The sequence below is a fragment of the Proteus sp. PR00208 genome, assembly GCF_016238545.1.
In the GTDB taxonomy this organism is placed as follows: domain Bacteria; phylum Pseudomonadota; class Gammaproteobacteria; order Enterobacterales; family Enterobacteriaceae; genus Proteus.
Genome location: NZ_JAEHQE010000021.1, coordinates 1 through 57,671, shown reverse-complemented (window position 1 = coordinate 57,671; position 57,671 = coordinate 1). Strand labels below are relative to the sequence as shown.

The 57,671-nt window shown below is 38.6% G+C and carries 45 protein-coding genes, 3 tRNA genes and 1 riboswitch (1 of these 49 running past the window's edge); of the genes, 24 read left to right on the top strand and 24 right to left on the bottom strand.

The window, feature by feature from the left end; translation table 11 throughout:
• Together dapD and JEP36_RS14105 are read left to right on the top strand one after the other, a co-directional pair.
• On the top strand, positions 1-182 hold the 3' portion of the coding sequence (gene dapD, locus JEP36_RS14110) for a 2,3,4,5-tetrahydropyridine-2,6-dicarboxylate N-succinyltransferase (RefSeq protein WP_160230642.1). The gene continues 643 nt to the left of window position 1, outside the view; 182 of the gene's 825 nt are visible here — the last part of the coding sequence; its start codon lies off the left edge, out of view; it ends in the stop codon at positions 180-182.
• 70 nt (positions 183-252) lie between these two features.
• Positions 253-639, top strand: a complete 387-nt coding sequence (locus JEP36_RS14105) for a DUF3461 family protein (protein ID WP_006535910.1) — start codon at positions 253-255, stop codon at positions 637-639.
• A gap of 146 nt (positions 640-785) precedes the next feature.
• Here the strand turns inward: JEP36_RS14105 and JEP36_RS14100 are convergent, their stop codons facing one another.
• From JEP36_RS14100 to syd, 6 genes are all read right to left on the bottom strand, one after another.
• The gene (locus JEP36_RS14100; RefSeq protein WP_198626186.1) at positions 786-1,229 is read right to left on the bottom strand and encodes a flavodoxin; all 444 of its coding nucleotides are present in this window, start codon (positions 1,227-1,229) and stop codon (positions 786-788) included.
• An 89-nt stretch (positions 1,230-1,318) separates the two neighbouring features.
• Positions 1,319-2,833, bottom strand: coding sequence for a hypothetical protein (locus JEP36_RS14095; RefSeq protein ID WP_198630370.1), 1,515 nt, complete (start codon positions 2,831-2,833; stop codon positions 1,319-1,321).
• Positions 2,834-2,991: 158 nt separating this feature from the next.
• On the bottom strand, positions 2,992-4,437 hold the full coding sequence (ptsG, locus tag JEP36_RS14090) for a PTS glucose transporter subunit IIBC (RefSeq protein ID WP_198620940.1): 1,446 nt from the start codon (positions 4,435-4,437) through the stop codon (positions 2,992-2,994).
• Positions 4,438-4,739: 302 nt separating this feature from the next.
• Positions 4,740-5,504, bottom strand: a complete 765-nt coding sequence (gene truC / locus JEP36_RS14085) for a tRNA pseudouridine(65) synthase TruC (protein WP_198626189.1) — start codon at positions 5,502-5,504, stop codon at positions 4,740-4,742.
• Positions 5,505-5,512: 8 nt separating this feature from the next.
• Complete coding sequence (locus JEP36_RS14080) at positions 5,513-5,836, bottom strand: YqcC family protein (RefSeq protein WP_109373107.1); 324 nt, start codon at positions 5,834-5,836, stop codon at positions 5,513-5,515.
• 465 nt (positions 5,837-6,301) lie between these two features.
• Positions 6,302-6,853, bottom strand: a complete 552-nt coding sequence (gene syd / locus JEP36_RS14075) for a SecY-interacting protein (protein WP_196532763.1) — start codon at positions 6,851-6,853, stop codon at positions 6,302-6,304.
• Positions 6,854-7,009: 156 nt separating this feature from the next.
• On the opposite strand from syd, the gene queF reads away from it, so the two are divergent.
• The 3 genes from queF (at position 7,010) to xni (ending at position 10,069) form a co-directional block, all read left to right on the top strand.
• Entirely contained in the window at positions 7,010-7,855 is an 846-nt protein-coding gene (gene queF, locus JEP36_RS14070) for an NADPH-dependent 7-cyano-7-deazaguanine reductase QueF (RefSeq protein ID WP_198630369.1), read from the top strand.
• 90 nt (positions 7,856-7,945) lie between these two features.
• Positions 7,946-9,313 carry a nucleotide 5'-monophosphate nucleosidase PpnN gene (gene ppnN, locus JEP36_RS14065; RefSeq protein WP_109373104.1) on the top strand — a complete coding sequence of 456 codons (1,368 nt, stop codon included), beginning with the start codon at positions 7,946-7,948 and terminating at the stop codon, positions 9,311-9,313.
• A 6-nt stretch (positions 9,314-9,319) separates the two neighbouring features.
• Positions 9,320-10,069, top strand: a complete 750-nt coding sequence (gene xni / locus JEP36_RS14060; RefSeq protein ID WP_198626191.1) for a flap endonuclease Xni — start codon at positions 9,320-9,322, stop codon at positions 10,067-10,069.
• A 132-nt stretch (positions 10,070-10,201) separates the two neighbouring features.
• On the opposite strand, the gene rlmM is transcribed toward xni, so the two are convergent.
• Genes rlmM through JEP36_RS14045 form a run of 3 tightly spaced genes read right to left on the bottom strand, consistent with a single transcriptional unit; the run spans position 10,202 to position 12,651 of the window.
• On the bottom strand, positions 10,202-11,299 hold the full coding sequence (gene rlmM, locus JEP36_RS14055; protein ID WP_109373102.1) for a 23S rRNA (cytidine(2498)-2'-O)-methyltransferase RlmM: 1,098 nt from the start codon (positions 11,297-11,299) through the stop codon (positions 10,202-10,204).
• Positions 11,292-11,687, bottom strand: a complete 396-nt coding sequence (locus JEP36_RS14050) for a DUF423 domain-containing protein (protein WP_036913817.1) — start codon at positions 11,685-11,687, stop codon at positions 11,292-11,294. Before JEP36_RS14050 ends, rlmM begins: the two co-directional genes overlap by 8 nt.
• Positions 11,688-11,730: 43 nt before the next feature.
• A complete protein-coding gene (locus JEP36_RS14045) occupies positions 11,731-12,651 on the bottom strand; it encodes a transcriptional regulator GcvA (protein WP_023582728.1) in 921 nt (306 codons plus the stop codon).
• 663 nt (positions 12,652-13,314) lie between these two features.
• Between JEP36_RS14045 and csdA the strand changes: the two genes are divergently transcribed.
• Both csdA and csdE read left to right on the top strand, forming a co-directional pair.
• Positions 13,315-14,526, top strand: a complete 1,212-nt coding sequence (gene csdA, locus JEP36_RS14040) for a cysteine desulfurase CsdA (protein ID WP_198630368.1) — start codon at positions 13,315-13,317, stop codon at positions 14,524-14,526.
• Positions 14,527-14,531: 5 nt separating this feature from the next.
• On the top strand, positions 14,532-14,972 hold the full coding sequence (gene csdE / locus JEP36_RS14035; RefSeq protein ID WP_198630367.1) for a cysteine desulfurase sulfur acceptor subunit CsdE: 441 nt from the start codon (positions 14,532-14,534) through the stop codon (positions 14,970-14,972).
• A 77-nt stretch (positions 14,973-15,049) separates the two neighbouring features.
• Here csdE and tcdA read toward each other — a convergent pair whose 3' ends face one another.
• Entirely contained in the window at positions 15,050-15,898 is an 849-nt protein-coding gene (tcdA, locus tag JEP36_RS14030; RefSeq protein WP_198630374.1) for a tRNA cyclic N6-threonylcarbamoyladenosine(37) synthase TcdA, read from the bottom strand.
• Positions 15,899-16,008: 110 nt separating this feature from the next.
• The gene (gene mltA, locus JEP36_RS14025) at positions 16,009-17,103 is read right to left on the bottom strand and encodes a murein transglycosylase A (protein ID WP_198620946.1); all 1,095 of its coding nucleotides are present in this window, start codon (positions 17,101-17,103) and stop codon (positions 16,009-16,011) included.
• Positions 17,104-17,399: 296 nt separating this feature from the next.
• Between mltA and JEP36_RS14020 the strand changes: the two genes are divergently transcribed.
• From JEP36_RS14020 to JEP36_RS14010, 3 genes are all read left to right on the top strand, one after another.
• Positions 17,400-17,476 (top strand) — tRNA-Met (locus tag JEP36_RS14020).
• A gap of 30 nt (positions 17,477-17,506) precedes the next feature.
• Positions 17,507-17,583 (top strand) — tRNA-Met (locus JEP36_RS14015).
• Between the two features lie 22 nt (positions 17,584-17,605).
• Positions 17,606-17,682: transfer RNA gene (locus JEP36_RS14010), tRNA-Met, on the top strand.
• A gap of 204 nt (positions 17,683-17,886) precedes the next feature.
• On the opposite strand, the gene amiC is transcribed toward JEP36_RS14010, so the two are convergent.
• A complete protein-coding gene (gene amiC, locus JEP36_RS14005) occupies positions 17,887-19,149 on the bottom strand; it encodes an N-acetylmuramoyl-L-alanine amidase AmiC (RefSeq protein WP_109373098.1) in 1,263 nt (420 codons plus the stop codon).
• Between the two features lie 240 nt (positions 19,150-19,389).
• Here amiC and argA point away from each other — a divergent pair, with 240 nt between their 5' ends.
• On the top strand, positions 19,390-20,724 hold the full coding sequence (argA, locus tag JEP36_RS14000; RefSeq protein WP_196532769.1) for an amino-acid N-acetyltransferase: 1,335 nt from the start codon (positions 19,390-19,392) through the stop codon (positions 20,722-20,724).
• Positions 20,725-20,796: 72 nt separating this feature from the next.
• Here the strand turns inward: argA and recD are convergent, their stop codons facing one another.
• From recD to recC, 4 genes are read right to left on the bottom strand one after another with little or no spacing between them, the layout of a single operon-like run.
• Positions 20,797-22,707: an exodeoxyribonuclease V subunit alpha gene (recD, locus tag JEP36_RS13995; RefSeq protein ID WP_198620947.1), complete on the bottom strand. Its 1,911-nt coding sequence runs from the start codon at positions 22,705-22,707 to the stop codon at positions 20,797-20,799.
• A 2-nt stretch (positions 22,708-22,709) separates the two neighbouring features.
• Positions 22,710-26,321 (bottom strand): exodeoxyribonuclease V subunit beta, encoded by a 3,612-nt coding sequence (gene recB, locus JEP36_RS13990; protein WP_198630366.1) that lies wholly within the window; start codon positions 26,319-26,321, stop codon positions 22,710-22,712.
• Entirely contained in the window at positions 26,318-29,206 is a 2,889-nt protein-coding gene (gene ptrA / locus JEP36_RS13985; RefSeq protein WP_198630365.1) for a pitrilysin, read from the bottom strand. Before ptrA ends, recB begins: the two co-directional genes overlap by 4 nt.
• Positions 29,207-29,221: 15 nt before the next feature.
• Entirely contained in the window at positions 29,222-32,605 is a 3,384-nt protein-coding gene (gene recC / locus JEP36_RS13980; RefSeq protein WP_198630364.1) for an exodeoxyribonuclease V subunit gamma, read from the bottom strand.
• Between the two features lie 134 nt (positions 32,606-32,739).
• Between recC and JEP36_RS17860 the strand changes: the two genes are divergently transcribed.
• Entirely contained in the window at positions 32,740-32,862 is a 123-nt protein-coding gene (locus JEP36_RS17860; RefSeq protein WP_269812639.1) for a hypothetical protein, read from the top strand.
• 87 nt (positions 32,863-32,949) lie between these two features.
• Here JEP36_RS17860 and JEP36_RS13975 read toward each other — a convergent pair whose 3' ends face one another.
• The 7 genes from JEP36_RS13975 to rppH form a co-directional block, all read right to left on the bottom strand.
• Positions 32,950-33,411 (bottom strand): DUF2509 family protein, encoded by a 462-nt coding sequence (locus tag JEP36_RS13975; protein WP_198630363.1) that lies wholly within the window; start codon positions 33,409-33,411, stop codon positions 32,950-32,952.
• Positions 33,408-34,052 (bottom strand): prepilin peptidase-dependent protein, encoded by a 645-nt coding sequence (locus JEP36_RS13970; RefSeq protein ID WP_198626197.1) that lies wholly within the window; start codon positions 34,050-34,052, stop codon positions 33,408-33,410. Before JEP36_RS13970 ends, JEP36_RS13975 begins: the two co-directional genes overlap by 4 nt.
• Positions 34,046-34,555 (bottom strand): potassium:proton antiporter, encoded by a 510-nt coding sequence (locus JEP36_RS13965; protein ID WP_232797586.1) that lies wholly within the window; start codon positions 34,553-34,555, stop codon positions 34,046-34,048. Before JEP36_RS13965 ends, JEP36_RS13970 begins: the two co-directional genes overlap by 7 nt.
• Before the next feature lie 181 nt (positions 34,556-34,736).
• Positions 34,737-35,588, bottom strand: coding sequence for a thymidylate synthase (locus JEP36_RS13960; protein ID WP_198626198.1), 852 nt, complete (start codon positions 35,586-35,588; stop codon positions 34,737-34,739).
• Between the two features lie 46 nt (positions 35,589-35,634).
• On the bottom strand, positions 35,635-36,525 hold the full coding sequence (lgt, locus tag JEP36_RS13955) for a prolipoprotein diacylglyceryl transferase (protein ID WP_109373089.1): 891 nt from the start codon (positions 36,523-36,525) through the stop codon (positions 35,635-35,637).
• Positions 36,526-36,604: 79 nt separating this feature from the next.
• Entirely contained in the window at positions 36,605-38,851 is a 2,247-nt protein-coding gene (ptsP, locus tag JEP36_RS13950) for a phosphoenolpyruvate--protein phosphotransferase (RefSeq protein WP_198630362.1), read from the bottom strand.
• Between the two features lie 8 nt (positions 38,852-38,859).
• Positions 38,860-39,390 carry an RNA pyrophosphohydrolase gene (gene rppH / locus JEP36_RS13945; protein WP_036934096.1) on the bottom strand — a complete coding sequence of 177 codons (531 nt, stop codon included), beginning with the start codon at positions 39,388-39,390 and terminating at the stop codon, positions 38,860-38,862.
• A 112-nt stretch (positions 39,391-39,502) separates the two neighbouring features.
• Positions 39,503-39,594, top strand: a riboswitch (TPP riboswitch).
• 115 nt (positions 39,595-39,709) lie between these two features.
• Here rppH and thiB point away from each other — a divergent pair.
• The 6 genes from thiB (at position 39,710) to rluA (ending at position 49,187) form a co-directional block, all read left to right on the top strand.
• Positions 39,710-40,672: a thiamine ABC transporter substrate binding subunit gene (gene thiB / locus JEP36_RS13940; protein ID WP_198620965.1), complete on the top strand. Its 963-nt coding sequence runs from the start codon at positions 39,710-39,712 to the stop codon at positions 40,670-40,672.
• The gene (gene thiP / locus JEP36_RS13935; protein WP_198630361.1) at positions 40,672-42,252 is read left to right on the top strand and encodes a thiamine/thiamine pyrophosphate ABC transporter permease ThiP; all 1,581 of its coding nucleotides are present in this window, start codon (positions 40,672-40,674) and stop codon (positions 42,250-42,252) included. The genes thiB and thiP overlap by 1 nt, the downstream gene beginning before the upstream one ends.
• Positions 42,245-42,946 (top strand): thiamine ABC transporter ATP-binding protein ThiQ, encoded by a 702-nt coding sequence (gene thiQ, locus JEP36_RS13930; RefSeq protein WP_198620955.1) that lies wholly within the window; start codon positions 42,245-42,247, stop codon positions 42,944-42,946. Before thiP ends, thiQ begins: the two co-directional genes overlap by 8 nt.
• 88 nt (positions 42,947-43,034) lie before the next feature.
• Positions 43,035-45,389: a DNA polymerase II gene (locus JEP36_RS13925; protein WP_198630360.1), complete on the top strand. Its 2,355-nt coding sequence runs from the start codon at positions 43,035-43,037 to the stop codon at positions 45,387-45,389.
• A 185-nt stretch (positions 45,390-45,574) separates the two neighbouring features.
• Positions 45,575-48,478 (top strand): RNA polymerase-associated protein RapA, encoded by a 2,904-nt coding sequence (gene rapA / locus JEP36_RS13920; protein WP_198630359.1) that lies wholly within the window; start codon positions 45,575-45,577, stop codon positions 48,476-48,478.
• 55 nt (positions 48,479-48,533) lie between these two features.
• Complete coding sequence (gene rluA, locus JEP36_RS13915) at positions 48,534-49,187, top strand: bifunctional tRNA pseudouridine(32) synthase/23S rRNA pseudouridine(746) synthase RluA (protein WP_072064290.1); 654 nt, start codon at positions 48,534-48,536, stop codon at positions 49,185-49,187.
• A gap of 243 nt (positions 49,188-49,430) precedes the next feature.
• Here rluA and djlA read toward each other — a convergent pair whose 3' ends face one another.
• Positions 49,431-50,231 (bottom strand): co-chaperone DjlA, encoded by an 801-nt coding sequence (gene djlA / locus JEP36_RS13910; RefSeq protein ID WP_023582748.1) that lies wholly within the window; start codon positions 50,229-50,231, stop codon positions 49,431-49,433.
• A 430-nt stretch (positions 50,232-50,661) separates the two neighbouring features.
• On the opposite strand from djlA, the gene lptD reads away from it, so the two are divergent.
• From lptD to apaH, 6 genes are read left to right on the top strand one after another with little or no spacing between them, the layout of a single operon-like run.
• Positions 50,662-53,034: an LPS assembly protein LptD gene (lptD, locus tag JEP36_RS13905; protein ID WP_198620958.1), complete on the top strand. Its 2,373-nt coding sequence runs from the start codon at positions 50,662-50,664 to the stop codon at positions 53,032-53,034.
• Positions 53,035-53,084: 50 nt separating this feature from the next.
• Positions 53,085-54,422, top strand: coding sequence for a peptidylprolyl isomerase SurA (gene surA, locus JEP36_RS13900; RefSeq protein WP_198620959.1), 1,338 nt, complete (start codon positions 53,085-53,087; stop codon positions 54,420-54,422).
• Positions 54,412-55,410, top strand: a complete 999-nt coding sequence (gene pdxA, locus JEP36_RS13895; RefSeq protein WP_198620960.1) for a 4-hydroxythreonine-4-phosphate dehydrogenase PdxA — start codon at positions 54,412-54,414, stop codon at positions 55,408-55,410. Before surA ends, pdxA begins: the two co-directional genes overlap by 11 nt.
• Positions 55,403-56,221 carry a 16S rRNA (adenine(1518)-N(6)/adenine(1519)-N(6))-dimethyltransferase RsmA gene (gene rsmA / locus JEP36_RS13890; RefSeq protein ID WP_156734007.1) on the top strand — a complete coding sequence of 273 codons (819 nt, stop codon included), beginning with the start codon at positions 55,403-55,405 and terminating at the stop codon, positions 56,219-56,221. Before pdxA ends, rsmA begins: the two co-directional genes overlap by 8 nt.
• Positions 56,222-56,246: 25 nt before the next feature.
• The gene (gene apaG / locus JEP36_RS13885) at positions 56,247-56,624 is read left to right on the top strand and encodes a Co2+/Mg2+ efflux protein ApaG (protein ID WP_006535978.1); all 378 of its coding nucleotides are present in this window, start codon (positions 56,247-56,249) and stop codon (positions 56,622-56,624) included.
• A gap of 2 nt (positions 56,625-56,626) precedes the next feature.
• Positions 56,627-57,448 (top strand): bis(5'-nucleosyl)-tetraphosphatase (symmetrical) ApaH, encoded by an 822-nt coding sequence (gene apaH, locus JEP36_RS13880; protein ID WP_198620961.1) that lies wholly within the window; start codon positions 56,627-56,629, stop codon positions 57,446-57,448.
• Positions 57,449-57,671: the final 223 nt, after the last annotated feature.

Here is a 57,671-nt window from a genome sequence, read left to right as displayed (position 1 = left end):
ATGACAGAGAAACAGGCGAAGTTCATTACGGTCGAGTCCCTGCTGGCTCTGTTGTTGTTTCTGGTAATTTACCGTCCAAAGATGGAAGTTACAGCCTTTACTGCGCCGTAATTGTGAAAAAAGTTGATGCTAAAACGCGTGGAAAAGTAGGCATTAATGAATTGTTAAGAACTATCGACTAATATAAGAACAGCGGATAGAATTAATTCTGTTCGCTATTCTTTCACTCATCTTTCTATCAGGTGCCAATATATGTACGATAATTTAAAAAATTTAGGGATCCCGCATCCTGAAGATATTGACCGCTATACTCTACGCCAAGAAGCTAACAACGATATTTTAAAAATCTATTTTCGCAAAGATAAAGGTGAATTCTTTGCAAAAAGCGTAAAATTTAAATATCCACGCCAACGTAAAACAATTTCTGATGGTCAATCAGGACAAGGTTTTAAAGAAGTTAATGAAATCAATACTAACTTACGTTATGTTATTGAAGAATTAGATCAAATTTGCCAACAAGACCAAGTAGAAGTCGATTTAAAACATAAAATTCTGGACGACTTGCGTCATCTTGAGCACGTTGTAGCAAATAAAATTGCTGAAATCGAAGCCGATTTAGAAAAACTGACTCGTCGTTAATAACAAGGCATTTTAACTGTTATGTATGTCAGTTTTATAGAAAAACACCGCTTAGTTACTGTATAAAATAGAAACAAGCGGTGTTTTAAGATACTGAATATGGCTCATTATTTTATTAACCAATTAAATATCAGATTATTTTCTACTTAATTTAATAGGCCAACCCAGTTTTCAAGCCAACCTATAGCAAATACTTCTGGCTCCGCGACATCCATACCGTCTATTTTTAATATTTCACCGATACGCTTTGATTGGTGCTCTTGCAGTAATTCATCAAATTGCATCCCTGCACCACAAAAATAGTCATAACTACTATCGCCTAAAGCAATCAAGCCATAATTTAGATTTGGCTGATATCCTACATTATCACGTAGTTCATGAAATAGAGGAGCAATGGTATCAGGTAAATCACCTTGCCCAGTACTTGACGTTATCACAAGTACTGTTGAATATTTTTCCCAATCTGCAAGTGTGCCTTCTTCGTAAACATTAGCTTGATGATTATGCTCAAGTAAAATACGCTGTGCCTCTTCAGCAACTGCTAATGCATTACCGTAAACAGTCCCTACAAAAATACCTACTTTAGCCATAATATTTAGCCCACTTAATACTGTTTGATAACTAATAAACTAAGCATCAAACATATAATATTGTCAATTTATTCTCAATGAGAATAAATTCAGTCATCCTTTTTAAAAAGAGACTGAATGAAATTATTACACTTACTCTTTTCTCCATATAAATAACCTAATAAACTTTCAGGGTAATTTATTTTAGATAACCTTGATGTAACCATTAAACTAATATCATTGATAGTAAAATATTCATTTTTTTCTTTATAACTATTAAGATAAGATGATATCTTATTAATTTCACTCTTATAATTAATTAATAGACTCAAAGATTCATTATGTTTTTTAGGAAAAAAGAACTTATACACTTTAGACAAAAAACCCGTCTCCTTTCTTTTTATAAAACCATCTAATAATGATAAGCATTCATTTGTTTTTGTTGTGATTTCATTAATCGAACAGCAAGAGCTATTTTTGATTGCTATATTAGAAACTTTATTTTTTATTTTATTTTCATAATTATTATAAGCATTAGAGAAAGATGCCAGAGATTTTAATTCAATCGCTAAGGAATCCGTATTGGATTCAATTTTTTTTATCATTTCTGATAATTTATCAATATCATTTTTTTCTAAAGATTTTTCTCTAAACTTTTTAACGAAATCTTGATGAAATACATTAAGTAATTTACAGGTTTTATTACATTCATTATAAACATCCGAATGTTTTTTTATAGATTGTTCTTCGTCTTTTTCATTAATAACTTTATTAATATCCTCAAGCGTTTCATCACCATCCTTAATAAAGCCAAAGGTATTATTAGCATTATTAAGACTTGCAAATTTATAATATTTATTTATTACATCATATAATTTATTGATATTTTCATTAAGAAAATTAAATGATATTTCAAATTTAGTAAGCGCAGATTCAATTTTTTCTTTATTTAATGAATTATTATCTTTATTAAAACAAATTTTAATATTATTATCATCTTTACTTTCTATTTTAACTTGATTATTAGCAGCTTCTACATTACCTAACTTAACAAATATATATTCTTTCTTACCGATTATAAAAGGTAGGTTACACCCGGGATTTAACTCTATTATTTTATTTTTTATCTCTTTAATTAACTGACTAATAGATTTTCTCTCAAATCTACACAAAAAACCCTTCTCAAAAAATAAATTAATAGCTGGGTTATTATCTTTATTAAGAATTTTATCTTTCAGAGAAGAAGAGCCTGTTTCACTAATTATAGTCTCAATAAATTTTTGTACAGTATCTAATGAGTTAAGGTTTATAACTGTAAGACAATTAATATTTTCTCTATCTAAAAAAACACCACCGCATTTATTATTAGCTTTATTAATTTTATCTAAATGATGAATATTACCCTCTATATATTTATTAATTACATCAGTTAATTCATTTTTTATTTCAGTGAAAAAATTCTTATCAACATAAACGTTACTAATTTTATGTTTTAAAATAAAAAAATTATCATTAGGTAATGAGTTTAAACAATTAGCTATTTTTTCAGATAGTAAAAATACCACATTCTCTCTTTTATCATTTGCAGGTAAAAATTTTGCTAACTTATCGAAATATATTTTCATTATTATTACTCATATTCAATTATAATATTACAACCATAATATTATTGAATAGCAGATAATAATTTCAAAAAAGAGTTTAATTCATATGCGCTATGATATAAAAAAACACGCCCAATAATAAATTTAAGCGTGTTATTTTAATTAAAGACTATTATTTATCACTTACCAGAATCCAAAGACCGAATATATTCATCCATTTCAGTTTTTAGATTATCTGACTTAGGACCAAAAATCGCTTGAATACCCGAGCCAACAACCACAACACCTGCAGCACCTAGTCTTTTCAACTCATCACGATCGACTTTTTCAATCTCTTTAACGCCAATACGTAAACGAGTAATACAAGCATCTAAACTACTGATATTGTCTTTGCCACCAAACGCAGCGACTAAAGATTGTCCCATAGCACTTTTATCCGCTTGTTTCGCATTTTTATCTTCTACTTCTCGGCCTGGAGTTTTCAGGTTTAATTTCACGATTAAGAAACGGAAAATAGAGTAATAAGTTATTGCATAGAGTATGCCAATAATTGGGAATAGATACAGTTTACTGCTATTACCACTCAATACGATAAAATCAATTAGGCCATGAGAGAAACTGGTTCCATCACGCATACCTAACAAGATACAAATAACGAATGCTAAGCCCGCTAAAATAGCGTGAATAACGTAAAGAATAGGTGCGACGAACATAAATGAGAATTCGATAGGTTCTGTGATCCCTGTTAAGAAGGCAGTTAATGCCGCAGAAATCATGATACCACCGACTTTTACACGGTTCTCTGGACGTGCTGAATGCCATATCGCAATCGCGGCAGCAGGTAAACCAAACATCTTAAATAAAAAGCCACCTGACAACATACCCGCAGTTGGATCACCTGCCATATAGCGAGGAATATCACCGTGGAATACTTGCCCTGCACTATTTACGTATTCACCCACTTGCATTTGGAACGGCACGTTCCAGATATGGTGTAAACCAAATGGTACTAATGCACGCTCTACAACACCATAAATACCAAAAGCGACAGCAGGGTTTTGATACGCAGCCCATTCAGAAAAACGTTGAATTGCTGTACCAATAGGAGGCCAAATAAAGGCTAAGATAATCCCAACAAAAATAGCGATTAAACCTGAAATAATAGGAACAAAACGCTTACCAGCAAAGAAGCCTAAATACTCAGGTAATTTGATGCGATAAAAACGATTAAACATAGAAGCGGCAATAATACCAGCGATGATCCCCCCTAATACTCCTGTATCAGTAAGGTGCTGAGCCTCAATTTCTGCTGGTGTTAAACCTAAAACCCAAGGAGCAACCACAATCATGGTTTTAGACATAATGCCATACGCCACAACAGAGGCCAGTGCTGATACCCCATCATTATTGGTAAAACCTAACGCAACACCAATGGCAAAAATAAGTGGCATATTAGAGAAAACCGAACCACCAGCCTCTGCCATAACTTGAGAAACAGAAGAAGGGATCCATGAAAGATCAGCGGAACCAACCCCTAATAAAATACCGGCAATAGGTAGTACAGATACCGGTAACATCAAGGACTTTCCGATTTTTTGTAAAACAACAAATAGGTTTTTAAACATCAAGCAGACTCCCGGAATGTGGGTTTTTATATGTTGTAAGTTTTTATTTGTTTAAAGTAGTGTGGGTTTTATTTCATAAACTTATCTAATGATAAGCCTTATTTATTTTACATCATAAAATAAATCGCTTAATGAATACATGATAGCTGTCACGTTTCAAACATGTGATCAGATCAATTAATAGAATTATATATTTTACAAATAGTTAAAATAGATTATAAATTTGCGCAAGCCATTAAGACTTAAGTAAAAAAGCCTTAATAGTCACGCAAAGAAAGTAATATTTGAAATTAAGAAAGGAATTAAAAATGATGAGCTAAATCTTCACCATACTGCTCTAATTCAGGTCTTAATCCACGCCAACCAAATTGATTAATAAGGTGTTGCCAAGGCAGATCCCATTTAGCTGTTAAGTTAAGTGGTTGCAATGTGATTGGATGAATTAAGTTTAGATGGCTTGCATGTAACATCAAGCGATGAGACTGAAAATGATTTACAACACCACGGTTTTGACGTAAATCACCATGAGCAGTATCACCAATAATTGGGTGTCGAATATGAGACATATGGCGACGTAATTGGTGCTTGCGTCCCGTTTCAGGACGTAGCTCTAATAAACTAAATCGAGATGTAGGATAGCGCCCAATCGCAACCTCTTTTTCAACAATTCCTAATGGCTGGCAGTGCGTCACGCAATCTTGAATTTGTGGAGGTTGAGTTGCAAATTTGTCTGCAATTTTGTCGAGCTCCTCGACTAAAGGGCTATCAATAACAGACGCCTCTTCAACGTATCCTCGAACAATAGCGTGATAAATTTTTTCTGTTTTATGTTGTTCAAAAGATTGAGATAGCGCTCTAGCAACATCAGAAGAAAGTGCCATTAATAGAACACCTGATGTAGGCCTATCTAAACGATGAACAGGGAAAACATGTTGCCCTATTTGATCTCTTAGGGTCTGCATCACAAACACTGTTTCATGTCTATCTAACCAACTGCGGTGAACAAGCCAACCCGCAGGTTTATTCACCGCAACAAGATGTTCATCTTGATAAATAATATCTAGCATTATCGACCTTATGATTTAAACATTGCGTCAAGTTCACGCAAATGATTGAGTAAATCAGTAACATCTCGACTCTTATCTTCTTTAAATGCTTCTTCGTAATAAGGTGCGATTGCGAATTTATTAGGTAATGGCATCTCGTTTTCAATCATCGATGACAATCGCGGAATTAATACCCACTGCAACCATTCATGAGCACTCATTGTATCAATACAGAAAGGCTCAACACTTTCAAATGCTTGTTCAGTAGGAGATTCTAATTGCCATAGCTCAATGTTCTTCATCTCTTCTTCAATCAAGAGCAATTTTGCTAAAATGCGTTGTTCTGGTGTCATCATTTATCCCTTATATAAAACTTACGAATAAGGATAACATTGGGATGGAATAGCAGAAAACAAATAAAAAAATAAAAGGAGCCGAAACTCCTTTTAGACAAGAAAAATAGTTGTCTGTACAACACATGCATCCAAGCAAGACCGTTTTTATCTATCCCTGTGATTAAGTCCGTATCCACATTAATGGAAATATCCTATTTCCTGTGTCCTTGATTACTCTACATTTTATCGGTCACCAAACAGTCCCTTATTTGGTGAACGTAGAATGCCAATAATTGATTAGTTAAACAACCCACAAAACAAAAGCAATTAAATAGCCATAACTATAAATAAAAACAATAAGTTAATAACTTATTGTTCTATTTAAATAAACCGATTATATTTTTATCAGTGACGTTTTTTGATAAAAAAACACACGCTTTTTTGTAAGACATATCTCACAAGAAAAAAGGTTTATAGACTACGTCACTCATTATATACAGCGACTAATTCTGATAGAAAGAGAGATAAATTCTCAGCTAAAACTTCTCTTTTCTGTTTGCCGAAAGTTTCAAGAATGACTTCCCCCGAAACATTACACACAGAAATTATTTCATTTTCTGAATCTGTGGTGCCGATAAACAATGTTGGTGTAAGTTTTAAACGCTTTTGAGTCACCAAATGACCAATAATGTTTTCTTGTAAGCGAATAAAATCCTCTTCACTCCACACTTGGATCAAGCTGAAATCTATCTCTCTAAAACGAACCTGCATATCTCCAGCATACTGAGTGGTAAAGTAATTGTGCAATTCAGGACGAATAATAATCCCCATTGCTTTTTCAACTTTTTCTAGTTTATCTGTTCCTACAAAAGGTTGCGGTAACCAGTAAACAACTTCATCGCCTGTTCTTGATATACAAATAGAAGGAACACCATAAAGATCTTCACTTGCAGGAGGTAAGCCTGATTTTTCTTGCCATAAATCAACATACTTTTGTGTAAAGGCTTTTAGTTCGGAGGAGATGTTTTCAGTCATGATTATCTGTTTTATCTATTTAAATAAGAATTTCCTTTATGTTACCTGATTATGTCACTAATTCAGAGCATCAAAAATAAAGCATTCATATACTATTGATGTTTCAATAGTATAATTAACCTTCTTTTATTTTCAGCTAAAGTTAGGATGTAAATTATGTCTTTATATCAAGGTGATAAATCTCTTGAAGCATTATCTCTGGGCAAAGAGACTCAATATCATGATCAATATGATGCCGGATTATTGCAAGGTGTACCACGTAGCCTAAATCGAGATTCACTCTCTTTAACTGCTGAAAATTTACCTTTTCATGGTGGTGATATTTGGACCATGTATGAGCTCTCATGGCTTAATAGCAAAGGCTTACCACAAGTTGCTATTGGTCATGTTGAATTAGATGCAACCACTGAAAATCTTATTGAATCTAAAAGTTTTAAATTATATCTCAATAGTTTTAATCAAACTCGTTTTGAAAGTTGGGATATCGTCGAAAAAACCTTACTTAAAGATTTAACGACTTGTGCTAAAGGCAAAGTTAATCTAACCATTTATCCACTTTCGCATTTTACATCACAACCTATTGTTGATTTTGCTGGAGAGTGTATTGATGAACAAGATATTGAAATTGATAATTATCAGTTTGATGCGCAATGGTTAAACGAATCGACAACCGATACACTAGTTGAAGAAACCCTTGTCAGCCATCTGTTAAAATCAAATTGCCTTATTACTAATCAACCAGATTGGGGCTCAGTTGCTATTCAATATAAGGGTAAAAAGATTGATCGTGAAAAACTACTACGCTATTTAGTTTCATTTAGACAACACAATGAATTTCATGAACAGTGTGTTGAGCGAATTTTCCACGATATCATGCAATTATGTGCGCCAGAAACATTAACTGTTTATGCAAGATATACACGACGCGGTGGATTAGACATCAATCCTTGGCGTAGTAATTGTGAGTTTGTTCCAGAAATTAGTCGATTAGCCAGACAATAACGGAATAATGCCTGTATGTTAATATGATCTGTGTTATACCAAGATCAGTTGCACTTCAGTTTGTTATTTCAGGAGAAAAAGGAGTCCTACGTGATAACTCATGTCAGCCCATTAGGTTCCATGGATCTGCTTTCACAGCTAGAAGTTGATATGCTAAAGAGAACCGCAAGCAGTGATCTTTATCAGCTGTTTCGCAATTGTTCTCTCGCTGTTCTCAACTCTGGTAGCCTTACTGATAGTAGTAAAGAACTGTTATCTAAATACCAAGATTTTGATATTAACGTACTGCGCCGTGAACGTGGCGTAAAACTAGAGTTAGTCAATCCTCCTGAAGACGCTTTTGTTGACGGAAAAATTATTCGCTCATTACAAGCTAACTTATTTGCAGTGCTTCGTGACATATTGTTTGTTCACGGACAAATCACAACAGCAAAACGTGATCTTCACCTGAACTTAGAAAATAGTACTCACATCACTAATACCATTTTCTCGATTTTGCGTAATGCACGAGCTCTTCATATTGATGAAGATCCTAATATGATCGTTTGCTGGGGTGGTCACTCAATCAATGAAACTGAATACCTTTACGGCAGAAAAGTAGGTAACGAATTAGGGCTACGTGAGCTTAATATCTGTACGGGTTGTGGTCCCGGAGCAATGGAAGCACCAATGAAAGGTGCTGCTGTGGGTCATGCTCAACAACGTTATAGAAATAGCCGTTTTATTGGTATGACAGAACCGTCAATCATTGCAGCAGAGCCACCAAATCCATTAGTTAATGAACTGATTATTATGCCAGATATTGAAAAACGTCTGGAATCTTTCGTACGAATTGGACATGGTATTATTATTTTCCCAGGCGGTGTAGGAACAGCAGAAGAATTGCTGTATCTGCTTGGTATTCTTATGTCTCCAGAAAACCAAGACCAAGTATTACCACTAATTTTAACTGGTCCTAAAGAAAGTGCAGACTACTTTAATGTATTAGATGACTTTATCGCCAATACATTAGGCGACGAAGCTCGTCGTCATTACCAAATCATTATTGATGATGCACCTGAAGTAGCTCGTATCATGAAAAAATATATGCCATTGGTAAAAGATAATCGTCGTAGCACAGGTGATGCTTATAGCTTTAACTGGTCAATGAAGATCAATGCTGATTTACAACATCCTTTTGAACCAACCCATGAAAACATGGCATCACTTAATCTAAGCACAAATCAATCACCAGAAAAATTAGCCGCTGACTTACGTCGTGCTTTCTCGGGTATTGTCGCGGGTAACGTAAAAGAAGTGGGTATGAAAGCGATTGAAGCTCATGGTCCTTATAAAATTCATGGTGATAGTGAAATTATGCGTCGCATGGATATTTTATTAGCAGGCTTTGTTGAGCAACACCGTATGAAACTTCCCGGTGGTACAGCTTACCAACCGTGTTACGAGATTATCAGCTAATTTATTATGATACATTTGCTGATTATTGATGCTTTAAACCTGATCCGCCGCATTCATGCGGCATCAGGTTCTTCCTGCCTTACAGTGTGCGAACAAAGTGTCAATCAACTACTTGGCCACACACAACCTACTCATGCCGTAGCAGTTTTTGACGAAGACGACAGAGACGGTAGCTGGCGACATAAACTGTTACCCGATTATAAAGCGGGTCGCACACCAATGCCTGATGACTTGCGACAACAATTACCTAAAATTAAAGCAATGTTACTTAATTTAGGAATACAGAGCTGGCACTCAGGTGGTGATGAAGCTGATGACGTTGCCGCAACATTGGCAACTAAAGTGGCAAGTGCAGGTTTTCGAGTCACGATTATTTCAACGGATAAAGGCTATTGCCAGTTGCTTTCGCCCTCTGTTCGTATACGCGATTATTTTCAACGACGCTGGTTAGATTTAGAATTTATTAGAGCTGAGTTTGGTGTCGAGCCATCTCAACTTACCGACTATTGGGGATTAACAGGCGTAAGTAGCAGTAAGGTTGCAGGCGTTCCTGGTATTGGGCCTAAAAGTGCTACCGAACTTTTACAAATTCACCCAGATCTAGAATCACTCTATCTGCATATTGATGATGTTCCGACTAAATGGAAAAACAAACTTATTACCCATAAAGAGTCTGCATTTATCAGTCGGAAAATCACGACATTACGTACTGATATTCAATTAAACGGTAATCTACAACAGTTACGGTTAAAATAGCTCAGTTCTTAGTTATTAAAACTCAACGAGCAAATATATCTTTGAATAACTCGCTTTCATTAAAAAAGGCTAAGTTTCTTTATAAACTTAGCCTTTTATTGCCATCAACAAATCGATGTGCTTTGAACAGTTTTAGAACTCACGATCTGGTCGATAAGCAGCCCAAATATTTTGAATATGAACCGTTATCTCTTCTCTATCATGATAAAGGTGCTTAGCTTGGATCTTAACGTTGATCCCTTTTTCCGCTAACTCTGACTTTATTTTTTCAAGGATATGAGAGACTTCCTCATAGCGCTTTTTCATTGGCAGTTTTAGATTAAAGATAGCTTCGCGACACCATTCATTAGCAATCCAAGTTGTCATTAATGCAGCAACTTTAGCTGGTTTTTCAACCATATCACAAACAAGCCATGTGATATTTTTAGTTGTAGGCTCAAATTTAAAACCATCAACTTGGTGATGACGAACTTGTCCTGTATCCATCAAAGATTGTGCCATTGGGCCATTATCAACAGCATGTACCATCATACTGCGTTTCACTAATTGATATGTCCAACCACCGGGGCATGCTCCTAAATCAACCGCTTTCATTCCACTTGCTAAACGCTCTTCCCACTCCTCATAAGGAATGAAAATATGAAATGCTTCTTCAAGTTTTAATGTCGAACGACTTGGTGCATCTGATGGGAATTTTAATCGAGGAATACCCATATAAAATGCGGAATTATTAAAACTATAAGAGTAGCCAACATAACAACATCCCGGTGCAATAAAAAACACATGGATAATAGGGCGGCTAAAATTCTCTACTTTCAGCAAAATTTTCTCATTACGTAAATGATTACGTAATGGCACCGTAAATTTACGGCAGAATTTTAATAATTCTTTGCTTTCGTTAGTATCTGCAACTTCAACTCGAAGTTCACCCGCTTTTTCGACAGCACCTTTTAACATTCCAACAATCGGTGTGATTCTATCTTCTGGCGGTAAATCTTTAAGTAATTCACCTGTTACAAACATCTGACGAGCAAAAATTAATTCACGGAAACTCACTTCACGCGCGATCTTGTCTGCTTCACCTTCTTGGTAGCATTCAAAGATCACATAACCGCTTCCCTCTTTAACACGAGGAAAGCCATAAACGCCGATTTGACCTGCTTTATCCGTAATCTCAGCCGCGCACTCTTTTTCAAAACCTTGGCGACAATATAATGCAACTTTATTCATGGCGAGACGCCGGTGCCCTTAGACGCAAAGCGCCAATAAAAATTAAAGCCCAACCAATAAGAAAACTAAATCCACCAATTGGCGTAAAATAAGATAACAACCTAACTTGTGTTAGCGCCATACAATAAAGGCTACCACTGAAAAGTAGAATACCAACACCAAAGAAAATACCTGCCCAATAAAACCATAAAATGGTTTTACGCATTAACATTGCCGCGATCCCGACAAGTAATAAGGTATGGACGATTTGGTAGCGCATCGCTAACTGAATGTATTCCCAATGTTGTGGCGATAAATGCGGTGCAAGTTTATGAGTTGCAAATGCACCAAAAGCAACATAAAAGAAGCCACTAATCGCGGAAAACATAAGCAATGTACGACTATTCACTGTTTATTCCTTCCTATCTAGAAGATATTTGCCAATCGCAATATTAAGATGATGTCAGTAAACCCAGCTTTTCTTGCTCATTCGCTGCTTGAGATAAAATCCATTGGCGAAAAGCCGCAATTTTACCTAATTCAGCCTGGCTATCTTGGCAAACTAAATAAAATGCATTTTTACTAACAAGGACATCTGGAAAAGGTCTTACTAATCGACCTGATTCTATTTCACTACGTGCCATTACATTATTAACTAATGCAACGCCTTGTCCATGTACAGCGGCCTGTATCACCATTGAACTATGGCTAAAAATAGGCCCTTGTTGCACATTTATCTGATTTTGTATCTCTAATTGACGTACATAAGCTTGCCAATCTCGACGAGATGTATCATGTAGCAATGTATGATAAATCAGATCGGATGGGGTTTTTAGTGGTTTTTCACCTGTAAGTAAAGATGGTGCACAAACAGGGATCAAATATTCCGCATAAAGGCGGTCTGTACGTAAACCAGTCCAATTTCCTCGACCATAAAAAATAGCTACATCAACATCATCAGCCAGCTTATCTTCTTCTCTATCAACAGCCTGAATTCGCACATCAATTCCCGGATAAGCTTGATTAAATCCAGATAGCCGTGGTACTAACCATTGAATAGCAAAACTTGGAGAAAGGCTAACAGTAAGTGCGCCTTTCGCGCTTCGAGCTAATAATTTGCGAGTTGCCTCGTTAATTGATGAAAAGATTTCCTTAATATCGAGGTAATAACTCTGCCCTTCTTCGGTTAATAAAAGAGAGCGGTTGCGTCTTCTAAATAATTTTAGCCCAAGGAATTCTTCTAATGTTTTAATTTGGTGGCTCACTGCTGCTTGTGTCACAAATAATTCTTCAGCGGCTTTAGTAAAACTTAAATGACGTGCCGCTGAATCAAAAACCCTAAGCGCATTTAATGGCGGTAAACGTTTAGACATATTCGGTTCTTAAACCCCTATTTTGGCTATTAGTAGATCCTAACTTTCATCATTAGTTTTTTTTATGCGAAGCATTATAAATTGTCCCTTGATGATTAGCCAGTAAATACCTATAGTAAGCGCACTTCCTAAGCCGGAACGAAAAGTTGTGTAGTAGTAATACTGCGAAACTTTTGGCTTTGTGGTTGTGATGTTGTGTTTGCAAGTTGTCTGGAAATTCCAGACTTAGTAGCTGATGCTACTGTTTTTTTTCACTTCCTGTACATTTACCCTGTCTGTCCATAGTGATTTTATAGTGCACCGCCAAGGCGGTGCTTTTTTTATTCCCTATTTTTCTCTACTTTTGAATGACTCGCACATACCGTTTTGATGTTTTCATCCATTTTTTATGATGAACTTATCATCTTTATTCTAAAAAAACTCACTACAAATTATCCCCAATAAATTAAAACAAGAAAAAATAGGATCTTAATCTGATCTCAGTGATTTTTTATTGAGTGAACTTTCATCATCTTAATCGTGTTATTATGGGCGCAATGACTTATAACAAACGGGTGCCTTTAGGTTTCCGTTATAAATAAATATAATTAACCGTATAATCTATACGCCCTATTTTTAACGACAAATCACGAAAATTTATTCGTCTACCAATACAGCCTAACTATGAACGTATTTTCACCTGATTTATTTCGACAACAATTTCCTGCTCTTAAAGAAAAAACTATTTATCTCGATAGTGCAGCAACTGCATTAAAGCCTCTCGCCATGATAGAAGCCTCAGATGCGTTTTATCGCCATAATTTTGCGACGGTTCACCGTAGCCAATATCAGCATGCTAAAGAGACAACGCAACAATATGAGGCAACACGTCAACAAGTTGCCGAATTAATCAATAGTGCTGATAGTGATACGATTATTTGGACAAAAGGCACCACAGAATCACTCAACTTTATTGCTCAAGGTTATTTTCGTCCACGCTTACAAGCAGGTGATGAAATAATTGTTAGTGAGCAAGAACACCATGCAAACCTTATTCCTTGGTTGATACTAGCGGAACAAACAGGCGCCCGAGTGATCCGTTGGGCTATTGAGGATCATTTTTTACCTTCAATTAATAGCTTAAATGCTTTAATCAATAAGCGGACACGAATTGTTGCTGTTAGCCAAATGTCGAATGTGACAGGTGCTCAAATCGCATTAGATAAAGTGTCTCAATGCGTTCATCAATATGATAATTGCTTACTGGTTGTCGATGGAGCGCAAGGTATTGCGCATCACCCAACAGATGTCACAGCATTTGATATCGATTTCTATGTTTTTTCTGCTCATAAACTTTATGGCCCTAATGGGTTAGGTATTTGTTATGGTAAACGAAAACATTTAGAAGACATGGCACCTTGGCATGGTGGTGGAAAGATGCTCACTAACGCAACATTTGATGGTTTTACTCCCGCGCCTATTCCTCAGCGTTTTGAAGCTGGAACGCCTAATGTTGTGGGTGTTATTGCATTTTCAGCCACATTAGCCTGGTTAGAAAAACAAGATATGCATCATGCTAACCAATATGCTCTTGAGCTTGCAGAAGAAGCAGAGAGGCGTCTGAGTGAGCTAAATGGGTTTATCAGTTACCGAGCCACCAATTCATCGATTGTTTCTTTCAATTTCGAAGGTGTTCATCATAGTGATTTAGCAACATTAATCACAGAGAAAGGTATTGCATTACGCACAGGGCAACACTGCGCACAACCTCTTATTGATTCATTAAATATTTCAGGCTGTTTACGCATTTCTTTTATGCCTTATAATCAACTTTCTGATATTGATGCCTTTATTGACGCTGTTATTTTTGCGTTAACACTCTTAAAAGACGAATAATCATCATGACCAACATTACAACACCGCATCCTTTTGGCAATGAAATCACCCTAGATATCTTGCTTAATGATTTTCAAAAATCAAAAGCATGGGAAGATAAATATCGCCAATTAATTCAACTTTCTCGTAAATTACCTGCATTACCTGATGAATTAAAAACAACAGAAAAAGAAATCAAAGGATGTGAGAACAGAGTGTGGCTAGGCGTTGAATTAAATAATGACGGCAAATACCATGTTTATGGTGATAGCGATGGTCGTATTGTAAAAGGCTTACTGGCTATTATTTTAGTCGCTGTTGAAAATAAAACGGCACAAGAAATAGCTGATATCGATATGTTAGCGATTTTTGAACAATTAGGATTGGCTAATCAAATTAGCCAATCTCGCACTGACGGAGTGAATGCAATTATCGCGCGATTGAAATCACTCACATCCCAGCATTAAGTTTTATACTCTAAATAATTCAAGATGTAGCTAGGCGAAAAGTGAATGAGTCGCTAGGAGCATACATCAGTATGTGACTAGTGTGAATGAACGCCGTCAACAACGCTACAACTTGAAGTATGACGAGCACGCTGCGCCTTTGCTAGCATCTTCTTCAAAGCATGAGACACCGCAATAAAACCAAACGATGCCGTTACCATCGTTACAGCACCAAAACCGGCTGAACAATCCATACGTTTCACACCATCCGCCGTACTTTTTGCCGCACAAACCGTACCATCGCCTTGTGGATAAACGAGTTGTTCTGTTGAGAAAACACAATCAATCCCTAATTTTCCCTTACTATTTTTTACGACATTAAAATCAGATTTCAAACGCTCTCTTAATTTAGCGGCTAACGGATCTTGAATTGTTTTTGCTAAATCCACCACTTGGATTTGTGTTGGATCGATTTGTCCACCAGCACCACCCGTTGTGATCACCGGAATTTTATAACGGCGACAATAAGCTAATAATGCAGCCTTTGGTCTTACACTATCAATTGCATCAATAACATAATCAAAGTCGTTATTCATCATTTCAGCGACATTATCAACCGTGACAAAATCATCAATACTAGTCACTTTGCATTCTGGATTAATTTCTAAAATACGCTGTTTCATCACATCGCATTTAGGCTGACCCACGCTTTCTTTTAACGCATGTATTTGACGATTAGTGTTAGTCACACACACATCATCCATATCAATTAAGGTGATGGCACCAATACCACTACGTGCTAATGCTTCAGCAGCCCAACTGCCAACTCCACCTATACCCACGACACAGATATGAGCCTGAGCAAAATAAGACAACGCGTTTTGCCCATAGAGTCGCCCTATTCCAGAAAAGCGTTGTAAATATGAATCTGATAATGAATTTTGCATAATGCGATAACAACCTAAATAACAGAAATAATCATGGCTCTTAATATCCATAGCCATGTCGTTTGCATAATTTTACCGTTAATAACGAACAGATAAATAGCAAATCGTTTTTATGACGAAGGATTTAATGAGTTAAGTTGTGATTTTTTTAATACCCAAACACGCCCATAATGATTATAAAAACCTGCCATATGACCCGCATCTTTACCAATTCCATGATAAATATCGAAATGATGCCCTTTAATTGCCCCACCTACATCTAATGCCACCATTAAACGCATTTGATATTCGCCTGTAAAATTACCGGTATTATCAAGTACAGGAATTTCAGCAAGCAACACAGTTCCGGCAGGAATAATACTTCTGTCAGAAGCCACAGAGGCAAGTGCAACAAGTGGGATAGCACTAGCGCCTCTAACCGGTGTAAAAGGCTCTGGTTTGAAAAAAACAAATGAAGGGTTTTCTTCTAATAATTTTCTCACTTCGGTATCACTATGTTTATCTGCCCACTCTCTGATAGCCAGCATAGACATATCTTTTCTTTCTACTTCGCCATTATCAATAAGCACTTTACCAATACTACGGTAAGGGTGTCCGTTTTTCCCTGCATAACCAAAGAACGTTAAAGGTTTACCATCACCAAAATCAACATAACCACTTCCCTGAACTTCCATCATAAAATTATCCATAATGGAGTTACTGTAAGCTGCAATTAAAGATTGGCTTAATGCACCATTATAAATAGCAGCACGAGACGGCAACTTTGAACGGCTATTAGCTGGCATTTTATAAAGAGGGTATTGGAATTCACCTTGTTGCGTTAAACGGGCTTCAAGAACAGGTGTGTAATATCCAGTAAATTGAACATTACCGTACTTATCAACCCCTTCCATTTGAAATGCAGAAAGATTGAATTGGCGTAATTGGCGAGTATCAGCACCAGATCGTAACCAGTTTTCTACCGCTTGATAAGTTTCTTTATTGCTATTATATAAACGGGATGATGTTTGGTTTATCTGGCTTACTTGTTGTAAGTAATCAGGGCCATTAATGGGTGTACCTTGTGTATTTGGCGAACTTACCTCAATGAGATCTTGCTTAAGCTTTCCATCTTTATACTGTTGCCCTTGCTCTGTTGGACGATGACATCCAGTCAAGGCAAGCGCTAACATACCTAAAATTAACGATTTTCGCCAAGTAACCATTTTTTTCCCGCTTAATAACTAAATTTGAGTACTGATTTTGAATGAGAAAGATACCAAAGCCAAATCAATAAAGATAATGAATATACATGTTGTACCTGCATTCTATTATCACCCAATCAATATGACTTTTAAACATCAAGTATATACTCTCTAAATAACTTGGAGTATGACGAGTATAACTGCCTAAATTTGCATCTTGATGTGTTATTTCTGACCGTTTTTAAAAGAAAACTGTAAAAATTTCATAAAAAACTTGCAACTCGGCAGATCCTGAGTATAGTGCCCCTCTGTGGAGACGCGGGGTGGAGCAGCTTGGTAGCTCGTCGGGCTCATAACCCGAAGGTCGTCAGTTCAAATCTGGCCCCCGCAACCAATTCACAAAGCAGTAAGTTATAGTATCAGTCGCGGGATGGAGCAGCATGGTAGCTCGTCGGGCTCATAACCCGAAGGTCGTTGGTTCAAATCCAGCTCCCGCAACCAATTCTATAAACAACAATTCAGTCGCGGGATGGAGCAGCATGGTAGCTCGTCGGGCTCATAACCCGAAGGTCGTTGGTTCAAATCCAGCTCCCGCAACCAATTCTTTTCAATGTTATTCCTCATTTTTACCATCTCTTTTGATTTATTAATTCAAATCTATTACCCAACTTATTTATACATTTATTCTGATCATTCTCTTTTATTTTAATAAGATTATTGTGTTGAAAAACAATAAGACATTCCAATAGAAAGCAAATGATATTCACTTTCTACTGGAATATGAAAAGAAGGTATAAAAAGAATTTAACTACGATCAGCTAACGTTAATTCACCGCCATTAGCAAAATAAGCTTTGATACCTTTGAAAATAGATTCTGCAATCTGTTGCTGGAATTTTGCTGTTTTCAGCTTTTTCTCTTCTTCGATATTACTGATAAAGGCCGTTTCAACCAGAATTGACGGAATTTCTGGCGCTTTTAATACCGCAAACCCAGCCTGATCGACTTTATTTTTATGCAATTTATTAATCCCCCCCATCAGCTTAAGCACTTCACTACCAAATTTCAGACTGTCGTTGATAGTGGCTGTTTGCACAAGATCAAGCATTGCATGGTCAACGTAACGGTCACCACTTTTACTCACCCCACCAATTAAGTCAGACTCATTTTGTGTTTGAGCAAGATAACGCGCTGTATTACTGGTTGCGCCGGTTTTTGATAATGCAAAAACAGATGAACCCCTTGCAGAGCGGTTTGTAAATGCATCAGCATGGATAGAGACAAATAAATCTGCCTGCATTTTTCGCGCTTTAGCAACACGTACAGTCAATGGAATAAAGACATCTTCATTACGTGTCATATACGCCTTCATTTTGGCATCTTTATCAATAAGCGTTCTTAAGCGACGAGCAATTTGTAAAACCACATCTTTTTCACGAGTTTTATATTTGCCGATTGCTCCCGGATCTTCTCCACCATGACCAGGATCGATCATGATAATAATCGGCCTATCACGCCCCGCTCTGCCAGGTTTACGTGTGTCTGTTTGTGCGGGTACAGCTTGTTGTAAATCACCGTCGTTATATTCACGCAATAGTGCTAATAGTGGATCATCTTCAGTATCAGCCCCATGACTTGGGTAGAAATCTAGCACTAAACGGTTTTTAAATTCAGCCACAGGTTTAAGCGTAAACATTTGTGGTTGTACAGGCGTTTTTACTTCAAATACCAGTCGCACTGTTTTAGGTGTATTTTGACCAACCCGAATAAGTTTTAAATACGGATCGCTAGTCTGAACTTGATTAGCAACACCTTTCAATACGCTATTAAGTTGAATACCTTCTAAATCCACCACAATACGTTCAGGGTTTGACAATGCAAACTGACGATATTTCAGTGGTGTACTGGATTCTATAGTCACGCGAGTATAAGTCGAGGCAGGCCAAACCCTCACAGCAACAATAGATGCTGTGGCTGCAAGACCAACAGGACTAATACTTAACAATAATAACGCGCCAATTCCTTTAACAAGACGACGACGAGTTTGATTGTGCTCAGAATGACTCATGAAAATATTCCAAAAAAACGATTAACGTCAATAAACTCTAAAAAGAGATAAAAAAAGTTAAGAACGAAAAACTTTACCCAATCCACACTTCACTGTCACTTAAAAACAGCACAATTACTCACTTTTACACGAATATTCTGCCTTCAGGGAAAACAATAAGATAGGATTTTACTTGCCATTCCTCTCCAAAAAGAATAAAAATACATTAAATTCGAATAAAAATTCACTTGAGAGGGTTTTATGAAAGAGCGTAGCACCGAATTGGTCGATGGATTTCGCCACTCGGTTCCGTATATTAATGCACATAGAGGCAAAACATTTGTCATTATGCTAGGTGGCGAAGCCATTGCTCACGAAAACTTCCCATCTATCATTAATGATATTGGGTTGTTACACAGCCTAGGCATTCGTTTAGTGGTTGTTTATGGTGCTCGCCCACAAATTGATACTGCTCTTGAAATACAAAAAGTATCTCCGATTTATCATAAATATACGCGCATCACAGATAGTAAAACCTTAGAAATCGTTAAACAAGCTGCGGGTACATTGCAACTTGATATTACGGCTCGCCTATCAATGAGTTTAAGCAATACGCCATTACAAGGTGCGCATATTAATGTTGTTAGTGGTAACTTTGTTATCGCACAGCCATTAGGGGTTGATGATGGCGTTGATTATTGTCATAGCGGAAAAATTCGTCGTATCGATGAAGAAGCTATTCATCGCCAGTTAGACAGTAATGCTATTGTATTAATTGGCCCTGTTGCAGTGTCTGTTACTGGTGAAAGCTTTAATCTCACCTCAGAAGAAGTGGCAACACAGCTTGCGATAAAACTTAAAGCACAAAAGCTGATTGGTTTTTGCTCATTCCAAGGTGTTATCGATGAAGAAGGTCACATTGTTTCTGAACTGCTGCCTAATCAAGCTGAAGATAAAATTCGAGAGCTACAAACAGAAGGCGATTATCACTCAGGCACAGTAAGATTCTTACGGGGAGCTGTTAAAGCCTGTCGTCGTGGTGTAGAGCGTAGCCACTTATTAAGTTATCAATCTGATGGTGCGCTTATTCAAGAATTATTCTCTCGTGATGGTATTGGTACTCAAATCGTCATGGAGAGTGCAGAGAAAGTTCGTAGAGCAAATATTAATGATATTGGTGGCATACTCGAACTTATTCGCCCATTAGAACAGCAAGGTATTTTAGTCAGACGTTCAAGAGAACAATTGGAAATTGAAATTGATCAATTCACTATTATTGAACGCGATAATATGACTATCGCATGCGCAGCGCTCTACCCTTATCCATCAGAAAAAATTGGTGAAATGGCCTGTGTTGCAGTGCATCCTGATTATCGTAGCTCTTGTCGTGGTGAGGTTTTACTACAGCGCATTTCAGCGCATGCTAAGCAATTGGGGTTAGAAAAGCTATTTGTTCTAACAACTCGTAGCATACACTGGTTTCAAGAAAAAGGATTTGAACCTGCTGAAATTGATAAATTACCCATTGAAAAACAAGCACTCTATAATTACCAACGCCGTTCTAAAATTTTAATTTTAGACTTACATAAAGAGTAATTACCAAGCACAAAAAAGACAGGTATCCCTCTCAATGCCTGTCTTTTATTATTTTCCATTATTAACTAACCGCTAATAACGTAATTTATCAATTAATCCACTTCGACGTTGAATACGCGTTTGTATTGCCATTTTCACCATAGACTCTGAAGCATAAAGAGAAAGCTTCTGTTTAGCGCGTGTTAATGCGGTATACAACAATTCTCGACTAACAACAGGTGAAAATTTATCGGGAAGAACTAATGCTGTATGGGTAAATTCCGAACCTTGTGATTTATGTACCGTCATTACATACGCAGTTTCATGTTGTGGTAATCGGCTAGGTTGGATCGCTTTCAATTTTCCATCCGGTAGTTGGAAAAATGCTTTCATTTCACCTTCATCGTTATTGAGCATAATGCCAATATCACCATTAAACAGACCTAACGTACTGTCATTTCGTTGGATCATAATTGGGCGACCAATATAATCACTTTGATAACTGTTTGTAGGACGACGGATCAATCGCTGGCGATGCAATAACATTTCAATTCTGTCATTTAAACCACTCACACCAAAAGGACCTTCTCTTCGTGCGCACAATAAACGGTATTGGTTAAATGCATTAAGAATAATATCAGGTGATGCTTTTTGAGAAACTAAAGTGAGATACTCTCGATAAGCATTAACAGCATCTTGTATCATCAGTAAATAACTTTCTTTTGACTCTAAAGCAATAAAGCTCACATCTTGAGGCTCTAATGCTATTTCAAGCTGTTGTGGGCTAACCTCTGCTTTTTTCAACAACGCAATAGCAATTTTGGTTTGTCCTTTATTAACCGCCAAAGCAAGTTGTCCTATCCCTGAATCTTCACCAAAACGGTAGCTTTTACGTAATAGACACAGAGAATCACTGACGACAGACACTGGAGTTTGAGAAACAGGAATAATATCAGTAGATTTAACCAATTCACCTTGAGTTAAGTGATTAATCTGATCAAATCTTTTTTGACTAAAACCATCTTCAGAAAAACGGCAAATATCACCTAATACAGCCCCTGCCTCAACAGAAGCAAGTTGGTCTTTATCACCTAAGAAAATGACGTGACATTTTGATGGAAGTGCATCAATCAAGCGTGCCATCATGGGTAAATCAACCATTGAGGCTTCATCAACAACTAAAATATCAAGCTGTAATGGATTATCTTTGTGGTAACGCACTTGCTGACTTTCAGGCTGAGCCCCTAATAAACGATGAATAGTCTGTGCCTGCTTTGGCATCCACTTATTTTCTTCTTCGCTTAAATTAAGTTGCGCCAAAGCCTTACCTAAAGATTCCGTTAATCTCGCAGCGGCTTTTCCAGTTGGCGCCGCTAATTGAATAATGGGCTTCTCATTTGATGTGAGCATCACAAAAGCCGCTAAAATTTTAGCAACTGTCGTGGTTTTCCCCGTTCCTGGCCCCCCTGAAATAATAGAAATGGGGCTTGTGATAGCAACACTGGCAGCTACTTTTTGCCAATTTGTTTCTTGGCTTTCTTTCGTTGCTGGAAAAAGCTGGTTAAGTACCTTAATTAATTCATTTTCATCAATATCAACAATGCTGTGCTCTTGCCTAAAAAATTGCGCTACTTTCTCTTCATAGCTCCACATTCTTTGTAGATAAAGAAGTCCATTATCTAAAATAATGGGGAAAGGAGAATCATCGTTACTTTGACTAACGCAATGACAATGAGTCAACTCTTCTACTATTTTTTTAGCAGAAGGCTTACCCATTTTTTGCCAAATTTCTTGTGCAAACTCTTTTTGTCTACCATCAAACAGTTGATCTTTTTGAATAATACTCAATGGTAAACAAACATGCCCCGCTCCAGTTTGAGCACTCAAATAAGCAAATACAAATAGTAAAATAGGGTTTTCATCTTCAACCAGCATTTGTGCAAATCGGAGATCTAAAGGTCGTAATAAGTTTTGTGTAATCGCTTGTTCTAATAGTTTGATCATTTTTATTTCTCACCGACTACATCGGATTTGCTACTTTTACCTGTAAATAATGAATCCAACGCCAAAACAAAAGCTTCATCAGGCAAATAAGCGTAAACCCCATTTCCGGGATGTTCTTTATCTATACCCCGTAAAAAAAGATAATAAATACCACCAAAATGAGTTCGATAATCATAATCAGGAATACGTTGCTGTAAAAAACGATGTAACGCTAAGGTATAGAGTTGATATTGCAAGTCGTAGCGATGATCCATCATTGCATTCATCATCGCTTCTTGTGTGTAATCCTCACTCGATCCACCTAACCAATTCGATTTATAATCCACAACATAGTATTTACCTTCCCAAGAAAAAACTAAATCAATAAAGCCTTTGAGCATCCCTTCTACTTGTTGAAATTGCAAAGCAGGACAACGTTTTGATAGAGGATCAAACTGACTTATTAATTGAGTCAATTGAGCTGATGATACTTCTTTCTCAATAGGTAAATAGAATTGTAATTCATCAAGTTGTTGTGATTTTGGGATATCAGCAAGACATAATCCTTGAGAATTAAGAGGCGTATGAAACAGCATTTCCATCCATGTAACTAAAAGAGGAGCCCACTTTTCATCAAAGCCTTGAGCTGTCAATTGTCCTTGTATCCACAGTTCATCAATAGGCTGCGAAAAATCCAACACTTCAAGCAAACTATGTAAGAATGTTCCTGCTACTGCACCTCGAGGGAAATGATGAATAGAATTTTCATCAACCTCTCCTTGTTGCTTCTCACCTTTAGCATCTGTATCAAGTCCTGGTGCGATAGATTGCACCAAAGCCTCAATATCACCCAAATCAAAATGATAATTACGATTTGAATGCTGATAGGTTAATCCTGAATAACTCGTTATACGCCAATTATCATGGATCTGACGTTTAAATATAGCGGCTTCAAGTTTTGTTTCTGCCATTAATTGAGGCTGATAGCGATGTACTGATATGTTATCAAGCGTTGTTACACTGATATTATCATCTAATAAAGCGTGAATTGATTGATGTAATAATTCACTATCGCCTTCTTCACCTTGCTGTAATAAATACCCTAAAGCATTTTTATGCAGATCAGTAAGCCCTGATTTACGTTTAGTCCCTTTAACAAGAGGAGCAACACCAACATAACAGCAGAATTTAGATCGTGTTAATGCCACATAAAGTAAGCGTAAATCTTCAGCTAAGCGCTCTTCATCTGCTAAACGTAAGCTTTCAGGCCGGCTAAAAATATCTAATTTCGCGTGAAATTTTTCTCTGTCATGATAAAGCGCCCCTTTTTGTTCTTGGTAATTACAAGCAAAAGGTAAGCAAACAATAGGATATTCAAGGCCTTTAGATTTATGAATAGTACAAATTCGCACAAGATTTCGGTCGCTTTCCAAGCGCATTTGTTGACTTTCAGATTGCGCATCAGGATGAGAAATCTGTTGTGCTAACCAACGAATAAGGGCGTGTTCACTATCAAGTTGTAATGATGTTTCTTGTAATAATTCACCAATATGCATGATATCTGTAAGCCGGCGCTCACCATCAATACTTGCGAGTAAATTTTCCGCAATTTGATTATCCATCATGATTTTACGCAACATTGGTAAAACACCACGCTTTTGCCATAATGCATAATAATCAGCAAATTTTTCTACATAATTATTCCAGCGATGTTCATCATGATTTAGGCTATCAATTTGCTTCGCGCTAAAACCAAATAATCGGCTGGCTAAAGAGGCTCTTAAAACACGCTCTTTCTCTGGTGTTACAACCGCTTGTAGTAACCAAAGTAGATCTTTCGCTTCATTGGTTTCAAATACACTTTCACGATTGGATAAGAATACGGATTGTATTGAAAGTAAATTCAGTGCATCACGGATCAGTATCGCTTCTCTACGGCTACGCACCAGTACCATAATATCAGCAGACGTAACCGCTCTTCTTGCACCTTGCTCAATCAGCCAAGCCTGTTGCTGATCCCCTGCTGATAACCAATCACGAATTTGTGCGGCACATTGCGCTGCCATGATTTGCTCATAATTTCCCGTAGAAACACTTTCGCCTTCAGCAAGCCAAAAATTAAAAGGCGAAATCGGCTCATCATGGTAAATAAAGACCATGTCTTGGTTTTTTTCAGCCGAACTTACTTCAATAAAAGGGATATGTTCAAATAAAAATGGGGCCTTGGAACGCATAAAAAGCTTGTTAACTGCATTCACCATACCCGGCGCAGAGCGCCAGTTAGTATTTAATGTGTAGTGATGAGATGTCTGCTTTCGTGCTTGAATATAAGTAAAAATATCCGCACCACGGAAAGCATAAATTGCCTGTTTAGGATCACCAATAAACAGCAAACCACTATTTTCATGCTCACCATAAATGGCATCAAAAATACGATATTGTTGAGGATCGGTGTCTTGGAATTCATCGATCATTGCAACTGGATAACGTTCACGAATAGCTTGCGCTAAAGCCTCGCCACTTTCACGTTTTAACGCTCTGTCTAGACGTGTTAATAAATCATCAAAGCCCATTTCACCACGACGCATCTTTTCATTTTCAATACCTTGGCGTATTTCAGGAATGGCGTTGGCAAGAATAACATCTCGCAGAGTTAGGCTCTGCTTTGTTAATCGTTCAATTTCAATAAAAAGAATATGCTCTGGTGCTGGGCCTTTCGTTGCCTTTTCATTCAGCGTTTCTTGAGAAAAACGAACCAAACAATCAGGTAATTGATAGCTTTTCGTTTCTAATGTTGATGCCCACAGAGTAATTTCTTCAATCCATTTAGGTAAGAAACGACTGCTATAACTACGTTTATCAACACCTGAAGCGGTTATCCATGCTTCAACTTCATGATGATGTTCATGCCAACGAGTTTTCACCTTGTTAATTGCTTCAATAACCGCTTGATGACGCTCTTTGACTGATTCATTTTCACTGTCTAATGCCACACCTTCGATTTCAGGCATTTCACCTTGTAAATAAGGCTGTATTTCATAAAGTAGCTGTTCAGGGCCAGACCAAATCTGGCTTACTGCATTAGCAACATCATAAGAAAGTGGATAACAATGACGGCGCCAAAAGTCAGCACATACCCGTTTTTTAAGCTCATATTCATCTTGGATCAAGACTTGTTCAAACAAGACTCCTGATTCAAATGCATTGTTTGCCAACATACGCTGGCAAAAGCCATGAATAGTATAAATAGCCGCTTCATCCATTTGTCGTTCTGCTTCTAACAACCACTGTGCAGCCAGCTCTTTATTCGGGATTTGTTTAAGTAATTCGTGGTAAGCGTTATCACTACTTTCAACATCATGACGGATACAGGCAAGTCTTAGTTCATGGATATTTTTACGAATACGGGCTCGTAATTCATCTGTCGCCGCATCCGTAAATGTCACAACTAAAATCTCTTCAACACTGAGAGGGCGGTAGAATGCAGACTCTCCGCCTAATCCAAGAAGCAACCGTAAATACAACAACCCTATTGTATAAGTTTTCCCTGTTCCTGCTGACGCCTCGATGAGGCGTCTTTGGTACAGAGGGAGTGTATACGGGTTTAATGGCTGTGCCTGTATCACTTCACTCACTCTTTAATTTCCTCAATAGGTAAGGTTTTTTGTAATTCACTTACCGTAGCATAACGTTTCCATTGTTTATTTTCGGCGTAATCAGCATCTTTGCCATCTTTACCAATAATTTGAGAAACAAAAATAAATCCGTTTGGTTTTATAATTGCTTTTTCATAAAACTCAATAGCTTGTTTTAACGTTACTTTATTAAGCTCAGCTAAGAATTTTTCACGTCCATCATATTTTAAGTTATTACGATGGAAGTCATTTCGATAAAGAGAAACTTCTTCATAGAATGTTTGAGGTGGCTGTTTAACTTCGGTAATAATCGCTTGTTTATACTGATTAAAATCAGCCTCTTTCATTTTTTTCAAACGCTCGTAAGCTTGTTGATAAAATGCGTTATAGCGCTCATTTAAATAGACAGGCGGTTTTGCATTACTTTGCAGTAAAAAGCCGATACCTGATTGCTCACCCATAGTAGCTTGATAAGCAAATACAGCATAACCAAGTTGCTCTTCTGTTCTTAATTGATCATAGAACCAAGGTTTGATAATAGACGATAACACTGAAGAAATTGCCTGACCTTCAAGGCGGCTATAACCCGTTGGGATATAAAGCTCACCTAATGCGTTATCTGTGCTCTTCGATTTATTTTGGAATTCAACTGCATTTAATTTATTGAATACTAATGTTTCACCGATCCAATATTCTGTGCCTTGATTACCTAATAATTCGTGTGCAGATTTAGCAATATTGCGGCTTTGCTCTGGCGTTAAGTTACCAATAATCAGCGCTTGAAGTGCCGCGTTTTTAATGACTTCACGGCGATTATCAATAATATCTTGCAGTGTAATTGACTCTAATGCTTTGAGTTTGTCAGCTTCTTCATAGTACGGGATCGTATTTAATCGACGAGCTGGTAGCATAGCTGCTTCAAATGCTTTTAAGTTATGGGTCACTTCAAGTTGTTCACGATACCAAGATTTAGCTTGATCTAGCTCTTCTTGAGTTGACTCAAAACTCATATAGCTTTTCAGTGTCGCATTAACAAGTTCTGGTAAATGTTGCGTATAACCATTCATTGAAAAATCAATACCTTGTCCTGATGTAGATGAGATATTCATTCCCGCAACAGAAGCTTGGTAAGATAATTCACTTAATGCTAGACCTGCAAGATAGTCTGTTAAAGTTTGTGTCACTTGTTGCTTAACAGTGATATCCGATTTTTTATTCACCAAACTTAATGTCACACTCGCTTTCGGTTCATCAGAAAAATAGTGTGATGGCATATAGAACAGACGAGCACTTTTATCCTGCCACAACAATTGTGGTTTGATGATTTTACTGTCCGCATCAATCAGTGAAAGATTATCAGGGATGTAAGGGTTAAGTGCTGGCAATGATAATGAAATATCATCTGATAATGTTTGCCATGTTTTTAATTGCTTATCTGTGATTTTATCAACCTGATAAGGCGCGTTAACAAAGTAAGCTTGTTTGTTAGAAGGTTCATTAGGACTTATTACCCAAATACGAGCCTTCTCTGGTGTCAGTGAATCAAGACGTGAAAGGATAGCTGAAGGCTCATAATTATCAGCGATATAGTCTGCATTAAGGATATTTTTGACTGGATAACGCAGCATCATATCCGAAATGCCTTCTATGTAATTCATATCTCTTACAATAGAGCCATAACGGAATGAGAGATCCAATACATTCGCAATTTCATCAAAGTAACGCTGACTGATGCCTTCTGTTTGAATTAAACGAATGTACGAAAAGATAGCGGAAATCACTTTGTCTTTTTGCGCTAACCCTTTATCGGTTAACGAAACATAAATGGTAAACGAGCCTTGGTTACGATCAATATAGGGCTCTGAGAACGCACTAATATTTTCGGCTAAACCTTGGTCTTGTAACCATGTTGCTAAAGTGCCTGAACTACGATTACCAATTAAATAGCCAATGTATTCGTCCGTTTTACTGCGAAAATCAGCAACGTTGTTATCTATACCAAACTCAATTTGTAAAGTCTTTTGCGGTTGAGCCGGTACTAAGTGGATCATTAACCCTTTTTCTTTATCCGTCATAGCAGGTACAGTGGTGACAGGCACATCTGCCTTTTTATTCGGGATACGAGCGAAAGTGTCTGCGGCTAATTTAGATAATTCATCAAGTGACTTATTACTGTAAATTACCCCATTCATTAAGTTGCCAGAATAGTGCGTTTGATAAAATTTAATTAATTCATCTTGTAATTTACTGTTTGGCTTATCACTCAGCGTTTCTAAATTTCCGCCCATAAAACGGGAACTTGGATGAGCAGGGTTTAAGGTTTCTGCCCTGACTTGCCAAAAACGCATACCATCGCGCGCGCGCGCCATAGTTAATTCTGCATTAACAGCATTACGTTCACGATCTGCATTTTTAGGATCAAGTAAAGGTTCAGCTAAAGCATCAGCAAGTCGATCAACCGCTTCATTAATGGCACTATTTTCCACTTCTAAATAGAATGCAGTACGATAAGTCGTTGTACTCGCATTATGAGAGCCACCATTCTTTTGTAAGAACTCAGACATGCTGCCTGATTGAGGATATTTCACCGATCCCATTAACACCATATGTTCTAAATAGTGCGCAAGACCTTGCTGACTATCAGGATCTTCTAATGCGCCAACAGGTAGCGCAACTGCCGTTAATGATTTAACTGCTTTTTCATCAGAAACCAGTAATACTGTCATTTCATTAGGTAGTTTAATCGCTTGATATTGCCGTGGATCGCTCTCACTTTTTTCAATGCTATCAGGCAATACTTGCCAGAGTGGATCAGCGGCAAAGCTGTTGATACTCACTAGCATCAATAGCAACATGATCCATAGTTGCGAGCAGTACTTTCTCATCTGATATGAGCTCCCTTATTTTTTCAGAAATGGAATTATTGGTTTAAATATTGTTAATGCCGTCTGTTTGACCGTTTGTAAAAAAGGCTCGTCTAATTGAGAGAAAGCACGCTGAACATACATATCACTCATTTCACCATCTCGATTATAGCTATCCGTTAAATGTTGCATCAGTACTAATTCTGCTTTCTCAAGTGTCTCTTCATCATCAAGTAAAAACTCTTGTGATTTTTTATCATAGCAAGCTTGTAACCAAGCCCAGCCACTTTTCGCAAATAGTGCTAATGGGCTGTTTAACCCTTGTTTATAGTCACTGATTAACTTGTCTAACGTTGAATAGGCAAATTCAGGATCAACTGGTAATAAACACCATTGAGTCTCTTTTCTGCCGTAAAACCGACTCTCACCCGTTCCCTGTTTCAAACAATAAACTAGGTGCTCAATCCACAGCTGCAATAAGTCATTAGCGGTTAAGCTGGCAGGTCGCCAACGTAATAAACCATCAGCTTGTACCTCATTTAAACGACCAATCAATGGCATTGCACTAAAGCTTTGCTCTAATGTGACAGAATGTGTAGCTAATCGTTCACTTCTTATCTTTTCAGCTAAAGGAAGTAACTCTTCTATTTGCTGCTCCCAATAAATTTGACCAAATGCACTTGCAGGAAGTTGACCTGCTGCTTTGATACGCTCAAACAAAGCTTCTGTTGAAGTTTGATCAATCAATGCTTTTAATAACCATTGATTCAATAGATAACGTTGAAGAGCATTTATCACAAATGGCTCTTCTTCGGGTAATTCTGTTTCTTCAATAACAAAGTTTATTTTTAATCTTTGTTGGAAGAATGCACGAATAGGATGACGATAAAAACGTGCAAGCGCATCAACAGAGACTTGATCTATTGTGTCATCATCGTTTAGTGGCTCGGTAAAAGTTTGATGAACCATTCCCTGCCCACTGGCAGCAGGCAGCCATTCAGAGGCATAAGAACGAAAGAAAGCGCCTATTTGGAAATTTTCTTGGGCAAAAGGAACACGGCTATGTTGTGTTAATAGATGCTGATTTATACGAGCCGCACTGTCATCGACATTGAGTTCATCATCCTCCGGTAAACGGAAATTTTGCCCAATATAATCTTGTAACTCTTTGATTAAAACTGATGGATTGCATTCTCGATCGTCACGTATCGATTTTCCGATATAGCTGATATAAAGGTATTTTTCAGCTGAGCTAAGCGCTTCAAGGAATAAATAGCGGTCATCATCACGACGTTTTCTATCACCACGACGGCGTTTTTCCGCCATTAAATCAAATCCTAACGGCTGAATATTACGAGGATAAATACCATCGTTCATACCTAATAAACACACTGCTTTAAAGGGAATGGAGCGCATAGGCATTAGTGTACAGAAATTAATGCTGCCAGCTAAAAAACGCTGACTAATTTTTTCATCATCGAACCGTACTGTTAATTCATCCCGAATAAGGACTAGCGGAATTTCATTTTGATATTGCGCTTTCAATCCATTTTCAATCACTTTTTGCCATTGTTGGATAATAAGCACTAAAACTAATTCCGTTTCCTCATCAGACTCAAAAAAGGCATCAACTAATTGTTGTCCAACTTCTAGCCATGATTCTAATGAACGAGTTTCACTTAAACGTGTACGCCAATCACTTAATGTATAAAGAAAATCAGCGAGATGCCCTGCAAGCTCCGCAACTAATCCACTGGATTCATCATAAGGAAGCACACCTTTCCAAGGACCATTTTCACTTTCCATCGCATAACCAAGCAACATGCGCAGTAAGCCAAACTCCCATGTATTTTTGCCCGTGATTGGCAATAAGAATGAAGCCACATTCTCATCATCTAATCCCCAGCGTATGCCTGACTCATCAACCCAACGACGTAGTAGTTTTAGTTCATTTTCAAAAATAGAAAAATGCCCTGCTAAAGCAGGGACTTCAAGCAGTGCCAACACTTGTTCAGCGGTAAAACGACTTTGAGGAAGTTCTAGCAACGTAATAAAAGCCTGTAATACAGGGTGCGCTTGACGCGCTTTTCTATCTGAAATAGCAAAAGGAAGATAACGTTCTGAAGGTGCATTACCAAACACTGCTTGAATATAAGGTGTATAGCTATCGATATCCGCAACCATCACAATAATATCGCGCGGTAACAATTCAGGATCTTGTTCTAATAAATGCAGTAATTGGTCTTGCAGTACTTCGACTTCGCGCTGTGGGCTATGGCTTGCATGGAAAGTCAGTGAGTGATCATCTGGTGAAATCACTCGTTTATTTTCACTACACTCATAAGTTTCAAGTGTTGTACCTAATTGCGAAAAATCTTCTAAATCAAGAATATCTGCTTGTAATTGATGGAGTAAATTATCTCTTGGGATCTCAACAAACGCATCTAACACATCGGTATATTCAAGTTCAGAGAGGAAATAAAGATTATCTTTACCTAGTTTTCCCCATGATGCTAATAGCGGATTACCGATGTTTTGCTCGCCCTCATCATTAAATAACGAAGAAGCATTTTTTTCATCTTTAAACCAAGGCGATTCATGCAATTGCTTATAATGGCGTGGCTTTCTGCTATTAAGACGAGAGAGAAATTTAGGATCTTGAATATCTCCCCAATAGTAACGGCAAGGATTAGTAAAGAGTAAATAGATCTCAGTATGACGCCCTATCGCTTGTAATGCCTGCAAATAAACTTGAGGTAGAGCCGAAATCCCACAAATAAAAATACGAGGTGGAAAACAGTGTTGAAGCTCCCCTTCTTTTGCATTATTTAAAGTCGAAATAAATTGCTGATAAAGGTTAGAACGGTGCCATTGAGGCTGATTAAGATCTTTTGTGTATTGCTGTAATGCTACCCACAATATTTTTTGCCAGCGTTGATTTTCACTCAACCCTTCGATTAACTCATCATTTTCCCACGAAGCTAACCAATCTGAACGATAAACTAAATATTGGTCAAATAAGTCAGCTACACGTCCTGCTAACTGGTGAAGTTTACGTTTATCTTCATCATCATCAAGGTAATGCAGTAAGGGTTTAAATTCTTCATTAGGCAAAAATTCAGGAAGTAATGCCATTAATTTCCATGTCATCGCATCTTTAGAAAAAGCGCTTTCTTTAGGTATACCTGATAACACCCGAGTAAACATTTCCCAAATAAAGGTTGCTGGTAATGGATAACGGATATTAGCAGCAATACCCAAGCTTTCGGCAAGCTGGATTTGCAACCATTGAGACATTCCAGGGCTTTGTACAAGGATCACTTCTTGTTCAAAAGGAGAAGAAAGTGGCCTGGTCTGCATAAAGTGCACCATAAGTGACTTTAGTAATGACAACTGATTTGAGTGATATATATGAAACATCAGATCCTCATCTTATTAATAGCATGACCAGTAATACAGCCTTATTTCGGGTAATACATTATTGGCAACATAACCTTCTATTTGCTGACAACCTTCAGACTGTAAAAGTGAGCGTGTCATTATTTTGGGGTTAGATGCGAAATAATCAGGTGATTTATCAGACATTTGTTCAAATAAAACAAAAAGTTCCTGCCCTGACTGCTGAATTTGAATTAGCTGCTGAAAATCAGCTTTTAATGATTGACTATACGCTATAATAGCGACAAAACTAATATTAAAAAACAGCAATATAAACATTGTATTAAGTAATATAGAGCCACTTTCTGATTTATTTTGAATATTATCTATAACACACACTCCTTATGCACTAATGGGCAATAATCTAGCCATCCGCTTGGATGAATAGTTATTGTTCTATTTTTATCCTTTAAGATACTAACCCATTGGTAATGATATATTTTATAACCTTTTAAGCTTTCTGCTTGTCCTTGAAGTAAGCCCTTATCTAGAGAGAGCAAAAGTAGGCAGCTTTTTATTTTAGGATTTGCATGAAAAGTATGACATTGCCATTTATTTAATCGAGTTGATGAAAGATCCCAATTAAGTGCAATCCCCCACTGCAATGCAGATTCAGCAAATAAAAAAGCCTGTCGTGCTTGTAACTCTTGCATCACTATTTGTTGAGACTGCCTGTAATGATAAGCAAAGTTTCCAAGTACAAATAAACTCATCACAACAAAACCCATTACCATCAATAAACTTGCAAACCCCTGTTCATCTTTTCTATATGTAAAATCGGTATTCATAACAAGGTCACATTCCTTAAACGCATGATATTTTGATAATGCGACTTCACTTTATGATTTTGTTTTAAATGAAATTTTAAAGAAACTGAAAGATAAAAAAGAGACATCCCTTTTATTAAATGGGGCTTTGAATAAGAACGCAAAGTAAATTCAGTCACCTCAATTTCATTACTCTCAAAAAAACGTTGCCATCCTGAAGAGGCGCAATCTTTGACTCCTCTTCGTTGTTCTAGTTGTCCATTTTTAAGACGGTATCCAAAATAATCACTCTCTTTTGAAGAAGGCGGTTCCCATTTGCCATTGCTGTTTATGTCGTAAGCAAAAATAACGCAGGAGTTTTTCTCTTGAAGGGGGTATTGTCCTATCTTTAAAGAAGACTCAGCCAAGCCGTTTGGCTTCAACGTATTAACACAACTGTCATAACAATACCCTGTGCGTCTTAATTGTGCTTCTAACACCAATAACCGTTCTCTTAAAAAAATATCTAACTGGTATTGTTGGTAAGAATAGATCAGTGTGTTCATTATTTGAGGATAAGCCCGACTGATACATAGAAATAAAACCCCACTTATCGCGATAGCAAAAAGGCATTCCATCAACATCATGCCAGACGAAAATGAAATTCCAGATCGTTTCAACATGATGGAAATGCCTTCATGCTCTGACTACATGCTCTTATTCTGCCTAATGATGAAATAATAATTTTCACTTCGCCTTCTACACTGTGAAGAACAAAGCTCATGGGTTTTAACGTTTGACGAATTCCACCAAACGTAAAGTTTGAAACTGTTGATTGCTTAAGTTGAATGCCTGAAGCTAATTGAAAAATATCTTGTTGCTCTGATAAATGGCGAGAATGAAGAGGAGTCGCAATTATTTTATTATTTGGTGATAACAAAAGCGTAATTTTAATTCTTACATTAAATAATAGAGCTTGTTGTTGCTGATAAGAAAGAAAAGCAATGGTTTCACGCACGCTATGCAGTAACTGACGCTGGTAAGTAAAATGCTGATAAGCAGGAATTGATAAATAGCTTAAAATAGAAACTATCATCATCACAACCAATATTTCAAGTAAGCTTATACCAAATTCGCCCTCTTGCTGATGTGCCCTACTTAGGCTTATATCCATGTTATTGTTCATTTATTTCTCCTTTTAACCTACTGCGAGAATGCAGACAAAACATTTAAAGGTAAATAAAGGAAAGTGTTTTTTTCGAACAACAACGCAATAACCGTATTTTCAGAATAAATACAAAATAAGGGTAAAAATGAAAAAAGCCCCTGTTTATTGCTAAACAGAGGCCTTTAAAGCAAGGAATAAACTAAACTGTAAATGGATATTTTATTGCTTCATGGCATTGATAACCTTCAACAGTAAAATCATCCGTTGTTACCCAAGTTTCAATATCTTCCAACGTTTTGATTTTTGGATTGATATGTAATGTTGGTAACGGTAATGGCTCTCTTTTTAACTGCACATCACGCATTAGAGGTAATTGATTTTCATAGATATGTGCATTGATTATCTTATGAAATGCTTTACCCGGCTTATGCCCTGTAATTTGAGCCACCAGCGCCAATAAAACAAAGCACTGAATTTGGTTGAAATTCAAACCTAGCGGCACATCACAACTGCGCTGATAAGAGGTTAAATAAAGCGTATCACCCACAAGTGAAAAGGTATGCGTATGCATACAAGGGCGTAAACAACCCAGTTCCGTTTCACCCGGATTATAGAACGTTACGATTTCACCACGATCATCGATACCTTTAGTCAGGTCATCTACCACTTTACGTAATTGATCAAAATGAGAACCATCAGGGCGTTGCCATTGACGTCCTTGAACGCCATAAACACGCCCCATATCGTCTTCGCCTTTACGATGAGGGTTATTTAACCATGCACCATTTTCATTTGCATTGGCATTCCATGTATTGCAACCAATTTCACGAAATTGAGCGGCATTGTCATAGCCACGTAAATACCCTAACAGTTCTGCAATGGCCGCTTTATAAAAACTTTTTCGTGTTGTTATCAGCGGAAATTGGTTATTCGCAACATCATATTCCAGATCGGCATTAATCACCGTTAAACAACGGGTTCCTGTCCGTTTATTATCAATCCATTGCCCTTCATCGATAATGCGTTGACACAATGCCAGATACTGCTTCATGTTGTCTCTCTTGTTAATTAGCTAATAATAAAAAATTTATCTCACACTATTTGTGAGCAGATGTTGGGTTTTGTGCCGTTTTTTTATCTTGACGATAAGCCCATACCATAAAAATAATACCCAACAGAATCATTGGAATTGAAAGTATTTGCCCCATACTCACACCACCAAATAATCCTAGTTGTGCGTCTGGTTGACGGAAGAATTCAACAATAATACGGAATGCGCCATAACCAATCAGGAATAGACCCGACACACTTCCGACAGGACGACTTTTACGCACAAAAATATTCAGAATAATAAATAACACCACGCCTTCTAACAGCATTTCATAAAGCTGAGAGGGATGACGAGGTAAAACACCATATTCTTGAATAATAGGCAGTAACGTTGTTGGATCTTGAGCAACAAGCTGGAGATCCGCAGAACGCGAGGTTGGGAATAAGAACGCCCAAGGTGTATCTAATGTGACACGTCCCCATAATTCGCCATTGATAAAGTTACCAATACGGCCTAGCCCTAATCCAAATGGAATTAACGGTGCAACAAAGTCTGCCACTTGGAAAAATTTACGTTTAGTGCGTTTAGCAAACCAAATCATGGCACAAATGACCCCAATTAAACCGCCATGGAACGACATTCCGCCATCCCACACTTTAAAGAGGTAAAGAGGATCATTTAAAAAGACAGGTAGGTTATAAAATAAAACATAACCTAAACGACCACCGATAAATACCCCCACAAAACCGACATAAAGTAATGTTTCAACTTCATTTTTATTCCAACCACTATTCGGTTTTGCAGCTCGGCGATTTGCAAGCCATAAGGCAAAGACAAACCCAACTAAATACATCATACCGTACCAGTGTAGTGACACAGGCCCGATAGAGAACATAACGGGATCAATCTCTGGAAATTTAAGGTAGCTTATACTCATTATTCCCTACTTCACTTAATCAATAATTTCTGTGCTGGTTATTTATTACCAACATAGAAAAGGCTTATACGAAGGTCTGCTAGATACCTCCGCGAATTAATCCACCTAATCCTTGCCGTTCCATAAATTCAGAAGACAATTTTTTGATTTCTGTTGTGGTTTCAGCTTGCAACACCTGTTGCATAAAAGGCTGTAACATCACCGGATCAAGATGGCGCAATAAGTATTTTACCCTAGGTAAACTACGACCACTCATGCTTAACTGCCTAAAACCGAGCCCTATTAACAGCAATGCCCCTATTGGCGTACCCGCCATTTCACCACAAACACTCACTGGCAACTGATAATATTGGCATTGTGTTGCAATCAAATTCAGTGAACGCAATAACGCAGGATGTAAATTATCATAGAGTGATGCTACATGGGTATTATTACGATCGACAGCAAGTAAATACTGAGTCAAATCGTTTGTTCCAACAGAGATAAAATCAACCCGATTGGCTAATTGTGACAGCATAAACACCAACGAAGGAACTTCAAGCATGATGCCTAACGGTGGTGGAACACACTCACACTTTATTTCTCGACTAACTTCATCACATGCTCGTAGCAGCAATGTTCTTGCTTCGTCGATTTCATCAAGACTTGTCACCATCGGCAACAATATTTTCAAATTTTTAAATTCGAGATTTGCTTTTAGCATTGCATGTAGCTGAATAAGGAAGATTTCAGGTTGATCGAGCAATATTCTTATTCCTCTCCAACCTAAGCAGGGATTTTCCTCATTAATTGGCATATAAGGAAGTTGCTTATCAGCACCAATGTCTAAAGCGCGCAATACAACGGGTTTATCTGGAAAAAAAGAGAGAATTTCACGATAACGGTTTTTTTGTTCATCTTCAGAGGGAAAACCGCTTTGCAACATAAAAGGTATTTCGGTGCGATATAAACCCACACCATCTATTCCCACACTAATGCGTTGCTCATATTTTATATTTAATCCCGCATTCAATTGAACGCTAACTGCTTCACCGTTTTTTAAAACCGCTTGCTGTTCAAGTTGATCTTCTGCGATTTGGCTTAATACGCTCTCTTCATCAATAATTTGTTTATATTCTTGAGTAATAAAAGGCTCTGGCTCAATAAATATTTCACCACGATAACCATCAAGAATAAGCATGCGATTATGTAACAGCTCAGGTTGAATATCTGCTCCCATAATCGCGGGTATTCCCATCGCCCTAACAAGAATGGCAGAATGTGAGTGAGTTGCGCCATCTCGAACAATGACACCAGCAAGTTGTTGCTCTGGTAACTCCGCCAATAAACTGGCACTTAATTCATCAGCGACCAAAATAAAACGCTCTGGCCAAATATTGGTTGAGCTTAGATCATCATCTAAATGGAATAATAAACGCTGTCCTAATGCTTTAAGATCAGACGCTCTTTCTCGCATATAACCGTCTTTCAGGCTGGAAAATTGTGCTGATACTTTCTCAACCACCACTTTAACTGCCCATTCTGCGACATAACCTTGTGTGATTATCGCGGTCATTTTATGTTTAAGCTGTGGATCATTAAGTAAATGCGAGTAGAGATCAAAAATGGCCGCACTCTCTTTTTGTGCATTCGCCATAAAACGCTTACTAAAACGGCGACATTCTGCTGTCGCATCTTCTAAAGCAACAGTGAGTCGATTTAGCTCTGCTTTTATATCGAGTGCACTGGCTTTAAATACATTTTCAAGGATTGGCTGAGCGACTTCTTGCCAGCCATATGCCATCACCACCCCCGTCGAAACCGAAAGTGCTTTAATACGGCTTTGACGATATTGTCCAAAAAGCCCTTTAGTTTGTACTTGCGATAACGTTGCACCTAATTGTGTCGCCAGTGTCACCATAAAAGATTCTTCGCTTTCATTAAATAAGCGACGCTCTTTTTGCTGAACGACTAATACACCAAGGAGTTGGCGACGATAGACAATAGGTACACCGAGAAAAGCACGGAGATCATCTTCTTTAACTTGAGGAAGGTATTTAAAGCTAGGATGCTCGCGAATATCAGCGAGGTTGATGAGCTCTGAAAGACGCCCCACTTCACCAACAACGCCTTCATCAAATGAGAGGCTAACGGCTCTCCCTCTGGGTTTTTTTAACCCTTTGGTCGCCATAAGATAAAAACAACTACGTTGTTTATCGGCAAGATAAATAGAACACACATCCGTGTGCATTGCCTGACACGTTTCCTTGACTAAGAGTTCAAGCGCTTCTGGAAGCCCCGCTGCCATAGCCACTTTTTCTACAATTTCTCGCAAACGTGTCAGCATAGTGTTATCTAATACCTTTTACGCCGATATCCATACGATGGACGAGGTAAAGACACTTGTTCTTGCAACGGCATGACTACGGGTGCGAACTCTTTCATTACACGTCGATAAACATCGCGTTTAAAAGAGACGACTTGTCTAACAGGATACCAGTAACTCACCCAACGCCAGCCATCAAATTCTGGCGTTTTGCTTTGTTGAACATTAATGTCTTTATCATTACTTGTTAACTGCAAGAGGAACCAACGCTGTTTTTGTCCAATACAAACAGGTTTTGTGTCCCAACGCACCAAACGCTTCGGTAACTTGTAACGTAACCAGTTACGTGTGGAGGCAAGAATTTTAACATCCTTGCGACTTAACCCAACTTCTTCGAACAACTCTCGGTACATTGCCTGCTCTGGCGATTCTCCAGGATTAATTCCCCCTTGAGGAAACTGCCATGAATGTTGCCCATAGCGACGAGCCCAAAGCACTTGCCCTTGCCGATTACAAATTACAATCCCTACATTCGGGCGGTAGCCATCATCATCGATCACTAGACTACCTCAATAACCAAATTTGAAAGATAACTCATTGTTTCATACTACCCACAAACGGTAAACCTCTATCAACAGACTTTGCACGACGCGCGTATTTATCTACAATGGGAAAGTCTCAACGGGGTGCCTTTTTAGGCTGAGAAAAACTCGTGGAACCTGATCCAGCTAATACTGGCGTAGGGATTTGAGTCAGGATGTTGCAATATTCATTGATTTGCCATCCTCACTCCTCAGATCCTACCTGACTTTTACTGAGGAACTAAACGTGTTAACTAAATCGCTTCGCTTTACTTTCCTTCTGGGCGCTCTGGGCATTATGAGCACTTTTTCAACTCAAGCCTTAGCACAAAAACCCACACTGACTGTTTACACTTATGATTCATTTACCGCAGATTGGGGGCCAGGGCCTGCAATAAAAAAAGCGTTTGAACAACAATGTGATTGCGAATTAAAACTTGTTGCCCTTTCTGATGGTGTTTCTCTGCTTAATCGCTTACGTATGGAAGGTGATAAGAGTAAGGCTGATATTATTTTGGGTTTGGATAACAATCTGATCCACGCAGCAAAAGAAACGGGACTTTTCGCACCAAGTCATATCGATACATCAAAACTCACCCTACCTGAAAAATGGGCTGATGATACCTTTGTGCCTTATGACTACGGTTATTTTGCTTTTATCTATGATAAAAACCGCATTGCTAATCCGCCCAAAAGTATGGCTGAACTGCTAAATAGCAAAGAAAAGTGGAAGATTTTGTATCAAGATCCTCGCACCAGCACACCGGGTTTGGGTTTAATGCTATGGATGCAGTCACTTTATCCTGAAAATACGGCCTCTGAATGGAAAAAATTGTCAGAGAAAACGCTGACAGTGACTAAAGGTTGGAGTGAGTCTTATGGCTTATTCTTAAAAGGTGAAGGTGATTTTGTGCTTAGTTACACATCATCTCCGGGTTATCACATTTTAGCGGATAAAAAAGATAACTATGCAGCGGCAATTTTCGATGAAGGACATTACTTACAAGTCGAAGTCGCGGCAAAATTGAAATCGAGCAAACAACCTGAATTAGCGCAACAATTTATGCAATTTATGCTCACCCCTGCTTTCCAAGAAACTATTCCTACAACCAATTGGATGTATCCTGTTATTGATATTCCATTACCTGACGTCTATTCCGTGATGACTAAACCCGAAAAATCATTGCAATTCGATGCAGATGTTGTCGCAAAAGAGCGCCAAACATGGACTCGTAATTGGCAATCTGCGGTTAGCCGCTAATGGGAAGATGGCTTATCCCGGGGCTATGTGCCTCGGGTTTACTGCTTATTGTGGCGTTATTGTCATTTGGCGCATTGTGGTTTAACGCACCAAGTGGTGAGCTGACCTCAATTTTTGCTGATGAATATTTATGGCATGTTGTCCGCTTTACTTTTTGGCAAGCCTTTTTATCTGCGCTGTTTTCGATATTACCTGCTATTTGGCTTGCCAAAGCACTCTATCGACGCCAATTTAAAGGACGAACACTGTTTTTACGCCTATGTGCCATGAGTCTTGTGTTACCTGTTCTAGTTGCACTTTTTGGTATTTTAACGGTTTATGGCAGAGTGGGATGGATTGCTCAAATTTGTGAATGGCTAGGGATCGACTACCAATTTACCCCTTATGGTTTGCAAGGCATTCTATTAGCTCATATTTTTTTCAATATGCCGTTAGCAACCCGAATGCTATTACAAGCACTCGAAAGTATTTCGTCAGAACAACGCCAATTAGCCTCACAGCTTGGCATGAATGGCTGGCAACGTTTTCGTTTTCTTGAATTTCCCTATTTGTGGCGTCAAATTCTGCCCACGGCATCACTCATTTTTATGCTCTGCTTTGCAAGCTTTGCCACTGTCTTGGCATTAGGCGGAGGTCCTGCGGCAACGACTGTTGAACTCGCGATTTATCAAGCGTTAAACTATGACTACGATTTACATCGCGCTGCACTGTTAGCGTTGATCCAGCTTTTTTGTTGTTTAGGTTTAGTGCTTATTAGCCAAAAGCTAAAAGGCACCCTTTTTGTGGGAAGCAGTCAAAAGCTACATTGGCGTGATCCCTATGATCCTATCTTTAGCAAAATAACCGATGGTTTAGTGATCACTCTTGCGATCCTCTTTTTAGTACCGCCAATTCTAGCGGTAATAACGGACGGTCTTAACAGTCAATTTATACGTGTCATACAACAACCTGTACTTTGGCAGGCGTTTACTACCTCACTGATTATTGCGGTTGGTGCAGGTATTGTTTGTGTTGTATTAACGATGATGTTGCTATGGAGTAGCCGAGAACTTCGCTTACGGCACTTTAAAAAAGCAGGACAAGCCATGGAAATGAGTGGTTTGATTATTCTGGCGATGCCGGGGATTGTGTTGGCAACAGGCTTTTTCCTTCTATTCAACAATACGATTGGATTACCCGAATCACCGTATGTTTTAGTCATTTTAACCAACGCATTAATTGCTATTCCGTATGCATTAAAAGTACTTGAAAATCCAATGAATGACATCGCTTCACGTTATAGTCTTTTGTGTCAGTCGCTCAATTTACAAGGTATAAATCGACTCCGTTGGATAGAATTACGCGCATTAAAAAAACCAATTTCACAAGCCCTTGCTTTTGCTTGTGTGATTTCTATTGGGGATTTCGGTATTGTGGCTCTTTTTGGTAATGAAACCTTTAGAACCTTACCTTTCTATCTTTATCAGCAAATTGGTGCTTATCACACTCAAGATGGTGCCGTGACCGCCATGATCTTATTGCTACTTTGCTTCACTCTTTTTAGCCTAATAGAACGATTGGCAGGAAAATCTCATGATTAAATTAGAGCACCTTGCTTACACCTATGAACACCAACATCTCTTATTTAATTTAACCGTTAATACGGGAGAGCGTATCGCTGTGTTAGGCCCCAGTGGCGCTGGAAAAAGTACATTACTCAGTTTAATTGCGGGTTTTTTACCGTCAGAAAAAGGAAGCCTTTTTCTCAATGGTGAAAACCATACTAAAACCGTCCCTGCTAAACGTCCTATCTCCATGTTATTTCAAGATAATAACTTATTTCCACATTTAACTGTCAGACAGAATATTGGTTTAGGGTTAAATCCCAGTTTAAAACTGACTGATGCGCAAAAAGCACTATTAGAAGATCGCGCTAAACAAGTGGCTCTCAGTGAATATCTTGAACGCTTACCATCCCAATTATCGGGGGGGCAGCGTCAACGTGTCGCAATTGCACGCTGCTTGGTACGTGAACAACCGATTTTATTACTCGATGAGCCTTTTTCTGCATTAGATCCCGCTTTACGCATTGAAATGCTGGCACTACTTGAGCAACTTTGTGGTGAGAAGACGTTAACCTTATTGATGGTTTCGCATAGTTTAGAAGATGCTGCAAAAATCGCCTCAAGAGCGATTGTGATTGATAACGGTATGATTGTGTATGATGGAAATACACAATCACTAATAAATGGTAAAGTGGATCAATCACTTATTTTAGGTATTCCGTTTAATTAATCTTAGCTAAAATTAACTGTATAAATAACCACTATATTGACTATAATAAACACATATTTAGTAAATTATTTGTGTTTATTGGGTGCTCATGATTGGTCATACGGAACAAGGTTTTATTCTTACTCGCCACTGGAGCGACACACCAAAAGGTATTGTCGTCTCTTATTGGCTGGCGACAGATCATGGTCCGCATAAAGTGACTGTTCCTATGCAACGTGCTATCGGTTTTGTTGCCCGTCAATATGAAACTGTTTTACGCTCACTCGTTAATAAAAATCCTGATATTGAAATTCGCCCCCTCGAGTTAAAAGATTTCGAAAGACAGCCCGTTTTTGGTGTTTATTGCAAACAATACCGCCAACTTGTTCAACTTGAGCAACAACTTAAAGAGCATCACATCCGACTTTATGAAGCGGATATCCGCCCACATGAACGTTATATGATGGAGCGCTTTATCACCGCACCAGTCTGGTTTCGTTATCAACAAAATAATATTGCTACATTAAAACCCGCTCCTGATTATCGCCCAACGCTTCGAACCGTGTCTTTGGATATTGAAACCAGTGAGTTTGGTGAACTTTACTCCATTGGGCTTGCAGGTTGTGGCGATAATGTGGTGTTTATGCTTACTGATGAGTTGCCCGCAGAGTGTGAAAGCCAACAATTTCAAGGCTATCGTTTATGTTATGTCAGTAGCCGATTACGTTTAATTGAAAAGCTAAATGAATGGATACAACACTATGATCCCGATGCCATTATTGGTTGGAATTTAATTCAATTCGATCTACGTATTTTGTACACGCATGCCCAACGGTATGGCGTCAGTTTATTATTAGGTCGTCAAAATAGCCCGTTAGAATGGCGTGAGCATGGATTTAAAAAAGGACATTTTTTTGCATCGGCTCAAGGTCGTTTAATTATCGATGGCATTGAAGCATTGAAAATGGCGACGTGGAATTTTCCCTCTTTTAGCCTCGAATCGGTTGCTCAAACACTGTTAGGTGAAGGTAAAGCCATTGATACACCTTATGCCAGAATGGATGAAATTAATCGGCGCTTTAAAGAAGATAAACCTGCACTGGCTTATTATAATTGGCAAGATTGTGTCTTAGTGAACCGTATCTTTGATGCGACATCTCTTATGGCATTCTTATTAGAAAGAGCCTGTGTTACAGGGCTTTCAGTTGATAGAAGCGGTGGCTCTGTCGCGGCTTTTACTCACCTCTACTTACCCTCAATGCATCGCATTGGATATGTCGCGCCTAATCAAGGTGAAAAACCTGAAGAGCATAGCCCCGGTGGCTTTGTGATGGATTCTGCTCCCGGCTTATATGATTCTGTTGTTGTGCTTGATTACAAAAGCCTTTATCCCTCTATTATTCGTACTTTTTTAATCGATCCAGTAGGAATGATTGAAGGAATGCACCAACCTGACGAAAAGTTTTCTATTTCTGGATTTCGCCAAGCACGATTTTCACGAGAACTGCACTGTTTACCCGCTATTGTGTCGCAAATTTGGCATGAAAGAGATAATGCCAAATTACATAAAAATGCCCCGCTCTCTCAAGCGCTCAAAATCATTATGAATGCTTTTTATGGTGTTTTAGGCTCTGTGGGTTGTCGCTTTTTTGATCCTCGTTTAGCGTCTTCCATTACGCTACGAGGTCATGAAATTATGAAAAAAACACGAGAATTAATTGAGGCCAAAGGTTATCAAGTTATTTATGGCGATACGGATTCAACCTTTGTTTGGCTGAAGTCACCTCACACAGAACAACAAGCACAACAGATTGGGTATCAATTAGTACAAGAGGTAAATCAATGGTGGAAAACACATCTCTTTGAAAACTACCAACTAGATTGCAAATTAGAACTAGAATACGAAACCCATTACCGCCGCTTTTTAATGCCTACCATCCGAGGTATGGAAACGGGTAGCAAGAAACGCTACGCCGGACTCAGCAATGATAAAATGGTATTTAAAGGATTAGAAACCGTCAGAACAGATTGGACTCCCCTTGCTCAAAAATTTCAACAAGAGCTTTATACACGCATTTTTCATCAGCAACCTTATCAGCAGTTTATTCGTGATTATGTTGCGGATACGCTTGCGGGAAAATATGATGAGAGATTAGTGTATCGTAAAAGATTACGTCGAAAATTATCAGAATATCAGCACCACGTCCCCCCTCACGTCAAAGCAGCACGTAAGGCGGATGAATATAATTTATCCCAAAATAGACCTCAACAATATCAGCAAGGCGGTTGGATTAGTTATATAATTACCCTCTTGGGGCCTGAGCCATTAGAGCACATTACCACTGCACCTGATTATGAGCACTATATCAATAAGCAATTAATGCCTATTGCAGATGCAATCCTACCTTTTATACAAGATGATTTTTCAACCTTGTTAAATGGGCAAATGACACTCTCATTTTAAGTTGTGTCATTTTGCAGGTGACGGTTTGCTTTGCATCTATTAACATAACGCCCCTTTGGTGATAATTAGCTTTTCTTTGTTCAAGGAACAAGCACTTTTTATCCCGCAGATTTTAATGACAACACCGCAATACTGCATTCATTAATAATTCCTAAATTATATATTTGAGAGCTGAGTTTATATATATGCCTTTTACTCTTGGTCAACGTTGGATTAGCGATACTGAAAGCGAGCTTGGACTGGGTACTGTTGTGGCAATTGATGCCCGCATGGTTACCTTACTTTTTCCTGCCTGTGGCGAAAACCGCCTTTACTCCCGTCATGATGCACCAATAACGCGGGTGATGTTCAATGCAGGGGATACCGTCACCAGTCACGAAGGCTGGAAACTCGCCATCGATAACGTTGTAGAAGATAACGGCCTACTTATCTATCAGGGTGTACGTTTAGACACTGAAGAGCCTGCACAATTACGTGAAGTGTTCTTAGATAACAAACTCACTTTTAATAAGCCTCAAGATCGCCTTTTTGCAGGTCAAATCGACCGTATGGATCGCTTTGCATTACGCTACCGCGCTCGTAAGTTTATGAGCGAGCAGTTTAAGCAAGCACAAAGTGGTTTACGTGGTATCCGCGCAAGCCTTATTCCTCATCAGCTTTATATCGCCAATGAAGTGGGTAAACGTCATAACCCTCGTGTATTATTAGCTGATGAAGTGGGTTTAGGTAAAACGATTGAAGCTGGTATGATTATCCATCAACAATTAATGGATGGTCGTGCTGAGCGCGTGTTGATTATTGTGCCTGAAAGCTTACAACATCAGTGGTTAGTTGAAATGTTACGCCGTTTCAACCTCCGTTTCTCACTGTTTGATGATAGCCGTTATAGCGAATCTTTATTAGATAGCGATAATCCATTTGAAACAGAACAGATGATCATCTGCTCTTTAGATTTTGTGCGTAAAAACAAACAACGTTTTGAACACTTGGTTGAAGCAACATGGGATATGTTAGTTGTCGATGAAGCTCATCACCTTGTTTGGAGTGAAGATGCTCCAAGCCGTGAATATCAAGTAATTGAAGAATTAGCTGAATCTATTCCTTCGGTATTGCTATTAACCGCAACCCCTGAGCAATTAGGTCAAGAAAGCCACTTTGCCCGTTTACGTCTGCTCGATCCAAGCCGTTTCCATGACTATAACGAATTTATTAATGAGCAACAAAAATATCGCCCTGTTGCTGATGCTGTCACTATTTTGCTATCAGAAGATGATTTAAATACCGAACAACAAAATATCATCAGTGAAATGATCAGCGAGCAAGATGTTGAGCCATTACTGAAAGCGGCAAATACCCAAGGTGAAGAACGTACTAAATCCCGCCAAGAACTTATCCATATGCTAATGGACAGACACGGAACAGGTCGTTTGTTATTCCGTAACACTCGTTCTGGTGTTAAAGGTTTCCCGAATCGCTTACTTCACGCGATAAAAATGCCACTGCCAACACAATATCAAACCGCAATTAAAGTGGCTGAAATTATGGCAGCGAAAAAGAACCTCGAAGTTCGTGCAAAAGAGATGCTCTACCCTGAACGTATTTACCAAGAATTCGAAGGTGAAAATGCAACATGGTGGAACTTTGACCCTCGTGTTGAATGGTTACTGGGTTTCTTAACTGCCAATCGTAATGAAAAAGTACTGGTAATTTGTGCTCAAGCAGCAACCGCACTGCAATTAGAACAAGTTTTACGTGAGCGTGAAGGTATTCGCGCGGCAGTCTTCCACGAAGGTATGTCATTACTTGAACGCGACCGTGCAGCTGCTTATTTCGCGTCTGAAGAAGAAGGCGCGCAAGTTCTACTATGTTCAGAAATCGGCTCTGAAGGACGTAACTTCCAGTTTGCTAATCAACTGGTTATGTTTGATCTGCCATTTAACCCTGATTTACTAGAACAACGTATTGGTCGCCTCGATCGAATTGGTCAAAATCGCGACATTGATATTAGCATTCCTTATCTTGAAGGTACGGCTCAATCCGTATTATTGCGTTGGTATCACGAAGGCTTAGATGCCTTTGAGCATACTTGTCCAACAGGTCGTACTATTTATGACAGCAAATATGATGCTCTCGTCAATTACCTTGCGCAACCTAATGAATTAGCGGACTTTGACGAGTTTATCGCTGCTTGTCGTAAACAACATGATGAAATGAAGCTCAAACTTGAGCAAGGTCGCGACCGCCTATTAGAAATGCATTCTAACGGTGGTGAAGTTGGTGTTGAATTAGCGGGTGAAATTGCAGCGCAAGATAACGATCCTGAGTTAGTGAACTTTGCACTGAACTTATTTGATATCGTCGGTATTAATCAAGAAGATCGCAGTGATAGCTTAATTATTTTAACGCCATCCGATCATATGTTAGTGCCTGATTTCCCAGGATTACCGCAAGATGGTTGCACCATCACATTTAATAGAGAGCAAGCATTATCTCGTGAAGATACCCAATTTATTAGTTGGGAACACCCAATTATCCGTAATGGCTTAGATTTAATTTTGTCTGGCGATACAGGAAGTTGTGCCGTTTCTTTACTAAAAAATAAAGCATTGCCAGTGGGAACGCTGTTAGTGGAACTGATTTATGTGGTCGAAGCGCAAGCGCCTAAACATCTTCACTTAAGTCGTTTCTTACCGGCAACACCAGTTCGCTTATTACTTGATCTGAAAGGTAATAATCTTGCATCTCAAGTTGAGTTTGAAAGCTTTAATCGCCAATTAAATGCGGTTAATCGTCATACTTCGAGCAAACTGGTCAATGCGGTACAAAGTGAAGTCCACCATGTACTTAAAGCTTCTGAACCATTAATGGAAGTTGAAGCGAAAGGACTTATCCAAAAAGCGAAAGAAGAAGCGGATCGCGTGCTGACTCATGAATTGTCGCGCTTAGAAGCTTTACGTGCGGTAAACCCAAATATTCGTGATGATGAAGTCGAAGCAATTGAAAATGAACGTGCTCATATTCTTAACCATTTAGATGAAGCAACGTGGCGTTTAGATTCAATTCGCCTCATTGTTGTTACCCACCAATAATCACCGTTAAAGCGGGGAGTATTTTACTCCCCGTTGTTTTGATGAGATATCCACCATGATGGAAGTGTATAACCCGCCGACAGATCCTTGGTTACATGTTTTATATCAAGATGAGCATATTATTGCCGTCAATAAACCCAGCGGATTACTGTCAGTACCGGGCAAAGCGCCAGAGCATAACGACAGTATTATGTCGCGCATTAAAGCTGAATTTCCTAATGCTGAATGTGTGCATCGCCTTGATATGGCAACCAGTGGCGTTATTGTTGTTGCACTAAATAAAGAAGCAGAGCGTGAACTAAAGCGTCAATTTCGTGAACGTGAACCCAAAAAAACCTATATCGCACGCGTTTGGGGACATATAGAAAAAGAAGAGGGTTTGGTTGATTTACCTTTGATTTGTGATTGGCCTAATCGACCAAAACAAAAAGTCTGTCATGAAACAGGGAAAGCGGCGCAAACTTTTTATGAAGTGTTGGAATATGAAGAGAATGCGACAAGAGTGAAACTCTCACCAATTACTGGGCGTTCACATCAATTGCGGGTACATATGCTAGCGTTGGGGCATCCAATTCTTGGGGATCGCTTTTATGCACACCCACAGGCAAGAGCGATGGCGCCTCGCCTGCAGTTACATGCTCAGGAATTATTTATTACGCATCCTGCTTTTCGATCCCCGATACATTTTGAATGCCTTGCCGATTTTTAGTGTCTTATGACACTAAAACAGTCACTGAACTCAATGAAGCAAGGAGCAGGCAAAGCGCTAATCCCATAACCCCAACAAGAACACGGACGTTTGACATGGATATAGTTCCTTTTTTAAGAGAAGAGAGAATGAAATAATTAAATTTCACTTATATTTTACCGTGATAAATAATAAACTCAACTCAGTCTAAGTTATCTCTATCACGGAATAATTCTCTCTTTTCTCATCTTCTTTTACAAGATGTTAACGAAATCCTTTTTCTTTTTTAATCAAATCGTAAGCAACTTGTATAGACTGTGCTTTTTGTTTTGCGATTTCCATCATTTCTGGCGGTAAACCTTTCGCTACAAGTTTATCCGGATGATGTTCTCCCATCAATTTTCTATAAGCTCTTTTTATGGTTTTAACATCATCATTCTCATCGACGCCAAGTACCTTACACGCATCAGAGAGCGTTGGACCTTGAGGTTGGGGCTGATAACCCTGTCCATTTTGATAATGAAAATTCTGACCAGCCTGCATCATTGCTAATATATGTTCAAAATGCGCACGAGAAAAACCTAGCTCATCGATAATGATAAACAACATTTTTCTTTCATTTGGATGCAGTTGACCATCTGCAAAAGCAGCTTGTAATTGGATTTCCAGAAACATCTGAAGTAAGTCACGGCGCCCAACACAAATTTGCCGAACACGTTGCAATGTGGCTCTTAATGGAAAATCGGGTGATTTGCCTTCTCTAAAAGCTTGTTGCGCGGCTTGGCGACCAACACCATGCAGATTCATGCGATCCATTAATTCGCTGGCAAGAGAGATATCGGTTTGAGTCACTCGCCCTTTTGATTTTGTCAGATGGCCTAAAACTTGAAAGGTTGCGGCAAAGAAAAAAGCTTGTCTATCACGCGTATAGCGCCCACCACTTCCTAATTTACTTCGTTGCATGTCATAGAGGTGCCCAAGAAAAACACCAATAACAATGCCCCAAAAGCCTATTCCTGCAAAACTACCAATGGTAAGGCCTAATAATTTTCCCCAATAGCGCATAGACTCCTCAAATCTTCAATGCTCTGACTGCAATTTTGCATTATCATACTATTCATTTGCTTGCACACCTAACACCAAGCAACCTCTAAATAGACTTTTTCTTAAAATGAAGAGATTTACTGTTTCTCTTTGGACAGAGGTAATGCTGTTTTCGTTTAAATTGTGTTAAAGTAAAATGAGTGACCAAACGAATAACTTTAGCGTTGTTATACAGCACGAAATACCGCATCAGCGCGGTGTTTTTTTGTTTCTAATAAGGCTATAACCCTATTTCAACACAGAAACATCGAAAAAATGAGGCATACGCCTATTTTTCGGTTACCGTTAGAACAATGTTCAGAACGTTGGGCTGGTGTCGCATAACTCCCTGCGTTAGTTTCTCGCTGTTTATCAGCACGAAGCCACTGATGACGGAAGCACATAAATACTTATGAAAAAAAGTTATCCCACACTGCTGGCCACCCTAGTTTGGGCCACAATATACGGTCAGCCTGCTTATGCTGATCTTGCCTCCCAATGTTTACTGGGAGTTCCTGTTTATAACAAACCATTAGTACAAGGCGATCCTAACAGCTTGCCCGTCACCATCACTGCAAATGATATGCAAGGTGAATATCCTCGCATGGTCAAATATAAAGGTGATGTTGATATTAAACAGGGAAACCAAACCTTAAGTGCCGACAGTGTTGAACTGACACAGACTGAGGGAGAAACACCATTAAGAATGGTCACAGCAACGGGAAATGTGTCTTATGATGATCCTCAAATCATCTTAAAAGGCCCGCGTGCTTGGTCTAATCTTAATAATAAAGATACGGATATTGAGCAAGGTGATTACCAAATGGTTGGCCGTCAAGGCCGTGGTTACGCAGATAAAATGCAAATGCGTGGCGAAAACCGCTATACCATTATGGATAAAGGCATGTTCACCTCTTGTTTACCAGGAGATGATAGCTGGAGCGTTGTTGGCTCAGAGGTTATTTTAGACCGTGAAGAGCAAGTCGCTGAAATTTGGAATGCGCGTTTTCGTGTCGCCAATGTGCCTATCTTTTATAGCCCTTATCTTCAATTACCAATTGGTGATAAACGCCGTTCTGGTTTCTTAATTCCTAACGGAAGCTATTCCCGTAGCTCTGGATTTGATTTCCAACTCCCTTACTATTGGAATATAGCTCCTAATTATGATGCGACCATTACGACTAACTATATCAGCCGTCGTGGTTTAAAATTAGATAATGAATTCCGTTATTTAACGACTCCAGGTAGCGGTACGATTGCCGTTGATTGGATTAATCACGATAGCCAATACAATAAAGATAAAGAAGAAAATAAAGCTGGCTATCTTCCTCGTGATTCTGCAACACGTTGGTTATTCTACTGGGGACATAGTGGCGTCATGAACAATGTGTGGCGATTTAATATCGATTACACAAAAGTAAGTGATAACAAGTACTTCACTGATTTCACCTCTCAATATGGTAACACCACAGATGGTTATGCAACTCAGAAATTTAGTACGGGTTATGCGCAACAGAACTGGAATGCCACATTAACAACCAAACAGTTCCAAGTCTTCTCTGATAATAAAGATGCAAGGGCTTATCGTGCAGAGCCACAACTTGATCTCAATTATTATAAGAATGATATCGGGCCGTTTGATTTCCGTACTTACGCTCAATTTGTTCGCTTTACCAGTGTGGGAGATAACACCCCTGAAGCAAATCGTTTCCATATTGAGCCAACGATCTCACTGCCTGCATCAACAGGTTGGGCAAGCTTTAATAATGAACTGAAAGTGATGGCAACTCATTACGATCAGGACATTCCTGAGGCTTATAAGAAAAGATATCCTAACCAATTAGATGACAGCGTTAATCGTGTATTGCCACAGTTTAAATCTGATATGAAAGTGGTTTTCGAGCGCCAATATCAAACCAATGATATTACTCAAACCCTCGAACCTCGTGTGCAATATCTTTATGTTCCTTATAAAGATCAGTCTAATATCAATAACTTTGACTCCGCATTATTACAATCAAACTATGGCGGACTTTTCCGCGATAGAATGTATGGTGGTTTAGACCGCATTGCTTCTGCAAACCAATTAACCACGGGTGTAACTTCGCGTTTTTATGATAGCGAATTAGTTGAACGTTTTAACGTTTCTGTAGGTCAAATCTACTTCTTTGAGCGTCCAAGAACAGGTCCTTCTTCTATTGGTAATGAGATTATTAATAGCAAAGATGAAACAGGTTCAATGGTATGGGCGGGTGATGCCTACTGGCGGATCACAGATACTGTAGGTATGCGTGGTGGTTTACAATATGACCGTCGCTTAGGTAGCGTCTCAATGGGCGATGCGATTATGGAATATCGCGCAGATAGCGATCATCTTCTACAGTTAAGCTATCGTTATGTTGATCGTGACTATATCCAAGCCACGCGTGTTCGCCCTTATGATGGTGGTATTAATAAACTTCCTGAATACCAAAAAGGTATTTCACAAGTCGGTGTCGTAGGAAGCTGGCCATTAGCAGAGCGTTGGGGACTTGTGGGTGCTTATTACTTTGATACCAAAGAATCAGAGCCTGTTAGCCAAATGGTTGGTCTACAATACAACACCTGTTGCTGGGCTGTGAATGTGGGTTATGAACGGAAAATTGTTGGCTGGAAAGTTGACCACAGCGATATTGATAATAAATGGTCTGTCAATGTGGAACTCAGAGGCCTAAGTAACAATCATAGTTTGGGTAGCCAGAAAATGCTTGAACGCGGTATCTTACCTTATCAAAGAGCATTCTGATTTAATCAGACTACGGAATTGGCTGAATAAATATGTCACCCCGCAATAAGATGCGGAAAATACATAATGGGAAACTTATGAAAAATTGGAAAACGCTGTTTATCGGCTTAATGATCACGGTCGGTGCAGCCACCAGCTCAACAACATTTGCTGCTCAAGAATTAAACCGTGTATCGGCGATTGTCAATAACGGTGTCGTTCTAGAAAGTGACGTCAATAGAATGCTACAGACAGTCAAAATGAACGCAAAAAATGCGGGACAAGAGATGCCTGATGAGCAAGTTCTTCGCCAACAAATTCTAGAGCGTTTGGTGATGGATAACATCATTTTGCAAATGGCACAGCAAATGCAAATTGATATTCCTGATGCCGCAGTAGAATCTACAATTCAGGGTATTGCTGCTGAAAATAAACTCTCTCTTGAGCAACTGAAAAAGCGTCTTGCTGGCGATGGGATTTCTTATAACGAATATCGACAAGATATCCGTAAAGAGATGATGCTAGCTGAAGTTCGCAACAATGAAGTGCGTCGCCGTATTACTATTTTGCCTCAAGAAGTTGATTCTCTTGCGAAGCAAATTGAAGGTCAAGCAAGCCAAAGTGTTGATCTAAACCTGAGCCATATCTTAATTCCATTATCAGAAAATCCTGCGCCAGCAGAAATGGAAAAAGCAAAGCAAGTCATTGCTCGCATTATGAATCAGCTTAAAAATGGTGCGGATTTCGGTAAATTGGCTGCAACTTATTCTGCTGATCCACAAGCTTTAAATGGCGGTAATATGGGTTGGGCATCTATTGATGAATTACCAACACTATTTGCAAAAGAATTAGCAAATGCGCAAAAAGGCCAAATCGTAGGGCCTCTTCACTCTGGTGTTGGCTTACACATTATCAAAGTAAACGATATTCGTGGTGGTTCTAATACCCTTTCTGTTACAGAAGTGAAAAGCCGTCATATTCTGCTAAAAAGCTCGCCAATCATGAATGATGAGCAAGCCTATGCCAAGTTACAGCAGATCTCTGCCGATATTCGCAGTGGTAAAATAACCTTTGCTGATGCAGCAAAAGAGTACTCTGAAGATCCAGGTTCAGCATTACGCGGCGGTGAGTTAGGATGGTCAATGCCTGATGTTTACGATCCGGCATTCCGTGATGCGTTGATGCGCTTAAATAAAAACGAATTAAGCCAACCTGTTCGCTCAAACTTTGGCTGGCATTTAATTGAATTAGAAGACACACGTAGTGTTGATAAAACAGATGCCGCGAATAAAGAACAAGCATACCGTTTACTCTTCAACCGTAAATTTAATGAAGAAGTACAAAACTGGATGCAAGAGCTACGAGTAGGGGCTTATGTGAAAATAATGAACGAGAATAATGCAAACTAAGCAAATAAAACCACTTGTTATCACCCCCGGCGAACCAGCCGGGGTTGGTCCTGACCTTATTATCTCATTAGCACAAATGAGTTGGGATTTACCTTGGGTTGTTTGTGCTGATCCTCAGTTACTTAAAACAAGAGCAGAATTGTTAAACCTGCCTCTTTCATTAGTTGAATACGATCCTGCTACGCCACCTCAAATACACACACCAAGCCAAATTTATGTACTCCCAATTGCACTTCACACTAATGTCATTCCAAGTACATTAGATGCACGCAATGGTTTATACGTTGTAGAAACATTAGCTCGTGCTTGTGATGGTTGCCTAAATGGTGAGTTTTCGGCACTCGTGACTGGACCAGTTCATAAAGGCATTATCAATGATGCAGGTGTGCATTTTACAGGACACACCGAATTTTTTGCTGATCGTAGCCACTGTGAACGTGTCGTTATGATGCTGGCGACAGATACATTAAGAGTCGCATTAGCAACCACACATTTACCATTACGAGATGTGGCGGATGCAATTACAGGTGAGCTTCTGCATGAAATTATCACTATTTTAAACCACGATTTAAAAACCAAATTTGGTATAGCAGAACCTCAAATTTATGTTTGTGGCCTTAATCCTCATGCAGGGGAAAGCGGTCATATGGGACGTGAAGAAATTGATATTATTGAGCCTGCATTAACACAATTACGTCAGCAAGGCATTCATCTTCATGGTCCTTATCCTGCTGATACCTTATTCCAACCTAAATATTTAACACATGCTGATGCGGTACTTGCGATGTATCACGATCAGGGATTACCTGTGCTAAAATACGAAGGTTTCGGTCGTGCCGTGAATATAACTCTCGGCCTTCCTTTTATCCGTACTTCTGTTGATCATGGCACCGCCCTTGAGCTTGCAGGTACGAAAAGCGCAGATGCTGGCAGTTTTTGCACCGCATTAAATTTAGCCATTAATATGATACAAAATTGTAATGAATAATAGAGTCCATCAGGGGCACTTTGCCCGCAAACGCTTCGGGCAGAACTTTTTAACAGACAGCTATATTATTGAAAGTATTGTTGAATCCATTTATCCTCAACCTGGTGAAGCCATTGTTGAAATTGGTCCTGGTTTAGGTGCAATTACAGAGCCAGTAGGCGCAAGAATGGATAAAATGACGGTTGTAGAAATTGACCGTGATTTAGCCGCTCGTTTAGAAGTTCATCCTACATTAAAAGACAAGCTGACCATTATTCAGCAAGATGCTATGACGATTGATTTTGCGCAATTAGCAAAAGAGCGTCAGCAGCCTCTGCGTGTTTTTGGTAACTTGCCTTATAACATTTCTACACCACTCATGTTCCACTTATTCAGTTTTGCTGACGCAATTTCTGACATGACATTTATGTTGCAAAAAGAAGTGGTCAATCGCCTTGTTGCTGGTCACGGCAGCAAAACTTATGGTCGCCTAAGTGTGATGGCGCAATATTATTGCCAAATCATCCCTGTACTTGAAGTTCCACCAACTTCATTTAAACCGGCACCTAAAGTTGATTCAGCGGTTGTTCGCTTGATCCCTTACAAAGAAAAGCCATACCCAGTAACGGATATTACAATGCTTAGCCGTATTACCGCTCAAGCATTCAATCAACGCCGTAAAACACTACGTAATAGCTTAGGTGGATTACTCACAGCAGAAGATATGATAGCTCTTGATATCGATCCAACTGCAAGAGCAGAAAATATTTCTGTTGAGCAATACTGCAAAGTGGCAAACTGGTTATCGCAAAAGCAAGACTCACAAGCATAAGATAAAGCCAGAGACAGGAGGCACTATGTTTACCTCATCAAAAGTGGCGATACAGGTACAAAGCGTTTACATTGAAAGCCAATCTTCCCCTGAAGATGAGCGATATGTTTTTGCTTATACCATATCAATTCATAATTTGAATAAATGTGCAATTCGCCTCCTGCGCCGCTATTGGTTGATCACCAATGCACAAGGTAATACCACTGAAGTTCGAGGTGAAGGTGTTGTTGGCGAACAGCCGCTTATTGAACCTGGCACACAATATCGCTATACCAGTGGTGCCGTTCTTGAAACACCAATGGGAACAATGGAAGGTCATTATGAAATGATTGACACTGATGGTCGATTATTTCAAATAGAGATCCCTGTTTTCCGCCTTGCACTTCCAACATTGATAAACTAACTATGGCAACTTATTTAATTGGTGATATTCATGGCTGTTACCATGAACTGCGCCACCTTCTTGATAAAGTCAGTTTCAATCCAGCACAAGACACATTGTGGTTAACGGGTGATCTTGTTGCACGAGGCCCTGATTCTCTTGAAGTACTGCGCTTTGTAAAAAGCTTAGGGACTTCACTTAAACTCGTCTTGGGCAATCATGATCTTCATCTTTTAGGTGTATTTGCAAAAATTAGCCGCAATAAACCAAGAGATAAGTTGAATGATTTACTTAATGCGCCAGATGCAGACGAATTAATTAATTGGTTAAGACGCCAACCTGTATTGCAAGTTGATGAAGACAAAAAAATCATCATGGCTCACGCAGGGATCACGCCACAATGGGATTTAGAAACAGCCCAAATGTGCGCTCGTGAAGTCGAAGCTATTTTAAGTAGTGATAGCTACCCTTTATTTATTAACTCAATGTATGGTGATTTACCAAACAACTGGTCACCAGAACTTTCGGGTCTAGCGCGATTACGCTTTAGTACTAATGCACTCACTCGTATGCGTTACTGCTTTCCTAATGGTCAGCTTGATATGATTTGCAAAGATAAACCACAAGACGCGCCTGCACCATTAAAGCCTTGGTTCGATTTGCCAAGCCAATTACCTGAAGGCTATAGCATTATATTTGGGCATTGGGCCTCTCTTGAAGGGAAAGGCACTCCTGATAATATTTATGCGTTAGATACAGGATGTTGCTGGGGTGGGGATCTCACTTGTTTACGTTGGGAAGACAAACAATATTTCACTCAATCTAGCCTATCTGCTCCCAAATAAATCACTTATTATCCCCTTCTTTCTTAAAGCGCAAAAATGGCCACATTGCCTTTTGCGCTATGCGGGTTTTATCCTCACATATTACCTAAATTACTCTTTTTTATTCTAAAGAGAACATTTTATATACAAAAACGAACACTTTAAAATATCTCTAAATTTAACTATTAATAATCAATATGTTATTTTTTTTCATAGAAAAATAAGTACAAAAAAACACAATATT

What these genes read in the sequence shown, in the direction of transcription:
- JEP36_RS14105 (WP_006535910.1), top strand. Translation starts at nt 253, where the DNA reads ATGTACGATAATTTAAAAAATTTAGGGATCCCGCATCCTGAAGATATT.
- JEP36_RS14100 (WP_198626186.1), bottom strand. Translation starts at nt 1,229, where the DNA reads ATGGCTAAAGTAGGTATTTTTGTAGGGACTGTTTACGGTAATGCATTA.
- JEP36_RS14095 (WP_198630370.1), bottom strand. Translation starts at nt 2,833, where the DNA reads ATGAAAATATATTTCGATAAGTTAGCAAAATTTTTACCTGCAAATGAT.
- ptsG (WP_198620940.1), bottom strand. Translation starts at nt 4,437, where the DNA reads ATGTTTAAAAACCTATTTGTTGTTTTACAAAAAATCGGAAAGTCCTTG.
- truC (WP_198626189.1), bottom strand. Translation starts at nt 5,504, where the DNA reads ATGCTAGATATTATTTATCAAGATGAACATCTTGTTGCGGTGAATAAA.
- JEP36_RS14080 (WP_109373107.1), bottom strand. Translation starts at nt 5,836, where the DNA reads ATGACACCAGAACAACGCATTTTAGCAAAATTGCTCTTGATTGAAGAA.
- syd (WP_196532763.1), bottom strand. Translation starts at nt 6,853, where the DNA reads ATGACTGAAAACATCTCCTCCGAACTAAAAGCCTTTACACAAAAGTAT.
- queF (WP_198630369.1), top strand. Translation starts at nt 7,010, where the DNA reads ATGTCTTTATATCAAGGTGATAAATCTCTTGAAGCATTATCTCTGGGC.
- xni (WP_198626191.1), top strand. Translation starts at nt 9,320, where the DNA reads ATGATACATTTGCTGATTATTGATGCTTTAAACCTGATCCGCCGCATT.
- rlmM (WP_109373102.1), bottom strand. Translation starts at nt 11,299, where the DNA reads ATGAATAAAGTTGCATTATATTGTCGCCAAGGTTTTGAAAAAGAGTGC.
- JEP36_RS14045 (WP_023582728.1), bottom strand. Translation starts at nt 12,651, where the DNA reads ATGTCTAAACGTTTACCGCCATTAAATGCGCTTAGGGTTTTTGATTCA.
- csdA (WP_198630368.1), top strand. Translation starts at nt 13,315, where the DNA reads ATGAACGTATTTTCACCTGATTTATTTCGACAACAATTTCCTGCTCTT.
- csdE (WP_198630367.1), top strand. Translation starts at nt 14,532, where the DNA reads ATGACCAACATTACAACACCGCATCCTTTTGGCAATGAAATCACCCTA.
- tcdA (WP_198630374.1), bottom strand. Translation starts at nt 15,898, where the DNA reads ATGCAAAATTCATTATCAGATTCATATTTACAACGCTTTTCTGGAATA.
- mltA (WP_198620946.1), bottom strand. Translation starts at nt 17,103, where the DNA reads ATGGTTACTTGGCGAAAATCGTTAATTTTAGGTATGTTAGCGCTTGCC.
- amiC (WP_109373098.1), bottom strand. Translation starts at nt 19,149, where the DNA reads ATGAGTCATTCTGAGCACAATCAAACTCGTCGTCGTCTTGTTAAAGGA.
- argA (WP_196532769.1), top strand. Translation starts at nt 19,390, where the DNA reads ATGAAAGAGCGTAGCACCGAATTGGTCGATGGATTTCGCCACTCGGTT.
- recD (WP_198620947.1), bottom strand. Translation starts at nt 22,707, where the DNA reads ATGATCAAACTATTAGAACAAGCGATTACACAAAACTTATTACGACCT.
- ptrA (WP_198630365.1), bottom strand. Translation starts at nt 29,206, where the DNA reads ATGAGAAAGTACTGCTCGCAACTATGGATCATGTTGCTATTGATGCTA.
- recC (WP_198630364.1), bottom strand. Translation starts at nt 32,605, where the DNA reads ATGTTTCATATATATCACTCAAATCAGTTGTCATTACTAAAGTCACTT.
- JEP36_RS17860 (WP_269812639.1), top strand. Translation starts at nt 32,740, where the DNA reads ATGCGAAATAATCAGGTGATTTATCAGACATTTGTTCAAATAAAACAA.
- JEP36_RS13975 (WP_198630363.1), bottom strand. Translation starts at nt 33,411, where the DNA reads ATGAATACCGATTTTACATATAGAAAAGATGAACAGGGGTTTGCAAGT.
- JEP36_RS13970 (WP_198626197.1), bottom strand. Translation starts at nt 34,052, where the DNA reads ATGTTGAAACGATCTGGAATTTCATTTTCGTCTGGCATGATGTTGATG.
- JEP36_RS13965 (WP_232797586.1), bottom strand. Translation starts at nt 34,555, where the DNA reads ATGAACAATAACATGGATATAAGCCTAAGTAGGGCACATCAGCAAGAG.
- JEP36_RS13960 (WP_198626198.1), bottom strand. Translation starts at nt 35,588, where the DNA reads ATGAAGCAGTATCTGGCATTGTGTCAACGCATTATCGATGAAGGGCAA.
- lgt (WP_109373089.1), bottom strand. Translation starts at nt 36,525, where the DNA reads ATGAGTATAAGCTACCTTAAATTTCCAGAGATTGATCCCGTTATGTTC.
- ptsP (WP_198630362.1), bottom strand. Translation starts at nt 38,851, where the DNA reads ATGCTGACACGTTTGCGAGAAATTGTAGAAAAAGTGGCTATGGCAGCG.
- thiB (WP_198620965.1), top strand. Translation starts at nt 39,710, where the DNA reads ATGAGCACTTTTTCAACTCAAGCCTTAGCACAAAAACCCACACTGACT.
- thiP (WP_198630361.1), top strand. Translation starts at nt 40,672, where the DNA reads ATGGGAAGATGGCTTATCCCGGGGCTATGTGCCTCGGGTTTACTGCTT.
- thiQ (WP_198620955.1), top strand. Translation starts at nt 42,245, where the DNA reads ATGATTAAATTAGAGCACCTTGCTTACACCTATGAACACCAACATCTC.
- JEP36_RS13925 (WP_198630360.1), top strand. Translation starts at nt 43,035, where the DNA reads ATGATTGGTCATACGGAACAAGGTTTTATTCTTACTCGCCACTGGAGC.
- rapA (WP_198630359.1), top strand. Translation starts at nt 45,575, where the DNA reads ATGCCTTTTACTCTTGGTCAACGTTGGATTAGCGATACTGAAAGCGAG.
- rluA (WP_072064290.1), top strand. Translation starts at nt 48,534, where the DNA reads ATGATGGAAGTGTATAACCCGCCGACAGATCCTTGGTTACATGTTTTA.
- djlA (WP_023582748.1), bottom strand. Translation starts at nt 50,231, where the DNA reads ATGCGCTATTGGGGAAAATTATTAGGCCTTACCATTGGTAGTTTTGCA.
- lptD (WP_198620958.1), top strand. Translation starts at nt 50,662, where the DNA reads ATGAAAAAAAGTTATCCCACACTGCTGGCCACCCTAGTTTGGGCCACA.
- surA (WP_198620959.1), top strand. Translation starts at nt 53,085, where the DNA reads ATGCGGAAAATACATAATGGGAAACTTATGAAAAATTGGAAAACGCTG.
- pdxA (WP_198620960.1), top strand. Translation starts at nt 54,412, where the DNA reads ATGCAAACTAAGCAAATAAAACCACTTGTTATCACCCCCGGCGAACCA.
- rsmA (WP_156734007.1), top strand. Translation starts at nt 55,403, where the DNA reads ATGAATAATAGAGTCCATCAGGGGCACTTTGCCCGCAAACGCTTCGGG.
- apaG (WP_006535978.1), top strand. Translation starts at nt 56,247, where the DNA reads ATGTTTACCTCATCAAAAGTGGCGATACAGGTACAAAGCGTTTACATT.
- apaH (WP_198620961.1), top strand. Translation starts at nt 56,627, where the DNA reads ATGGCAACTTATTTAATTGGTGATATTCATGGCTGTTACCATGAACTG.